The sequence below is a fragment of the Prochlorococcus marinus str. MIT 0912 genome (assembly GCF_027359595.1).
Classification (GTDB): domain Bacteria; phylum Cyanobacteriota; class Cyanobacteriia; order PCC-6307; family Cyanobiaceae; genus Prochlorococcus_B; species Prochlorococcus_B marinus_C.
This window is the reverse complement of sequence record NZ_CP114783.1, coordinates 173,015-230,685: the sequence shown is the minus strand read 5'-3', so window position 1 is coordinate 230,685 and position 57,671 is coordinate 173,015. Positions and strand designations below refer to the sequence as shown.

Below are 57,671 nucleotides of genomic sequence, written 5' to 3'. Positions count from 1 at the left end.
CGGAGTATTTATTACCAACTGAACCTTTCCTGATCGAATCATATCCTCAATATTTGGTCTGCCTTCGTGAACTTTCAGAACCCTTTCTACCTTTAAGTCAAATTTCTCGAGATACTTAGAAGTGCCAGATGTTGCCAAAACTGAAAAACCTAGTTCAATCAATTTTTTTGCTACTGGAATCAATGCAGGTTTATCTCGATCATGAGTAGATAAGAAAACAAAACCGGATGTAGGTAATCCCTCGCCGGCTGCAAGTTCTGATTTGGCGTAAGCCATTCCAAAAGTATTTGCAGATCCCATCACCTCGCCGGTTGAACGCATTTCCGGGCCTAAAACGCTGTCTGAGCCAGGAAAACGTCTAAAAGGCATAACAGCCTCTTTTATTGCTTGAAGTGGCGGGATTGGTTCTTGAGTTAATCCAATATCTTTTAGTTTTTTACTTAAAAGTAATTGAGTGGCAATTTTTGCAAGAGGAATTCCAGTAGCTTTAGAAACAAAAGGAACTGTTCTTGAAGCTCTTGGATTTGCCTCAATAATGTAAACAATCTCATTACCCTCATCATCTCTTTTGACAGCGAATTGAAGATTAATTAGACCGACCACATCGAGTTCAGTAGCTAAAGATTTTGTCCAATGCTTAATTGTTTTAATTGATTCGGAAGATAGGGTTATGGAAGGAAGGCAACAGGCTGAATCGCCAGAATGAATGCCCGCAGGCTCAATATGTTCCATTAGTCCACCAATTACAACATTTTTACTTACATCACATAAAGCATCAACATCTACTTCAATTGCATTTTCTAAATATTGATCAATAAGAATTGGATGATCTGGCTCAACGTTTACAGCTTCCTTTATATATCTTTCCAATTCGTCTTGCTCATAGACAATTTCCATAGCTCTTCCACCGAGAACATATGAAGGTCTAACAACCAATGGATAGCCAACTTTATTAGCAACAGCCAATGATTCATCAAAAGTTCTAGCAAGACCATTTTTGGGTTGCCTAATGTCTAATCTCCTCAAAACCTTGTCAAATTGCTCTCTATCTTCTGCTAAATCAATTGAGAAAGGTGATGTACCTAAAACTTTAGTTCGTAACTTTGAGTTTTCCGGTTTCTTTAACCAATTGACTATTGGCAAAGAAAGTTTTAGAGGAGTTTGTCCTCCAAATTGAACGACGATTCCATAAGGTTCTTCAAATTCAATAACATTTAAAACATCTTCTAGAGTTAAAGGTTCAAAATAGAGTATGTCACTTGTGTCATAATCAGTAGAAACCGTTTCAGGATTACTATTTATCATAATTGTTGTAAAATCTTCCTCTTGAGCTTGATAAGAAGCATGACAGCAACAATAATCAAATTCGATACCTTGACCAATACGATTTGGACCTCCGCCAAGAATTAAAATTTTATTTTTTTTATCATTTTTAATTTCATTTAAATTAATATTTTTAATTATATTTCCATCGTTATCAATCATGTATGCTGGTCTTTCATAAGTAGAATAATGATATGGTGTATTCGAAGAAAATTCAGAAGCACATGTGTCTACTGTTTTAAAAACAGGTAATATCTTAAGTGAAGTTCTTTTAGATCTAATTGTTAATTCATCAGTATTTAAAGCAAAGGCAATCTGACGATCAGAGAATCCAAGTTGCTTTATTTTGAATAAAAAATTAGGATCTAATTGATTGATATCTTCATGCTTAAGTAATTGATCCTCTGCATTCACTATATTCCTAAGCTTTGATAAGAACCAAGGGTCGATATTAGAAAAAGAAAAAATTTCATTATCACTACGTCCATTCTTCATTGCCAATCGAACATGCATTATTCGATCTGGTGAAGGTGTCCTTAATAGTCTTTCTAATTCAATAGAAGATACATTCTGATCAACTCGATCACATCCCCAACCACTTAGACCTGTTTCTAAAGATCTTATCGCTTTTTGAAAAGATTCTTCAAAAGATCTACCTATTGCCATAGCCTCACCAACTGACTTCATAGAAGTAGTAAGAATTGAAGAACTTCCAGAGAATTTTTCAAATGCAAAACGAGGTATTTTAGTAACGACATAATCAATTGAGGGCTCAAAACATGCGGGAGTCTTACCGGTTATATCGTTAATAATTTCATCTAATCTATAACCAACGGCCAAAAGAGCAGCAATTTTGGCAATAGGAAAACCTGTGGCTTTACTTGCTAAGGCTGATGATCTGCTAACACGAGGATTCATCTCAATTACGATTATCTCACCATTAATTGGATTAATTGCAAATTGGATATTACTTCCACCAGTTGCTACTCCTATTTCTCTAATAATAGAAATTGAATAATCTCTTAAACGTTGATATTCTCGATCAGTTAGAGTTTGAGCTGGAGCCACTGTAATAGAATCTCCAGTGTGAACACCCATAGGATCAACATTTTCAATACTGCATATAATTACGACATTGTCTGATAAGTCTCTCATAACTTCCAACTCAAATTCTTTCCAACCTAAAAGAGATTTTTCTATAAGTATTTGAGAAACAGGACTCGCATCTAAACCTGTTTTACATAATTCTAAAAATTCATCCTCGTTATAAGCAATTCCTCCTCCGCTTCCACCTAATGTGAATGCAGGGCGAATAATTTTGGGGAATGAAGAAATTTCATTGCCAACTATTTCAGCTTCTTGAAGATTCGAAGCTATGCCAGAAGGACATACTTCTACTCCTATATTAGCCATAGCTATTTTGAATAAATTTCTATCCTCAGCTTTTTTAATTGCATTAAGATCCGCACCTATTAATTCAATATTGTATTTTTCTAAAATCCCAGATTCTGCTAATTCGACTGAAATATTTAAAGCAGTTTGACCACCCATAGTAGGCAAAAGAGCATCAGGTCTTTCTATTTCTATGATTTGTTCAACAACTGAAGCAGTAAGTGGTTCAACGTAGGTCCTGTTTGCCGTTTCAGGATCAGTCATTATTGAAGCTGGATTAGAGTTAACTAAAATGACTTCAAAGCCTTCGCTCCGTAGCGCTTTACATGCCTGAGTACCGGAATAGTCGAATTCACAGGCCTGTCCAATAACAATTGGTCCAGACCCTAGTATCAAAATCCGACGTATATCTTTACGCCGTGGCATTTGAATTTCTTGTAAACTTCATTTATGTCACGCATTCTAGGCATCTGTTATTCATCTACTGTCTAGATCGCCAAACTACTACTAAAGTTTAACTAACTTTCCGAATAAGAAACAAAGAGTATGAGCGAACTACAGCGCCTAAAAGGGCTGCTGCCACCAGAAAACCAAAGCTGGGTATTCATCGAAGCCGCAGCAGCCATAGATCCTCCTCTAATCACGCTTGAAGAAATTGGGCGTGATGAGGTGGAAATTCAAGTTGATCTTGAACAATGGGACTATTTAGCTCAAGATCATAGAAACCTATTGTTTTGGCATGAGGTGGGACGCATTCAGAATGACACCATCCCCAGAGATGGGTGGGAAATGGCTGCACTGGCAATAGGTTTAGGAGGTGCTATTGGAGAGTTATGGGTTCAAGATGGATTACTACTTTTAATGGCACTTGGATTATCAGGTTTTGCAGGTTATAGGCTTTATTTAAAAAATAATTCAGAGAAACGTTTACAGGATGCGATATCTGCCGATGAGAGAGCTATTGATTTAGCTTGCAGATTTGGCTATAGCGTTCCAAATGCTTATAAAAGTCTGGGTGGTGCATTAAAGGATTTAGTAGAAAAATCTAGAAAGAAAAAGAAGAGAACATTTTATGAAGATAGATTAGAAGCTCTAAGAAAGAGTGCTGAGAAAGCCCGGGCAGAAATGGCTTCTCAAGAAGGATCTAAGAAATCAGTTACAAGTGAAAATGTTTATGGATAGTAATTTGCTAATCGAATTAGCTGCAAATGCCTGTGATGATAGAAAAGCTGGAGATATAAAACTTTTAAAAATTGATGAGGTCTCAAGTATTGCTGATTGGATACTAATTACTGAAGGACTTTCAGATGTTCAAGTTAGAGCAATCGTTAATAATGTAGAAAAAATACTAAGAGAGGAAGCAGATCTCCTTCCTCTAAGAAAGGAAGGAATAAATGAAGGAAAATGGGCATTATTAGATTATGGAGATCTAATAATTAATGTTTTTCAACCTGCTCAGAGAAAATTCTATGATTTAGAATCGTTTTGGAGTAATGGAATTATTCATAATTTCGTAAATAATAAATTAATTGCATTAAAAGATGAATAAAATCATATGCCCTGTGCCGCTAGATCAAAGGCCATTAAATGAATTTAATACTATTAGGAATTCATGGGTAATCTCTTGGCCTTTTTTAGAAAAAAGTATTTTTTACAGGAAATTAACTTTTAGCTGGTTATTTATTACACCATTAAGTTTAATAATATCTTATGGTAGTGATTACCTGAAAAACAACATTTTGGAACTTACCTTAGTAAGTTTTACAACCTCCCTTTTCTTTCCTATATTATTACTCGTCAGGCAATGGTTAAGTTGGATATACATATATAAACGCCTCAATTCTGAAAACATTGAATATGAAGAGTCTGGTTGGTATGATGGACAAACATGGGAAAAACCTATTGATTGGAGAGCAAAAGAATTGCTCATAGCACAACATCAGGTTAAACCCATTTTAAATCACTTACAGAAGATAATAATTTTGATTATATTCATTTTCTTTTGTTCAACCTTATTCCTATTCCTGAATATAAATTAGGTTATGAATCTACAAGAAAAATTAACAACAAGAACTAACAATTATTTAAGGATACTAGTTAAAAGAGGTTCAAGTGTTGAATCTATTCATAGGGCACACGCTTCAATCTGCGACACGAAAGGAAGGACGCTTATGAAAGCGGGGTCATCTGATTATGAAACATTTATAAGGTCAGCATTAAAACCTTTCCAGGTTTTGCCATTTCTGACCAGTGGAACTGCAGAAAAATACAATTTAGATGAAAAAACTTTAGCTATTGCATGTGGTTCGCATTCTGGTTCAGCAGATCAAGCAAGAACGGCATTCAGGCTCCTCTGGAATGCGGATATCGATATTAAGCAGCTAAAATGCCCTGTCCCTCAAAATAAAAAAAGCAAACTTCAACATAATTGTTCAGGAAAGCATTCTGCCTTTCTAGCTACATGCAAAAAAATGAACTGGGATCTAGAAAGCTATTTAATGGGACATCATCCACTTCAGAAAGAAATTTTCAGAAGAGTTTCAGAGTTGTTGAAAATTCCAGCAGAAGAATTAATTGCAGAAAGAGATGACTGTGGTGCTCCGACTTTACTTTTGCGTTTATCTCAGATGGCTATTTTGTATGCACATTTATCTAGATCAGACAATCCAGAATTTGAAAAAATAACCCGTGCAATGACAAATCACCCAGATCTACTTGCTGGAGAGGGAAATTTTGACACTGAATTAATAAAACGAGGTCACAAACAAATCATAAGTAAGGGTGGAAGTGAGGGTATTCAATGTATTGGTCTTTTGGGCGAGGGACTTGGTCTTTCAATTAAGGTTGAAGATGGATCAAAAAGAGCTAAACATGCTGTCGCAATTCATATTCTGCGACAACTTGAATGGATTACTCCATCTGCACTAGAGGAACTTGATGAGATCATCCTCCAGAAAAAAACTGGCATCTATATAGAAGTTGAAGGAGAATTAAAGATTCCCTAACCCAAACAAACTAGTATTTTACGTCACATAAGGATGTATGCTTTATAAACTTCGCGGGGTAGAGCAGTCTGGTAGCTCGTCGGGCTCATAACCCGAAGGTCGGAAGTTCAAATCTTCCCCCCGCCACCAATTACCATCAGGGCCATTAGGCCCTTTTTTATTGTCTATAACTAGATTCTCCTAGCATCCAATTAACATAATCAGTTCTCACCTTTGAGCTTGCGTAAACACCCATGATCAATCTCAAGGGGAGTTCTGACTGACTAGATAGAACTAAGTACAAACAAATTCATAAGCTGTATTACTCAAAAAACAATAATTTACCTATAACCATTTGGATTTTTTATTTGCCAATTCCATCCGTCTAAGCAAATCTGATCTAAGGTTCTCTTTGGAGTCCAGCCTAATAATTTCTTAGCTTTTGAAATATCTGCATAACATTTAGCGACATCACCTTCTCTTCTACTTTGAATTGAAAAAGGAATTTGACAACCAATAGAGGACTCAAATTGGGTGATAATTTGAAATACAGAATATCCATTACCAGATCCTAAGTTAATAAATTCTAAACATGACTCTTTAGAATTTAAGTAATCAATTGATGCTAAATGACCTTCTGCTAAGTCGATAATATGAATGTAATCTCGAATTCCCGAACCATCTTTAGTATCCCAATCGTCTCCAAAAACGTTTAAAAGTTTTTGTCTACCTATTGCTACCTGAGTTAAAAAAGGAAATAAATTATTTGGAGTTCCAACAGGGTCTTCACCGATCACCCCGGATGGATGTGCTCCAACAGGATTAAAATAACGCAAAGAGCATATTTTCCATAAGTTGGTATTAGAATTATATAAATCAAAAAACATTTTCTCAATTGCTACTTTAGTTTCACCATATGGATTTATTGGTGAGATTTTGTGATCTTCTGATATAGGAACAGAATCACTTAAACCATAAATAGTGGCACTACTACTAAAGACTAGGGAGTAACATTCATATTCTTTCATTGTAAGTAAAAGATTTAGAGTTCCAAGTACATTCACATCCCAATAATGAAGTGGGTTATTCAAAGATTCTGATACAGATTTCAGGCCAGCCAAGTGTATAACAATATCTATATTTTTAGATTGTTTAATAGATTCTAAAAATATATTATCTATGATTTTTTTATCTCTAATATCACCATTAATAATTTCTATTTTATATCTTAAATCGTTTTTATCTAAATAAGTATTAATTCGATTGATAACATTCGGTGAACTATTAGCATAAGAGTCTAAAATTACTACATCAAATCCCCTTTCTAACAACAACAATGCTATATGAGAGCCTATGAATCCAGAGCCACCCGTTAAAAGAACCCTCATAATACCCTTAGTGAATATTTTAAACAAAACGTCATTCTAAGTCAGTTTTTAAACGAAAACAATTTTTAAAATATAGCATCTGATTAAACCTATTTGAATTAGATGCTATTTTTTTATAAAAATCGTTATTGTATAATTTTATTTATTTTAAAAATCTAATTTTTGATTAATGATTGATTCAACCAATATTCATAAGCTCACTACACTTTAAATAAAGTTATATATTTGATTTGCACAAAAAATATTTTTGCTGCTTAACAAGTTGAATAAAAAAAGTAAAAAATATAAATCAAAGAGCATACTCATTATAATGACATAGAAAACTATTTAATCTGAACTATATAAATGAAAAAAGACAATCTAAAGAGAATCATCAAACAATTTGAAACTTTAATAGAAGAATTAAAGAGCGAGGTCTACTCTGACAAAGAATCATATGTTCATCCATGGGATGAACATATGAAAAACACCCCTAGAATTTTGAACACTGAAGATGATGATGGATATGCTGACTAGTTCAGTTAAGTGCTCACGTAAAATAAAGCAAACATAAAGATTTTTTCTCTTTTTTTTTTTAGTAATTTTACCTATTGCTATATAAGAATAATAAAAGCAGATTATATAAAAACAGTTTATTAATGGCTCCTTTACCTCAACTTGTAAAAGCCACCCCTCAGGGAGGTACGATTCACAAATATCAACTTTCTGGCGGTAAAACTTCTTTCTTGAGATATCTAGGTTGCTATCTCGGTACATGTAAATTCTGCAATGATATTGAAGAAGCATCTGAATTTGTATCAAGCATTGAGTTATCTCCCAAAACCCTTTAAGCAATTCAATTCTAGAAGAAAATAAAGACTTAAACGAATTCACTTCACTGGAAAAAAAACGTTGAAGTTTTTTTATGTAAATTTAATCGATACTCGAAGGCATTAGGTGCTATTTTTTTTGAGTCTTTAAGCCCATAAGGAGAATACTCATTTAATGAGTGAGTTTTTATCTCATTAAAAGAAAGGTCGATTATGAAAGAAGAACAAGGAAAAGATAATAAATCATATGAATATGAGACTAATAATCTCATTAGATCTAATTTTAATGAGAAAGAAAGTGTAAAAGATCTTGAAAATATTGCTCCAAAGCCTTCTAATCAATTAACAAATGGACTATTAGGTTGGTATTCGGTGTCGAGCAGCGATTCAATAAAAGAGGGAAAATTAAATCACTTCACTATTTATAATGAGCCTCTTGTTTTGTATCGTGATAGAGAGGGTATTGTTAGATGTGTAAAAGACGTATGCCCTCATAGAGGAGCATCATTTTTGGGCGGTGAAGTTATAAATGGTCAACTTGTATGTCCTTATCACGGCGCGAGGTTCTCGTCTCAAGGTAGTTGCACAAATTTAGATAGAATAACTTGTCAGCATATTATTGATTCTAATTACGATAATTACGCAAAAAGTATAAAACTTTTTCAATATCCATGTGTTGAAAAAGAAGGTTATATATATATTTATTATACTGGAACACCACTTGCAAATATTGAAGATTTTCAAATAAAATCTTCAATTAATAGCCTTCTTCCTGATTCCTATGGATTTCCATCTTTAGAATATGAATATGAAGAAGTATATGTAGATTTCAAAGCAGATTGGGCAAGAATCATTGAAAATCATCTGGATATATTACATGTATTCTGGATGCATGGAGACACTATCCCAGACAAGAATGTAAACAGAGAAACTATAACTAGTTTTAATCAGAAAATAAAAAGAGATAATAGGCAAATAGAAAGTATCTATTCTTATAAAACAAATGGGCAAGATGAGTTTATCAGAATAAAATTCGTACCTCCTGGCAGAATTTTTATATATAAAGGCTCACCTGAAAGCACACGATATATTCAAGTCCTTGATCATATTCCATTAGGAAATAACAAAGCACGAGTTATTGTCAGGCATTATAGGAAATTCCTGAAAAACAAACTGTTTACAAATTTAGTTTTATTTAGTCATCTACAAAGGAGAACATTTTATAAGATCTTTACTGAAGATTATTTAGTCTTAAAAACCCAAACTTTTAATGATCAGATGGGCTATATACAAAAAGATAATGTAAAATTATTAGGTGAAGATAAAATGGTTCAATATTACTGGGATTGGCTTCAAAATGCATTAAACAAAGAAAAACCATGGGAATTACATCCCACGAATTCCTTAACAAACTCAGTTCATGAGGATAGAGGAATGCAATATCCTCCAGAAAATCCAAATTTAGCAATAAAAAACAATAGAAAGATAATTATCAAACTGCTAACTAGATTATTGTTCCCAATAAGTTTTATACTGTTATTAATATAAATAAAGCATATGATAAATGTTAGTTATAATATAAATGAGTAATAAATCTAAAAAAACTTTAATAAGCTGGGCAAGTTTAAAAAATATAAATGTATATATTAATCAAAATAAAATACTTTCAAATATCAATATAAATCTAAACTATGGTGAAAATATACTAATATTAGGACCAAATGGATCTGGTAAATCAACATTTTTAAAATTATTCAATAGATCAGTTTATCCAATCACTTCAAATCAAAGTTCATTTAAATTATTCAACAAAGAAAACATAAATATTTGGGATTTAAGGAGAAAGGTTGGATTTTTATTCAAAGAAATGGAGAAAAGGGTAAATAATGGAGTAACTCTATATGATGTTATTATATCAGGATTTTCTGGAACATTTAATTCTAGATATTCTAAATTTATTCAAGAAAGTGAACAAGATAAAATTAATAATCTGATTAATGAATGGGAACTTAATAAAATTATTTACAATGAATTCAATTCATTATCTGACGGTCAAAAAAGAAGGGGATTGCTTGCTAGAGCTCTTGTTTACAAGCCTAATATATTAGTTCTGGATGAGCCCTTTTGTAATTTAGATATAAAATCAAATTTCATATTACATCAAAATCTAAATAAATTAATTGACCAATCAATAAATCTTCTTTATGTCACACATAATTTAGAATCAATTCTAACAAAGACTAATAGAGTTATTTTAATAAAAGAAGGTGAAATAATAAAAGATGGTAATCCAAATGAATTATTAAATTCTAAAATACTAAGTAAACTTTTTAATATATCAATAAATGTAATAGAACAAGAAGGTTACTGGAGGATGATTCCATTAAATAATTAAACAATCACAAGAATTAAGGTAAAAATTAATATGCAAATAAAGAGAAAGTTTTTATTGTTTAATGAAAAAATATTTAAATAATTATTCTTCTTGCTTCCTCGTCTTCTAACGCCGAAAGGGGTACCACATGAATTGCATACCAATCTTCCAGATAAAGCACGATCAGCTCTCAAATTAGAGCTTCCACAAAATAAGCATTTATTTGTAATCATTACACTTAGATTATTTCAAAATATCATCTAGGTATGATAATGGTGTACTCATATTGCTTGAGTATCCTAAAAGACTTTCGGAAACAAATTCATATAATATCTCATCTTTTTCATTTAGAAATATTGTTGCTCCTCTTTGAGTTAAGAATGCGGAATCAGGAACATAAATTTTCCAATTTGAAAGTATTTCAATCATATTCATAAGTCTCCTAGTAGCCAGCTCAAAAGGGCGTAAATTTTTTTTCTTTGAAAAAATATCAAACATATTTCCCTTCAAAAAAGAAAAAGGTCCAATATTTATCTCTTCATCAAAAGAGAATAGACTCTTTGCATATTTATCCCCAAAATAGCCTCTTAAAACTTCCTTAATCGTACCTCTAGAATTTATCCCCGTACACATAATCAATAAATTAATTATGGCTGGCATAGGTGAGACAAAGCCAGGATTAAGATTAAGTTTTCTATGGAGGTCTCCATTCTTTACGGAATAAACATATTTACCATCAATATTATTAAATTTACAAAAAAATTTTTTAGACCTTTCACTTCCAATACCTATCAAGATCAAATCAACTGAGTACTTAGTTAGTCTTTTTGATTGAGCTGATAATTGTTGAGCGTATTCAAAACTATCAAAATCAGCAAAAGAACCAAGTAAAACTATTAGGCTTTTTCTTTGTTCATGAAAAATTTTCTCTTTCCCAAAAAACTCTTTAATGACATTTTTATAATTCATTAATTTAATTTGGCTTTGTTTTCAAAATAACAAAGTCACACGGCGGATAAGGAGCTTTCAGTATACGTAAAGGTAAATTTGATAGTCATGCAAAGGAGTTTAAAGATCAAATGTTCCCATAACACGAAGATCATATTTAGTAGCAGATGTTCGTGAAATATGTACAAAACCTACAATTTCAATAAGCAATGTGAAGGGATATGGAAGTTACAGACCTATAAATATATCCTCTTACTGTTCTTTGTTTATTTCTCGTGCAGACCTACGGGAATCCTAGCGTTACCTATGACTGGTACGCGGGTAATTCAGGGACGGCCAATCGCTCCGGAAAATTCATCGCTGCGCATGCTGCCCATGCTGGTTTGATGATGTTCTGGGCAGGTGCGTTCACTTTATTTGAGCTAGCTCGTTATGACTCATCCGTTGCGATGGGTAATCAAAACTTGATCTGCTTGCCTCACCTTGCACAACTTGGAATAGGTGGAATCGAAAACGGAGTAATTACTGAGCCTTACGGTTGCACAGTTATTGCTGTACTTCACCTAATTTTCTCTGGTGTTCTTGGTGCTGGTGGAATTCTTCACTCCACAAGATACGACGGAGATTTAGGAAACTATCCGGAAGGAAGTCGTCCTAAAAAGTTTGACTTCGAGTGGGACGATCCAGACAAGCTTACATTTATTCTTGGTCACCACCTTATTTTCCTAGGCTTGGCTAACATTCAATTCGTTGAATGGGCTCAATATCATGGTATTTGGGATACTGCTTTAGGAGCTACTCGTACAGTTTCTTACAACCTAGATTTAGGAATGATTTGGAATCACCAAGCTGATTTCCTTCAAATCTCCAGTTTGGAAGATGTTATGGGTGGCCATGCTTTCCTTGCATTTTTCCAAATTATTGGTGGAGCATTCCACATCATTACTAAGCAATTCGGTGAGTACACAGAATTCAAAGGTAAAGGACTTCTTTCAGCAGAAGCTGTTCTTTCATACTCACTAGCTGGTGTTGGTTACTGTGCCCTTGTTGCGGCTTTCTGGAGTTCAACAAACACAACTGTTTATTCAACAGAATTCTTTGGAGATGTACTTCAACTGAAGTTTGATTTCGCTCCTTATTTTGTTGATACTGACGCTTCTCTTGCTACTGGCGCTCATACAGCTAGAGCTTGGTTGGCAAATGTTCACTTCTATCTTGGCTTCTTCTTCATTCAGGGACATCTCTGGCATGCACTAAGAGCTATGGGATTTGACTTTAGGCGCGTAGGTAAAGCGTTCGACAATATGGAAAACGCAAAAATCACTAACGGTTGATTATTAATTTAATTTCATTAGTGAATAAAAAAAAAGGCCCGCTAGCGGGCCTTTTTTTTATGCGGCTCATTAGTAGAAATAAATACAAAAGAGATCGCACTAATGTCACAATTAACTAACTCAAAAGACTAAAAAGCTATTAAAAATTGCCTATTGATGTGATTTTTTATACAACTAAATAAAAAAAGTCTCAAGAGCTTGTTGCTATTGAGAATCGGTTGCAAAAAGATCCTTTTCTTGTGTAAGTTAGGAATCCATTAAGCTCCTTATAGGTTTCAATGAGCTTTAGAAGCTACGCAGAGACGCCCTCATCGGCGGTTCGAATGGCAACGGGACAATCGGTGCTAATAGATCCTTCCTCAAGAAGAGGAGATACTTGCTTGGAAGTTTTGGATGGAATAGCTCGAGTCTATTGCCCATGTGAAGAGACAGAAGGAATGACCTTGGCTTTTTTGCAGTCAGGCGACCAATTAAGAACAGACAGGCTTTGTAGTGAAGGTGTATGTGTAGAAGCTTTAACGCCACTATGCTTTGTAAGTGATGCTGAGACATCAGTAGAAGCTGGAGGATATGACGCTGTAAATGAGTGGACTCTTCAGCTTCTAAGGATTAGGCATTTGGGCAATGCTGAACAAAGGCTTCAAGCTTTATTTGCTTTATTAGTTAACCGACTTGGAAGAAGATGTGGTGATTGGTGCCAATTACCTTTCAGACTTACTCATGAAAGAATTGGGGAGTTAATTGGATCAACAAGAGTTACTTCTACTCGTTTAATTTCAAGGCTGAGAACAGCAGATTTACTAAAAGCTCCATCAGGTGATCCAACTCTAAGTCTTTCTCCTGAATTCATTGAGTCATCACCATTAACAGCATAATAAATAATGAATAAAAATTTCTTTACCTGCTCCGAATCTGTTGTTTTGTCACTCTGCAAAGAAATAGAGTATATAAAAAATAGATCAAAAAATATAAATAGATCGCTAAAGACTTGTCATAACAAAACTTTATCAAAAAGATTATATTTAGAACTTGATAGATTAAATAAAAATAGATTAAAAATTTTAAACATTTCTGAAAGTATGTTCAAATATTCTCAGGGCTTGTCTTTTGAGTTTCTATTAGAGCTAACTAGAAGATCTAGCACTTATCAACAACTATAATTTCAATAATAGAACTTATTTTATATTTAATTCATTATCAATAATGAACAATGCAGAAGGATCATTATTTGCAAAATTAACTTTACCAAGTAGGTAAGCCATTTCATCTTCTGATTTAATTTGCTCGTCTATTACCGGATCAAGGAATACCGTAGTGCGAGTATCGTTTGATCTCTCTGCCAATGAATAAAGTTGTTGAACAGAAGTTGTTACGTCAGCCTCCATTTGAAAGGACAAAGTAACTAACTCCTGAACAGTCTTCCATTCTTGTATTGGTTTAGTTACTTCATCAAGTTTGACAGTTTGTCCTCTAGCGATCATATATTTAGCGAAGATAAATCCATGCTCTTGCTCAGATAAAGACTCTTTCTTGAAAAAAGAAGCAAATCCTCTTAGTTCTCTTTCTAGGAACCATAGGGACATAGCTAAATATTGTGCACTTGAAACCCTCTCAAGAGAAGTATGTTGATAAAGAGACTCAAGAAGATCAACATCCATAGGCTGTGCAACTGCACGCCCTGAAGGACCCACGTTAAGACCTATTGAAGAGGATGTAGCTGAATGCATCACAAGAAAAGCTAAATCAAAGAACGCAAAAAATAATTTATTTTCCAATCAAATCATAACTCTTTTTGTATCATATTGTTGTTGGTAATTAAAAATTTAAAATTAATTTATTTGATAATGAATCTCAATTGCGTCAAAAAGAATAAATAGAATTTAATTAAGAAATTAACTATTTAAAAATTAGATTTAATATTTTCTGGTAAGACTACAAAATTTTTCTCATGAATTGTTTCAACTTTGCATTTATCTCCAATAGATAATTTTGTATCCAAGCTCATCTCTGATCTTAATTTCAGACCATCTTTAATTACAGTATAGACATAATGATTAATACGATATTCTTTTGCTATAACTGTGAAGCCATTATTTGCACAGGCTTTAATCCTAATAGAGTTTTTATCGAACATACAAACAGATTCTGATGAAATCGATGTATGGTAATGGAAATTCAATTTACCAATACACGTACAATAGGATTCATTAATGTATCGAATAGGCAAAATATTTTTTTGCAATACAAATTGACCTACAAAATCATTCAATGGGTTTGAAACCATTTCAAATGGAGTTGTATATTGCTGAATTTCACCTCTTCTTAATACAGCCACCCGATCACAAATAGCTAATGCTTCATGAGGATCGTGAGTGACTAAAATTGCAGATGCAGAGCAGGATTTTAAAACAGAAGAGAGTTCTGACCGTAATCTAGACCTCACTTCAACATCTAAAGAACAAAAAGGTTCATCAAGTAAAACCAAAGAAGAACCAGGCGCTAGGGCTCTTGCTAATGCAACTCTTTGACTTTGCCCTCCTGAAAGTTCGTGAGGATATCTATTTTTAAACTCATAAATATCCAATAAATTAAGTAACCAGTGCGCTCTTTTTATAGATTGTTCTTTCTTGTTTATGCCAAAGCAAACATTATCCCAAACATTTAGATGAGGGAAAAGAGCATAGTCTTGAAAAACCATCCCTATTTGTCTTCTCTCAGGAGAAAGAAGATAATGATTATCAGAGATTATTTGCCCATTTTTTTTTATAAATCCACGTTTAGGCTTTTCAAAACCTGCTATTAGCCTTAAAAGAGTGGTTTTTCCACAACCAGAAGGACCAAGCAAACCAACTAATTCTCCAGGTCTTAGAGAAAAATTAACATCCTTTAGAACCCAATTATTATTTTTATTAGATTTAAAATCATGCCATAAATTATGGATTTCTAGCTCAGTATTCACCAAAACTATTTTTGTTTATTCTATTCATTGAGATTCCATTAAAAACAAACTAACCACAAAAGGAAAAATGTATACGCAAAAACTACAGGGATGTGTATAAAATGATACAACTAGTTTTTGCTTGAAACTCTGACTTAAATTTAAAGGCATTTAATTAGTTAAATTTATAAACAAAAAAGTTTATACTCCGATGAAAAAGAATGAAAGGGTGAAAATAATAATTAAGAGACTTGAAGAAATATATCCTGAGACACCGATACCCTTAGATCATAAAAATGGTTTCACACTACTAGTAGCAGTTGTGTTAAGTGCACAATCAACGGATAAGAAAGTCAATGAATTAACTAAAGAACTTTTCAGCGTTGCCCCCTCAGCTGAGAAAATGTATAAATTAGGTGAGCAGAGAATATATAATTACATAAAACAACTTGGACTTGCAAAAACTAAAGCAAAAAATACTTATAACCTTTCAAAGATTATTCATGAAAAATTCAACAATATAATTCCAAATTCATTTCAGGAGCTTGAGTCGCTTCCAGGTGTTGGTCACAAGACAGCAAGTGTTGTTATGTCTCAAGTATTTGGTGTCCCTTCATTTCCTGTTGATACCCATATACATAGATTATCTCAGAGATGGGGACTAACTTCAGGTAAAAATGTTATCCAAACGGAAAAAGATCTAAAAAGATTATTTCCAAAAAATCTATGGAATAAATTACATCTACAAATTATCTTTTACGGAAGAGAATATTGCTCAGCAAGAGGATGTAACGGTACAATTTGTAACTTGTGCAAGGAACTTTATCCTAATAGAAATAAACCAATAATTTGTAAAAGGGCGTAATAATTATCTAATAATTTTATTATCTCAACAAAAAGGACTATTTCTTGCTAGAAACATATAAAAGGAACATTAATCTAATGAAATTAGCGATAACAGGAGCTTCGGGGAAAACGGGTTTTCGAGTCGCAGAAGAAGCAATATCAGCTGGATATGAGGTGAGATTAATAGTTAGATCACAGTCTGAAATTCCTGAATCGATAAAAAGTTGTGAAAGATACGTTTTGTCAAACACTAATGGAACCACACTTGATTATGCATTACAAGGTTGTGAGAGCCTAGTTATAGCAACAGGTGCGAGGCCATCTATCGATTTAACTGGTCCAGCTAAAGTTGATTATTTAAATATCAAAAAACAAATTGAAAGCTGTAAGAGACAAAAGCTGAAAAGGGTTGTTCTTGTTAGTTCACTTTGTGCAGGGAAATTGATACACCCTCTAAATTTATTTGGTCTCATTCTTATATGGAAAAGATTAGGTGAGAAATCACTGCAAAAAAGTGGTCTAGATTGGACAGTCATACGTCCTGGAGGATTGAATGAGAATGAAACTAATTTAAAAAATCAGAACATTTTGTTTTCTGGTCAAAAAACTCAAGAAGAAGGCTCAATCCCGAGAAGACTTGTTGCAAAGGCCTGCATAGAAGCTTTAAAAACAAAAGACTCGATCAAAAAAATCGTCGAGATTACTAGTAGCGAAGAGAATCCTAAAACAAATATGAGTAAGGCAATAAAGGCGTTTAGTATCTGACTATAAAAACTTAAATACATTATGAATACCAACGCTAAAATTGACGCGTTGCAGCTGATGCTTACTGATCTAAGAACAAGGAATGAATCAATAAGACATAAAGCTGCATTCAGGGGATGCCAACCAGAATTCCAATCATTAGTTACTGCACTTATTGATCAATTAGAAACTCAATTGAATGAAGAAAAAAAAATTCACAGAGGAAAATCAAATTCCAATGGTTAGAAAAATTGTCCTAACCCAACTCTAAGCAAGCCAAACCATATACATCATTCATAGAAACCGGTGGTTGTGAACCTCGATACATCCTGAAAGTTTCAGATTCAGATTTGAAACCTAGATTTGTAAAAACTTCAGAAGCCGTCTTATTGAGACCAGGAGCATCAATAATTATCAATCCAGGATGGCTCTCAATTAATTTCTTCAACAAAATTGTTAAAAGCTTTTGAGTATCAGCCATTAAAGGACCAATTCTCCATCCATCTCCGTTTTGTAAAAGACATGGTCTTATTCGCCCAAAGCCATGACATCGGTTTTCATTATCAATAACTGCGATTACCTTTCCAGCTGGATGATTCAGCCAATCAGATAAAAAATGAGGTCTAGGCGTTGTTTCTCTCTTTTCATCAAATCTTTTTACTGCATCTTGAGGTATTGAGGAGCCTTCAACAAATCTGAAATCATCTAAATCATCATTCTTAGAGTTTTCCTCAAGTAATTTCCCATCACCCAACCATTGCCATCTAGTTGTTTTCGAAGAAATCGTAAAGCCCCATTTTGAGTAATCAGTAATTCTCTCTGGAGCGGCCTCTAGACCAACACATGGTAAATCGCTTAAATGACTTAAAGCCTTTTTCCAAAGCTGAAGACCAAAACCTCTACCTCTATACTTCTCAATTACTAAAAACAATCCAAGAAATCCGTAATATTTATTGTAACGAACACCTGCTATGCAACCAATGGGATTGTCATTAAACCAACCCACCCAAAGTCCTTGTCTATCTGTATTTTGATATATCCCTAAATCACCAACACCTGGAGCAAAACCTTCTTTTCTAGATATTTCAGTAACAAAATCGATATCTTCATCAGATAGAGGTTTAATAGATAAAAGATTATCCATAAATTATATTTTTCTATAAATAATAAATCTAATAAAAATAATTAATAAATCTATAAATATGTGCAAAAAAAAACATCCTATTTGAACATATATATAATATTTATTAATAATGAAACTTTCATTGATATTTTATTAAATATTGAAAAAGGTTTTAAAATATTTAAATTACTTAATAATTAACCCTTAACCTAATTATTTAGAATAAACAATTAATAAATAAGTTAAAGCAGACCACCTTTAACAGATAAATTTGAAAGCTCATTATAACCACCAATAAATCGACTGTTTATATATATTTGTGGAAAAGTAGAAATAAAAGTTTGATTACTGATTCTTTTAAATTCATCATCATTTGTAATTACATGAAAATTATATTTATATGAGCTGTTTCAAGAAGCTTAATTGCTCTTTTTGACCAAGTACAATTAGGAAGAACATAAATATCAACGCTTGAAGGCTTATTATTTGAGCTTGTTATTAATGTCTTTACAAGATCAGGAGTTACTCTAATAAAGAAATCTAATGATTTGAGAACAATTGATCCAGGAAGAAGATGACTTCCAAAAACGATGCAATTTTCATCAGATACACTTATATGAATATGAGACTCATTAAGTCTTATGTAACGCTTAAACTTGTTATCTCTAATTTATTTTCCAAAATTATTCGATTTATCATTTAAAGGGCATTTGAATGAAACTTTAGAAAGATCGCCAACGGAACTTATTAAAGATGGTGTTGAATTATCATATTTACTCAATTCATTCAATGAATTAAAAAGATCTAAATAATTGAAAATTTATAAAAACAATTTTACATCATATTTTTATATTTACAATTAAAAATCTCAGTTATTCTTGATCCAATTTTCTTACAATAAATGCCATTGCTCCTAATGATAGGAAAAACATAAAAATCAGAAATGCAGTCATGGTTTAACTCTATTAATTTTTAGTATAATATAATAGGTTCTATATCGTCTAAACTTTAGGATTTTAAACAACTTTACAACATAAAACTCAAAATAAAATGAACAAAAAAAGTATCAATTCAAAAAAATCAACTAGTTGGCCTAGGATTATAAATGGACTGACAATTTCAAGGATATTACTTGGATTACCAATAATTATTTCTCTGAGGAATGGTAATAATGAAATTTTTATTTTTCTAATACTAATAGCTGGTCTTACTGATTTTCTGGATGGTTATTTTGCACGTAAATATGATCATAACTCCGTTTTTGGAGCGAAATTAGATCCTCTAGCAGATAAGATACTACTTATTGGTCCAATGATTTGGTTGATTCATGAGAATCTAGTACCCTTATGGTCTATCTGGCTAATAATATCGAGAGAACTATTAGTAACTAGTTGGCGTTCTGATAAAACCTCAGGTGGTCCAGCTTCAACTCAAGGTAAATATAAAACTACTTTTCAATTTATCAGTATAATTCTATTATTATGGCCTAAAGGTTGGGGTACAATTCATACCATTTATATTATTAATAAAATAGGTTATTTCTCATTCTGGATAGCATTTTTTCTTACTTTAAGTTCTGCTATAAAATATGTATTCAATCAAAAAGAATATCATCAGAGTTAAAATCAACTTGTTCATGCTTAGCTAATAGATAATCATTCTTATAGCTATCAATTAACCCCTCTAACAAATCGAATTTAGGTTCCCAAGATAAATCTTTTTTTATTTTTGAGGTGTCAGTAAAGAAATTAGTTAACCTTAAAGGGAAAAGTTTTCTTGCCTTAGGATCAAGTTTTGAAGGATCAAAAGAACGTAAATCAAAATCAATGACTTTATTTCCAGTTGCTATAATTGCTGTTTCAATTAAACCTTTAAATGTTACGGCTTTGCTACCTGAACAATTGTAAATTTGATTAATTGCATTATCTGTTTCAAGAGATTTTGAAATAGCCTCTGCCAAATCAGAAACATGTCCTAATTGCGTGATGGTTTGACCATCAAGAGGAACAGGAATAGATCGGCCATTAGTTATACGATCAAAAAACCATTTTTCAATAGGATTATAGTTTCCTGGGCCATAAATATATGTAGGACGAAAACTCGTAAAAGGAATGCCTTCGGCCTTAAGCCAAGACTCAGTTTTTGCTTTACCTATATGACGGCTTTCAAGATCTATTGGACTATCTTCACTAACAGGAAATAATTGTGTATTTTCATATACGCCGGCAGAACTTATATATATAAATCTATAACCAGGAAGACCTGAAAATTTAAGAAGTCTTTTCGTATCCTCCAATTTACGTCCAGAGCTATCAACAATAAGATCAAAGGAATGATCAGATAGTTGTTTTAGATCCTCATCATTCGACCTGTCTCCTTTTAGGTGCGTAATATTTTTTGGTACTGGTAAATTTCCACGTGTAAAAACATATATCTCATGTCCTTTTGATAGCAATCTCGAGACGAGGGCTTTTCCTACAAACCTTGTTCCGCCGTAAAAAAGAACTTTCAAGATCCTTTATTAAAAAAATTATATTAAAGCCTATAGATAATCTCCCAGAGCTACTTAAATGATGTTAGATGAATAGTAATAATTATTTTCTTGATGGAAATCATACCTGCAATAGATCTACTGAATGGTAAATGTGTTCGACTAAATCAAGGCAATTACAATGAAGTCACTAAGTTCAATAGTGATCCAATAAAACAAGCTCAGACTTGGGAAAGCCAAGGAGCCAAACGAATACATCTTGTAGATCTTGATGGTGCTAAGACTGGTGAACCCATAAATGATCTGACAATAAAAGAAATAAAAAAATCCATAACAATACCTATTCAACTTGGGGGTGGAATTAGGAGCATAGATCGTGCAAAAGAATTATTCGGCATAGGAATAGATAGAATTATTTTAGGGACAATTGCTATAGAGAACCCAGAGTTAGTTAAAGATCTATCTAGAGAATACCCAAAAAGAATTGCAGTTGGGATTGATGCTAAAGAGGGAATGGTAGCCACTCGAGGTTGGTTAAAACAAAGCAAAATATCTTCTGTTGAATTAGCAAAACAACTTAACGATCTTGAATTAGCCGCAATCATTTCAACTGACATTGCTACTGATGGCACTCTAAAAGGACCAAATGTTCAAGCCTTGAGAGAGATAGCTGAGATAAGTATTAATCCAGTAATCGCATCAGGAGGGATAGGTTCAATCGCTGATTTAATTTCCCTGGCTGATTTCGAGAATGAGGGTATTAAAGGAATAATCGTAGGGAGAGCCTTATATGACGGCTCAATAGATTTAAAAGAAGCGATATTAACTCTTAAAAATCTTCTTATTCAAGATTCATTCAATGAGAAAGATAAATTTCATGTCTAACATTTAAAAATATAATTTGTCTTTTAGATTTATGGAACAGGGCTGGAAGTATTTTTAAATCAAGTTATCTTAAATAGGATAGGTTCTAGAATTCAACTTGATCGAAGAAAGAGCAAAACAAATTTTAATGATAGCGCCTGCACTACTTGGCGAATCATTGGCTTTGCAGCTAACATCTCAGGATAATAATTTAGAAATAATCCTAGACAAAAAAGATATAAATGGGTTACCTAAACTTATTCTATTTTGCCTTGAAGAAGTTGAGCTCTCAAACTCAATCAAACTAGAAATTCTTAAGTTAAAAGAAAGATGGGATCAATCTCCAGTTTTAATAGTAATACCAAAAAACATTAAATTATCCTCTGCCGATTTGATGACCTTTGGTAGTGAAGGAGTTATTCAAGATCCTACTGTTGAAATTTTAAGAGATACAATCAATATTTTACTTGAGGGTGGCAGAGTATTTAAAATTAATAATGAAACAAATTACAATGCTGACTCAATTCCTAATTCATATGGATTAGGACATTGGTTATTAACTAGTGGTTTATCACAAATAAATAAAGATCTACACACGATAGATCGCATGATAGGCAATAAATCAATAAATTCATTTTATCTTTTCATATTATTAGGTAGAAGAAGAGAACTATTAATAGCAAAGAGATTAATCATCTGGTTATGGGGACCTCTAGAGGTATTAATAGAGTCTCCAATTAAAAATAATAGCGATGAAAAAATAAATCTAATTAACAAATATAGTACTGACATAACAATAAGAAACACCTCAACAAATGAGTTATGGAAGCTAATTTATAAAAGGGTAAAGGAGAGACTTAAAGACAACCTAACAAATTCTACGGACGAACTAGCAGCTCTTTATTCATTGAATAAAAACAAAAGAACTAATCTCTTGAAAACTCTTCTGCATGAATTTTCAATTATTCTCAATAAACTAGATTCTAAAAATGATCGCGAAAAAGAATTCGAAGAAATTTTAGAATCAATTACTCCTGAATTACGCGCTAATACATTTCGCAATTTTATAGATTCATATGATCGTCTAAAAAAGAATGGTGTTGACGTGTTTATTTCAGAATTTCTAGTACAAAATGCAGAACTTGGAATAATTGATGATGAACTACCTCCAATTGCATTAATAATAGATCCAATATTAAATAACAAACCAATTCTCATCGACGGAGAATATTTATCAATTGAAGACCCTCGATCTATTATTCAATTAGAAACATTTGTTCTGAATTGGATATTCAGGACGGCTGAGATAATTTGTGAAGAAATTATATCTTCATGCTCAGAATGGCCAGAATTACGTAAATACTTTCTGAATAAAGAATTAGTTTCAACAAGGGAACTTGAACGTAAAAGAAATCAAATAAATACAAATAATCAATTACAAAATCTATTAAAAAAGCCTATTAGATTGTACGAAAGCAAAAGATTATATTATACAGTCAAAAATAATAAAATAGAAAAGATTATCATCCTTGAAACTAGAGATGATGAATTAAGGAAATTAAACTGGACGCAAAGGCAAATAGCATTTACAATAGAATTAAGAGATGCTTTGGCTCCACAAATACAGGCAATAATTCAATATTTAGGTGATTTAATAGTTCTAATCCTCACAAAAGTTGTTGGAAGATCTATAGGATTAATTGGTAGAGGCATTGCTCAGGGTATGGGGAGAAACCTATCCAAAGGGTAATTTATTTATTAATAAATATAGCTAGATTAGCTTTAGGACTTTAGAATTTAAAAAATAAGTACTTTACATTGATTTTGTTAAGAATATTCTCCTCACTACTTTTACTTTTTTTTGTATTTGTTAATCCAGCCTATTCTGCTAGGGACACTAATAGTTATGATGGAAATATATACCCAATCTATGCTGGTAACGGATCACTAGTTCCACCACCTAGCACATTATCAGAGTCATTGAAAAACGAAAGAACAAGTGTTTTAGTTTTCTATCTAGACGACAGTTCTACTAGTAAACAATTCGCACCTGTAGTTTCAGGTATTAAGTTATTGTGGAGCTCATCTGTTGATTTAATTCCTCTATCAATTGATGAATTAGATAATAATGATCAGAAAACTTTTAAAGATCCTGGCTTTTACTGGCATGGGAAGATACCTCAAACAGTGATCCTTGACGGGAAAGGTAATGTTCTCTTAGACGAAGAAGGGCAGGTATCGTTCGATGAAATTAATAATGCAATAAGCAAAGGAACAGGTCTAAATAAACCTGATTTCGATCTAACAGTCAAAAGTTTTAACGAATATAATAGTGAGCCTTCTAAAGATGGTTATACTAAACCTAGAGGCAGCTAAAAATGTAAAAAAGTATTAAAGATTTTAATTAAATTATCAAATATTTTCATTAAAGAATGTTATTAAACTCTCTTTTTCTCATAATAATCTTATTTTCATTGATTGAAATAAAGCATTATTTTAGACAAACTTCGCCACTAGTTATTAAACCCAAAGAATTTAAAAGAATCATATTAAATTCTAAGCATAAATATATTACTTTGGTTGAAATTAAAAATTTACAGAAAAGAATGGAAGTAATGATTCCTTCTTTTAATGTTAATCCTCAGTTAATTGGTATATCTAATAATGAGATAATAAGGTTTTATACAAAAATAAAACCACTTCACCCAGATGCAGAAGAAGAACAAAAAAATGACTACTGGGCTGCTTATATCTTAAAGGGAAACAAGTCGACATTTGTTGAAATTGAAATTGAATTTGAAATTAAAAACACCTCACTAAATAAGGTTAAATGTTTATGGCTAGATATAGAATGGGAAAATTACGGACCATTTGGTTCTTTCAAAAAGTTCGATGGTTTTGTATTACCAAACATTGTAGATATATCCAAATCAGATTCTTCTAATACTATTTCAATAGATCCAATTAGAACTCATATTCTTGGTAGCTTAGATGATCCTATTGAAATATTAAAATCCTACATGCCACTAAATTGTATTTCTACAGATATTCTTGCAATTGGAGAGTCACCCTTAGCAGTGATGCAAGGAAGATATATAAATTATAGAAACATTAATTCTAGTCTAATTTCAAGGTTAATTTGCAAAGGATTTCACCCAACTAGTAGTTTAGCAACTGCTTCTGGAATGCAAACCCTAATAAATATTTCTGGTCCAACACGCGTAATAATTTCATGGTTTATTGGAGGAATATTTAAATTCTTTGGAGTTAGAGGTATGTTTTATCGTTTAGCAGGTGAACAAGCAAGATTAATTGATGACATTACTGGAACGACTCCACCATATGATAAATGTATAGTTTTAGGTCCTAAAGATACTCAAAATTTTTGTATTAAAGCCGCAAAAAAACTAAATATTAATGTGGCAGTTGTAGATGTAAATGATCTAGGAAGAGTTAAAATTCTATCAACAAATAATGTTAATAATACAGAAATGATTAAAAGGGCTTTAAAATCAAATCCAGCAGGTAATGCTAACCAACAAACACCAATAGTACTTATCAGATCAGAGAAGCTCAATTAGAAGTCGCATGATAATTAAAAATACAATAAAATAATTAAATGAAAAATAATGAAGCATTACCTTCAGGTTTAATAATTGAGCCACTTAAGCTCAAGCATTTATCAATGCTTAAAGCTAGCAAAAAAACTAAATACCTTGGAATATTCCAAATTCTATTATGCAAAAAATGGTTTTCTTCATTAGAATCAAGTTTTACTAGTTTAATTCCTACTCGGAACTCAACATGTTTAGTAGCAGTAGAAAAAGATAATTTAATTGCATATATTCTAGCTACTCCAATTAATCGTAGAGGTACATGTTGGTCAATCTCAGAACCATACTTTATAGGAGATTCAATATCCTTTAGTCGTTATAACTTATTGCAGAATTTAATAAGAAAAATTCTTTATGAAAGTAATATTAATACCCAAAGTTTTTTAATTTCTATAAATACAAATGAAAATCAAAATTTATCAGTTATTAGACAATCTGGTTTTCAACCGCTAAGAATAATAAAGTATTGGAATAAGAAAGAGAGTAATAAATATAGAATAAAAGAAGATAAAGATAGTTTTATTTGGGAAAAACTAAATGAAGAAAATAGCCAACAGATATGGAGACTTGAACAAGCTAGTGAATCAATCAACTTTAGGTCTATTTTTGATAGGCAATGGCTGGATATTTATGAAAAAAGAAATACATTAACAGGTGTTATTAAATCAAAAGAAAATAATATTATCGCAGGATTAATACCATCTATTTGTCCACAATATAATTATTCATTAGAATTAATAAGAGGATTAGCATGGGATGAAAGACTAAATAGATCTATTCCACAAAAAATTAATAATATGAAAACTGGTAAAAATAAGTGTTACATAGAAACGACAAGTGAGGATAAAAAGTTGAATGACATTTTAAATAAAAATAACTGGGAAATTACAGAAGAGAGAGTTCTTCTTGGAAGAAGTGTTTGGAAAAGAAAAAATGGATATAAATTAAAATCTATAGAGACTGAACTTTTAACTAATCTTGTAGGAAACTTACAACAACAACCAGAATTACCTTCAACTATTCAAATTGAAAAAAACAAATGAATCAGCCAAAACCATGTTCAGTTTTAAGTCTTGATATTGGAGACAAAAGGATTGGTGTTGCAGGTTGTGATCCATTTGGAATATCGATAACGCATTTACCTGCAATTTTTAGAAATAGTTTTGAAAAAGATCTAAAAGAATTCGCGAAAATATGTTGTGCAAGAAAAGTTGAAGGGCTCATTGTAGGAAATCCTCTCGATATGTATGGCAAGGAAACTAATCAATCTATTCGTTGTAAAAAATATGCGTTAAAGTTATCGAAATCTTTAAAACTTCCTTTGGCTTTTATTAATGAACATTGTTCAACTATCGAGGCTAAAGAAAAATTCTCTTTAAAACAAGATAAAACAGGAAAAATCGATAGCGCCGTCGCCGCTATACTTTTACAACAATGGCTTATTGAGGGACCTAATCTGGATGACTCATATTAAATTTTGAATATGATGTAAAAACAAAATCAATTAAAACAGATACTGACAAATAAAACTCAACTATGTCATCAACAAATAAAAACGACGAAGTACCTACTCTTTTAGTTAAAGATTCTCAAGGTTCAGACCTCCTATGTTTTCTTGAACAAGTAGTACCTCTTGAAGGTAATGAATATGCTCTCTTAACTCCTGTAGATACTCCTGTATCTCTGTTTCAATTAATTGATGATCAAGATCCCAAGCTAATTGAAACAATAAAAAAAAATGAACCAATACTTGAAGTAGCTGATGTTGTCCTTCAAGAACATGATCTTAGACTTGTTCGTTCGGCTATCACCCTTACAGTCTCAGGTGAATTAGATGAGCCCGAACCAGAAGAAATTGAAGAAGAAGACATTGATGATGAGTCAGAGACTTACGAACTTCTAGTCAATTTTAGAGTCGATAATAATGAATATGGTTTATACATTCCTCTTGACCCTTTCTTCATAGTTGGAAAGCTAGAGGATGGTGAAGTAAAGCTTGTTGAAGGTGAAGAGTTTGACAAGATACAATCAGGAATTGAAGCTGAACTTGAGGAAAGAGGATTATCAGAATAAATTCAAAAGAATTACTCATTCCATGTTGGGAGGTGAAAGATAAAATCTCAAAGATTTCGATCAATGATTTATTGTCGGAAAATATCAAAGCATTAATACTTGATGTAGATGGAACATTAATTTCTGGGAACAAGCCAGTTTTGTCAAGAGATATAAAACATTGGATTGAAAATTCGAAAAAATACTTTTATACCTGTCTATTCAGCAACAATCCATCCAGAAACAGAATAAAGTTAATTGCTGATGAATTAGATTTAGAATTTACATACTCTGGTGGCAAACCAAGTAAAAAAAAGTTAAAGAAGATTCTAGATAAAATCCCATATTCATCAAATGAAGTCGCAATAATTGGAGATAGAGTTTTTACAGATATTCTTGTAGGCAATAGATTAGGAATGTATACAATACTGGTAGATTCAGTAGATTACTATGGAAACAAAATTGAGAAAAATAACTTTCAATCCATAGAAAGATACATAGCAAGAATTATAACTGGAGATTTTTTATGACAACCTGCTGGGTAATCAAGATTGGCACAAGTCTTTTGAGAGGAAACGAAAAATATACAACTTTTGATATCATTAATAATTATTGTTCATATATATCAAAAGCCCAAAGAAATGGCGATAAAGTTATATTGGTAACTAGTGGTGCTGTAGGACTTGGATGTCATAAAATGGGCTTTAAGACAAGACCTAAAGAAATAATATCTCTTCAAGCTTCTGCCGCAATAGGCCAGCTTCATTTAATGGCTTTGTATGAAAAGGCTATGAGCAGTTTTGGATATAAAGTTGCACAAATATTATTAACTAGGTCAGAATTAGGTTCAAGGAATAGTTATAAATCTGCTTCACAAACATTAAGAAAATTGATTGAATGGGATGTTATTCCAATAGTAAATGAAAATGATATAATCTCAGATGAGGAGTTAAAATATGGAGATAATGATACTTTATCCGCATTAGTTGCAACTGCAATATCTGCTGATCAACTAATATTGTTAACTGACATTGACCATCTATACTCTTCTAATCCTAAAACTAATAGTCAAGCGAAGCCTATTAAAGATATTACTAATTCAATAGAATTAAATAAATTAGAACTAGCAAATGAACAAACAGCTTGGGGGACTGGAGGAATTAAAACAAAGCTAACTGCTGCAAAGATAGCCACTGAAAGCGGAATAAAAGTTCAATTAGCAGATGGAAGAGACCCTGCCACTTTAGGAGAATTACTTGATGGAAAAAAAATAGGAACTGTCTTCCATCCCCATCCGAATCCTATCGGTAATAGAAAAAGTTGGTTGTCACATGCAATTAAGCCAGTAGGGGAAATACATTTAGACGCCGGTGCTAGTGAGGCTATAAAAAACAAAGGTGCCTCACTATTATTAGTTGGAGTAAAAAAAGTTAGTGGTAATTTTATTTCTAATCAACCTGTAAAAGTTATCAACAATGAAGGAGAAGAAATTGCTAAGGGCATTTGCTCTATGAGCAGTGATGCTATAAAAATAGGAATCATTTCCAAATCAGCAACGACAGGATCTCCCCTTGTGATTCATCGAGATGTACTGGTTCTAACCAGTGAATAACTCAGACAAAAATAGTCATTTTCTCATTCCCAATTAAATTAAATCATGCAATTCAATGAAATTGTCGAAAAACTAAAACAAGGTCAATCCGGTGTAATTGACTTTAATATAAAAAAAAATCCAGTTATTCTGACTGCGGCTTCTTTAGAAAAAGCTAAAGAAAACGATATAAGTTTTCTAGACAATCATAGTCAATTAAAGCTTAAGAGTCTCATCAAAACTTCAAAAGCATCTGCTCTATTATTGCCAGCTTATGATGATTTTATTATTGAAATAGTAAATCAAGTATCAGTTGATTGGATACTACTTAAAGAGCCTAAGATTGCATTTGCTGAAACACTAGAGTTTCTTTATCCCTCTGAAATAGAAAAAGAGGGTATCCATAAAAGCGCTGTAATCGGTAAAAATGTAAAAATTGGTCCTGAAGTTTCAATCGGAGCTAATGTTTATATTGGAGATAATACAGAAATTGGAGCCGGGAGTATTGTTCATGCAGGCGTTGTTATCTATAAAGAAGTAAGAATCGGAGCGAAAAATTTAATTCACGCAAATAGTGTTATTCATTCTGGATCAACACTTGGAGACGAATGTGTAATCAATGCAAATGCAGTTATTGGTGGTGAAGGTTTTGGATTCGTGCCCACATCAAAAGGATGGAAGAAAATGCCTCAAGTCGGAATAGTTATTTTAAAAAACAAAGTAGAGGTTGGTAGTGGGTCAACCATCGATAGGCCTTCTGTCGGTGAGACAATAATTGGTGAAGACACAAAAATTGATAACCTTGTTCAAATTGGTCATGGAGTAACTATCGGTAAAGGTTGCGCCATGGCGGCTCAAGTAGGTATTGCTGGAGGGGCTCAGATCGGAGACTTAGTTATTCTTGCTGGTCAAGTAGGTGTAAGTAATAGAGTCAAAATTGGAGATAGAGTTATAGCCAGTTCAAAGACAGGTATAGTATCAAATATTGAATCAGGAAAGGTTGTTAGTGGCTTTCCTGCTATTCCAAATAAACTTTGGTTGAGATGCTCTGCTAATTTCAAAAAACTACCTGAGATAGCAAAAGCCATTCGTCAATTAAATAGCAGAAACTCCAGGTAAGTTTTTCCCTTAATTAATAAGAACAAATGAAGTCTTACAAAATAACTTTATTGCCAGGTGATGGAATTGGTCCAGAGATAACAAACGTCACTCATAAAATCCTTGACCTAGTCTCAAGGAAATTTGGCTTTGAAATCAAATTTAAAGAAATGCCTTTTGGTGGATCAGCGATAGATTCAGATGGTATTCCCTTCCCAGATAGAACTCTTCAAGAATGTAAGAACTCTGATGCTGTTTTGTTAGCGGCTATAGGAGACCCAAAGTATGACGAATTACCTAGAGAGAAAAGGCCTGAAACAGGCCTACTCAATCTCAGATCTTCTTTAGATCTTTTTGCAAATATAAGGCCAGTAAAAATAATTCCATCCTTAACAAAAGCAAGTAGCTTGAAAGAAGACTTTGTTAAAGAAGTTGATTTAGTAGTAGTTAGAGAACTTACTAGCGGTATTTACTTTGGAGAGCCAAAAGGAAGGATAAAAACAGAAAAAGGAGAAAGGGCATTTAACACGATGACATACACCTCCGAGGAAGTTAAACGAATAGCAGAAATTGCTTTTAAATTAGCCAAACAAAGAAATCAAAAAGTTTGCTCAGTTGATAAAGCTAATGTTTTAGATGTAAGTCAACTATGGAGAGAGGAAACAATATTGGTGTCTAACAAATACAAAGAGATAGAACTTACGCATCAATATGTAGACAACGCAGCAATGCAACTTGTTAGAAATCCAAGCCAATTTGATGTGATTCTTACAGGTAATTTATTTGGAGATATTCTTAGCGACATTGCAGCCATGCTGACAGGCTCAATTGGCATGCTTCCTTCTGCTTCGTTAACCACTAATGGTCCAGGTGTCTTTGAACCTGTTCATGGCTCAGCTCCTGATATAGCAGGAAAAGATATAGCAAATCCAATAGCAATGCTTTTATCTGCTGCAATGATGTTAAAAATTGCCTTTAATGAAACACAAGCAGCAACTTTTTTAGAAAATGCCATTAACGAGATCCTAACTGAGGGTTATAGAACTTCTGACTTAATGAGCAATCAGACGACTAAACAGGTTGGTTGCTCTCAAATGGGTGAACTATTGGCGGAAAAATTAAATAATTAGTTCACAAATTAAAAATCTCTTCGAATAGTTTCACATTGAGGGTCAGTTGACCTGTAAAAATGAAAGTCAATACATAAGCGTCGATGTCAAAGCTTCACCCAGTAGTAGCTGTAACTGGTTCATCCGGAGCAGGAACAAGCACCGTTAAAAGAGCCTTTGAGCATATATTTGCTCGTGAAAAGATTGTTCCTGCAGTTGTTGAAGGAGATAGTTATCACCGTTTTGAAAGAATGCCTATGAAAAAGGCAATGTCTGAGGCACTTTCAAGAGGTGAAAACTTTTCTCATTTTGGACCAGAGGCAAATTTATTCGACAAATTAGAAGATCTATTCAGTCAATATGGAAAAACTGGCGGAGGTCAGAAAAGATATTATTTACATAGTCCAGAAGAAGCCGAGGAACACAACACTCGTTTAGGAACAAAATTAGATCCAGGTCAATTCACTCCCTGGGAAGATATCCCAACAGGAACCGACCTTTTGTTTTATGAGGGACTACACGGTGGAGTAGTAGGAAAAGATTATGATGTAGCTTCATTCGCTGATTTACTTGTTGGTGTAGTACCAATTACCAATCTCGAATGGATACAAAAAATCCATAGAGATAACGCAGAAAGGGGATACTCAGCCGAAACTATCGTAGATACGATTCTGAGAAGAATGCCTGATTACATTAATCACATATGCCCACAATTTAGTCGAACAGATATCAACTTCCAAAGAGTACCTACAATTGATACGTCAAACCCATTTATTTGCAGAAACATACCTACACCTGACGAAAGTTTTGTAATTATCCATTTTAGAAAAGGTTCAAGAGAAAAATGGGGAATTGACTTCCAGTACTTATTAGGAATGATACACGATTCCTTCATGTCAAGTCCTACAAGTATTGTTGTTAACGGAGGGAAAATGGGATTTGCTATGGAGCTTATTCTTACACCTATTATTCATAAAATGATAGAAGAGAAAAAAGCGGCCGGATAACAAAATCAATCAGTTCAAGCTAATAATATCTATTCTTAATATATAAAGTTAATAATTAATAGTGATTATCATATTCTTTACTTTTATACTTTTATATATTTTGCTTTCTATATCGATAGAAGATATAAACACAATGCTAATTAGTGAAAACAAACTAAGTCTGTTAGCCATAATAGGTATTGTTTACTTGCTATATCAAGGCTTATCAAACGAAAAAATAGATGTTAAAGAATTAATTTTGAATAATTCTTTTTCAATGATTATTATCTTTATAATAATGTATTCAATAAGTTATACAAGTTATAAGATTTTTGGAATAAATTCATTAGGTATGGGTGATATAAAACTCACTTCTATTAGTACAATATGGATTGGTATTGAACTGAGCTTTTTATCAATATGCATTTCATTTTTATTATCAGCTATATATAGTTTATATGGAAAAATTACTAAAAGATTAAAGCCATTTCAACAATTTCCGTTTGCGCCATTTCTATCAATTGGGATATTTTTTTCATGGATTATAGATAAGATTTAAATTTTCTAATAGCTTTAAAGGTACACAAGGTATTAAATTAAATAAATTCAATCACAGAAAAGCAGTGTCCTTATTCGACTGGTTTGCTGATAGAAGGAAAGGCCAATTTGTAGGCAAAGTCACTCAGGAATCTGAAGAAAGTGATGGGCTATGGGAAAAATGCCCAGAATGCGGACAAGTAGTTTATAGAAAAGATTTAATAGATAATTGCAGCGTCTGTAGTAACTGCAATCACCACAATCGGATAGATAGCGAAGAGAGAATAAGAATAATTTCTGATCCAAATACGTTCAAATCAATCAATAATCATTTAACTCCAGTTGACCCTCTAGGTTTTAAAGATCGACGAGCTTACGCAGATAGGCTCAGAGAAAGTCAAGCAAGCACTGGACTTAAAGATGGAGTATTAACAGGGACATGCGAGGTTAATTCTATTCCGATGGCATTAGCCGTAATGGATTTCAGATTCATGGGTGGCTCAATGGGATCTGTTGTAGGGGAGAAGATCACAAGACTTATCGAACATTCAACTAAAGAAAAGCTGCCATTGCTAATTGTTTGCGCTTCGGGTGGTGCGCGAATGCAAGAAGGTATGTTAAGTCTGATGCAAATGGCAAAAATCTCAGGAGCGCTTGAACGACATAGAGATGCACAGTTGCTCTATATGCCTTTGCTTACACATCCCACCACAGGAGGAGTTACTGCTAGCTTTGCCATGCTTGGAGATTTAATACTTGCAGAACCCAAAGCACTTATTGGATTTGCAGGGAGAAGAGTAATTGAACAAACACTGAGAGAAAAACTTCCTGATAATTTTCAAACAGCAGAATATCTTCAAGATCACGGTTTCGTAGATACCATTGTACCAAGAACAGAACTTAAAGAAACTTTGGCAAAGATACTTCGATTACATAAGACAGAAGAGGCAAAGTTACAAACTAATGCTTAATATAAATCAAAAGATCACAAATAAATTTAATTTTCTCTTGAATATATTAGTATTAATATTAGTAATTTTATTAAATAGCAAGAATAAAGCATATGGAGCCAATACTAATTGGGTTGAAGTTAGTCGAGCGCCTGCGGGAGTTCAATATTTAGATATAGATAGTATTGATATTGAAAAAAAAGGAATAATAGAACTAACCACAAAATACATAAAAATTGACTCTATTACTTCAAAGGAAATAGAGGAGAATATTTATATAATGAAAATCAATTGTATGACTAATAAATTCAAGGATATTTCAGTTAATGGTAAAAAGAATTTATCAGCAAAATGGGAAGACGCTAATGGGGATAAACTATTAGATGATTTGATTTCAGATAGCTGCGAAAATGTTTAAACTCATCAATTATTTAAAAGAATGATCAATACAGAAAATCCGCTTCGCATTGCAATTGCAGGACTAGGTTTCGGTGAAAGTGTTCATATTCCTGCATCATTATCTAATAAGAATATTGAGCTTGTGGGATTGTGGCATCCCCGGCCAGAAAGGCTTAAAGAAGCCTCTCAAAAGCACAATCTTTGTGCTTTTGAGAGCTGGAAGGATTTGGTAAATGATTCTGAAGTTGAGGGAATAATCATAGCGACTCCTCCAGCGCCTAGATACGAACTAGCAATGGAGGCAATCAAAGCGGGAAAACATCTTTTACTTGAAAAGCCAACTTGCTTAAATTCTGAAGAGGTAAAAGAGCTTCAAAGAAATGCTCTCAAAAGAAATTTAAAAATTGCTGTCGATTACGAATATCGAGCGGTTCCACTATTCATGCAAGCAAAGAGAATAATTAACGAAAAGAAATTAGATGACCCATATTTTGTAAAACTAGATTGGCTAATGAGTAGCAGAGCTAATCCAGATAGACCATGGAATTGGTATTCAGATGAAGATTCTGGAGGAGGAGTATTGGGTGCGTTAGGCACCCATGCTTTTGACATGATTCATTGGTTGATTGGTCCAACTCATTCTTTAAGCGCGATAAATTCAACTTCAATTAAAGAAAGAGTTTATCCACAATTAAAAACCATTAGAAAAGTAACAAGTGAAGATGTAAGCATTTCTCAACTACAAATAAAAAGCATTAGTAACAATTTGATTCCAGTCCAAGTAAATCTCTCAGCAGTAACAAAACAAAGCAGGGGATTCAGCTTAGAAATTTATGGAAGCAATGGAACTCTTGTTCTTAGCAGCGACAACCAGAACGATTATGTCCACGGATTTGGGCTATGGTATTCAAATAAAGGAGAAGTTCTTAAAAATATTCAACCAGATCCAGACCTTTCTTTTTCAAAAATTTGGACAGATGGACGAATTGCTCCTGTAGCAAGAATCCAAAGCTGGTGGGCTCAAAGCATAAAAGATGGAACACCTATTATCCCAGGGTTGGCTGAGGGGTTAGCCAGCCAAATAGTTTGTGACAAGGTCAAAGAATCAAATTCAATAGGAATGAAGCTTGAAATCAATTAAAGGAATTCACTAATTAAAAAAAAAATTTTTTAGGTGTAATAAGCAACAAAAAGGGCCTTTGATATGGAATAATCTTAAGGAAATTTTTGTTGCATAAATGGCACTCTCGTACTACGCAGAAGAACTAAAGAAAACAGCAAGTGCCATAGCCCAGCCAGGCAAAGGGATTCTTGCTGTTGATGAATCAACTAAAACAGTAGGTAAAAGGCTTGCTTCAATAGGTGTTGAGAACACTGAGGACAACAGAAAAGCATATAGAGGTATGCTTTTCACCACAGAAGGTCTTGGAAACTTCATAAGCGGAGCGATTCTTTTTGAAGAAACTCTTTTCCAGAACCATCCAGATGGTGAGCCAATGGTTAAAAAGCTTGAGAAGCTAGGAATAATTCCAGGAATCAAGGTTGATAAAGGTCTAAGACCATTAGCTGGTGGACACGATGTAGAAACTTTTTGTTCAGGTTTAGATGGTCTTGTTGAAAGAGCTGCTGATTATTACGAGCAAGGTGCAAGATTTGCTAAGTGGAGAGCAGTACTTCAAATAACAGACGATGGTTGTCCTTCTAAACTTTCTATTAGAGAAAATGCTTGGGGTTTAGCAAGATACGCTAGATCAGTACAAGAATCTGGATTGGTTCCTATTATTGAACCAGAAATCTTAATGGATGGTTCACATTCAATTGAAAAGACAGCAGCAGTTCAAGAAGAAGTAATTAAAGAAGTTTACTTAGCTTGCCAGGTAAACGGAGTACTACTAGAGGGAACTCTTCTTAAGCCATCAATGACAGTTCAAGGTGCTGACAGCTCAACAAAAGCTGATCCTCAGCAAGTGGCTGAAATGACAATCCGTACAATGGAACGCTGTGTACCTGCAAGTGTTCCTGGTATTACTTTCCTTTCAGGTGGCTTGAGCGAAGAAGCTGCATCAGTTTATTTAAATCTGATGAATAAGATCGACAGAAAGGCTAAGTGGAATGTTTCATTCTCTTATGGTCGTGCTTTACAACATTCATGTCTAAAAGCATGGAAAGGCTCAAATACTGCTGACGGACAAAAAGCACTTATAGCAAGAGCTCAAGCAAACTCTGAGGCATCAAAAGGGTTGTATGTCGCTGGTTCTCAGCCTTCTTCTGATGAACAGTTATTTGTAGCTGGATACAAGTACTAAACTAAAAAAGCTAACAAAAGGCTGCTATCTCTTGTTTTGATAGCAGCCTTTTTTAATGCCTTGATTTATAAATTCAAGAAAGAAGTGCACTAAGAATTGATTTACCATCAATATTGCCTAAAGCATCATCACAAGCTCTTTCAGGATGTGGCATCATCCCCAAAACATTCCCCTTTTTATTTGTGATTCCAGCTATATCATGGATTGATCCATTTGGATTATCTGCATATCTAAGTGCAATCGAATCATCATCCTGCAATTTTTTCAAGACGTCATGGCTACATTGATATCTCCCTTCTCCATGAGCGATAGGTAGTGAAATAGAATGATGTTTTTTATAATTTTTCATCCAAAATGATTTTGTGCTTTCAATAGATAAATTTGCTCTATCACAAATAAAATGTAGATTCTTATTTCTTGTCAAAGCTCCTTGCAAGAGACCAAGTTCAGTAAGTATTTGAAACCCATTACAAATACCAAGAACTTTTCCACCTTTATCAACAAAAGAGATTAAAGAATTTAAAACAGGTGCAAATCTTGCTATTGCTCCACAACGTAAATAATCTCCATAACTAAACCCCCCTGGAATGACAATTGCGTCATAACCATTTAGATCAGTAGTTTCATGCCATAGAAAACTTGTAGGAATTCCCAGGCATCCTTCAGTAGCCCACCTGACATCCCTGTCACAGTTCGATCCAGGAAAAACAATTATTCCGATATTCATTTTTTTAGTTTATAAGAGTTTTCTGTTCGTCCTTAAATTCCAAAGTCCAATCTTCAATTACGGGGTTTGCGAGCAATCGATCACTCATTAACTCAATCTTCGATCGAGCTTCCTCCTTATTTGCAGCTTCGATCTCAAGTTCAATAGATTTACCAATTCTTAGTTGAGTAATTCCATCTATTCCTAATCTCTTAGTAGCTGACCTAGTAGCCTCTCCCGCCGGATCCAAAACAGAAGGTCTTAAATGAACAAAAACTCTTGCTTTAAATAAAGACACTTTTAAAAATCAAAGAAATTTCCTACTACCTTCCCTTGGTTAACCCAATCTAGAAGGTTACAAAATTATTGTAGATAATATTTGGAAAATTTCTAATTGATACTTTCTAATTGTTCACTTATTAATCCTTTACCAAGGCATGTCAGACAAGTGTGATAACAATTTGGACTAGATTTCATATAACCATTACCACCACATTTAATGCAGGTCTTAAGATTCAAAGCATTGGAAACACTCTGAACTTTCTTTTTTTCGGTAGTGGAAACTGCTTGACTCACGACAAAAAGTCCGGTTAAAAACTAATAAAAATTGATTTAAGAGAATTATCTCCTAACTCACAAAGAATCGCGGATAAAAACAAAAATACAACCTATTTTTAATATAAATATAATAATTTGAACGGATTAATTAAAAGTAAGATTCAAAAGCTTTTTCAACTCCGCCTTTCAGACTCAAAGAGACTAAATCAATCCCAGCCTTAGAAGGTTTCCAAGAATCATAATTCGAGCTCTCAAACCATGAATTAAATCTAGATCCAACCATTTGGATCTGAAGAGGCAAAGCCTTACCTTCTATCCAACATCTACCTTTTATACGAAGAATTTGATATTCCGGAACTAGTTTTACAAGTATTTCTTTCAATAGATCTTTATCAATTGGGAATTCAAATCTTAAATGCTCACTTATTACATCAACATGGTCATGGTCATGGTCATGGTCATGGTCATGGTCATTTTGATCTGATCGAGAAATATTGTTTTGTTCTTTGCAAAGTCCGAGAATTACAGAAGGTTCAATTTTTCCATTAGATATTGGCAGAATATTAGTAATGGAATTCCCTTGTTTTTTCACCTCATCCCTAACCAATGAAAAGCTTTTTGCAGAAAGCAAATCAGACCTACTAATCAAAACGAGATCAGCAGAAATCAATTGATCTCTAAAAAGCTCATTTATTGGAGTTAAATGATCAATACTATTATCATTTGTTATTTGTTCATTAATACTTTTTAAATCACCCACTGGACTTCCGTTTGAGAGAGCATATCCATCAACCAAAGTTACGACACCATTAATGAAAACCTTACTTCTTATTGCAGGCCAATTAAGAGCTTGCAGTAAAGGCTTTGGCAATGCAAGACCACTGGTTTCAATAATGATTCCATCAACCTGATTTGATCTAAGGAGCAAAGCTTCCATTGCAGGCAAGAAGTCCTCTTGAACAGTGCAACATAAACAGCCATTATTCAATTCAACTATTCTTTTATCTACTTCATCATCAGGGCAAAAGCCACAGGTTTTAAGAAGGTCTCCATCTAAGCCTACTGTTCCAAATTCATTAACAACTACAGCTAGACGTTGATGAGCTTCACTTAAAAGATGTCTCAAGAGTGTTGTTTTGCCAGAGCCCAAAAACCCTGTAATCACGGTAACAGGTAGACGACTATCACTCATCTTTATTTTTGCTCAATAAGTCAGCAACCAAGACTATAACTTGTATCCTCGCCGGTCTTTGAATTTGTTCCAGAAGCCATAGAACATAGTTGTTTTTGTTGTATTCGACTTATTACCGCATCTGTAAAGTCAGCCCCTTCAATAAGAGCATCTGTGAAGGTACTTTCCATTAATAATGCACCATTGAAGTCAACATCCCTTAAATCAGCTCCTTCGAAATCAGTTGCATATGCCAAAGCGTCATTTAGCTGCGCACCATGCAAATCTGCTCTATTCAATTTACTATTATTAAACACTGCTCCTGTCAGGTTTGATTCACTGAAATTTATGCCCTTCAGATCTAGTTTTACGAAATCATTTCCACTTAAATCCTGGCTAGACATATCCTGGGAAATATTCAGTTCTTCTTGATTGCGAATCTCAGCAGGCGTTCTAGCGAAAACACTTTGATCAGGAAAGATCAAAACAAAAATAAGTAGTGAAGCAAAAACAATTGCTTTAAAATCAGGGAAAGAAGTTTTTTTGTTCATTGGAGCTTAAAAGGACTTTTAACAGGTAACTTACTTATTCACGTTATGGCAAAAAGGGCCAAGAATGAATCATGTCAATGAGCTTAAGAGTAATAGTTCCTCCGCACCCACTCATATCACATTGGTTAACTATCTTAAGGAACCCTACTACCCCAGAAATCCTCTATGCAACTGGCTTAGAACAACTTGGTACCTGGCTCACTTATGAAGCTCTGAGAGATTGGATCCCAAGTAAAAAAGAACAGATAACTACTTCAGCAGGAACAACTGAATGTTCAATTATTGATCCAAATATTCCTATTTTGGCAATTCCTTATTTGCCTGCAGGGCTTGAGCTCTTTAGAGGTGCTAGAAATTTAATTCCTAATTCAAATTTATGTATTGGCGGGCTCCCTAAAGAAATTGAGGAAAATGCAGGAATTATTTTTTACCTAGATCAAATAACAACCGGTAAACAACTTTTAAAAGATTTAAATTATCTTAAAGATAAAAAAATTGATGCAAGAAGGATAAGAGTGATTACAGCATTAGCAGCTAATCAAGGACTTAAAGAAGTCGGTGAAAATATTCAAGATTTGAATATTTATTGTGCTTGTATAGATCCTGAATTAATATCAGAAAGTGAACTATCACCCGGAATAGGTGATCCATCATTACGTATAAAAACCAGAGTCACCTCATCGGACTAGCATTTAAAGAAGTTATTCAAAGCTATGAGCCAATACCGAGATTCAAATTCAGGAAGTTTGGCATCATTAATTAGTGGTGCCATACTTGGAGCTGCAGGTCTAGCTTGGTGGTTACTTTCTGAAGCCGAGAAAAGGCAAGAAACCAGAAAGCAAAAGGCAATGCTTTATGCACCAAGAATTCAAGATGGCTCTGAGGCAACCGAATTAGAATCAAATACTCTAGGGAATCAAAGCAACGAGCACCTTGAGCAACGTGTTGAACAGCTTAATTCGGCAATAGCAGACGTACGGAAACAATTAGAAGACCTGGGATCTTCTAATTAATTCTAAATTTTAAACAATTAAATAAAAATCAAATGCTTAGATCAAATGCGATAACACAGGGTATTCAACGGTCACCGAACAGAGCAATGCTTAGAGCTGTTGGCTTTGATGATAATGACTTTAATAAGCCAATCATTGGAATCGCTAATGGTCACAGCACAATAACCCCATGCAATATGGGATTAATGGATCTGGCTAATAGAGCAGAAGCCGCTTTAAAAGATGCTGGTGCAATGCCTCAAACATTCGGGACCATAACTGTTAGTGACGGCATCTCTATGGGAACAGAAGGGATGAAATATTCATTAGTTTCAAGAGAGGTTATTGCTGACGCAATTGAGACAGCATGCAATGCTCAAAGCATGGATGGTGTATTAGCAATAGGTGGATGCGACAAAAACATGCCCGGCGCAATGTTATCCATGGCAAGAATGAATATACCTTCGATCTTTGTTTACGGAGGAACAATTAAGCCTGGGAAATTAGACGGTTGCGACCTAACAGTAGTTAGTTCTTTTGAAGCTGTCGGTCAATTAACAAGTGGAAAAATCGACGAAGAACGTTTAATAGCAGTAGAAAAAAATGCTATCCCTGGTCCGGGTAGTTGTGGTGGCATGTTCACTGCAAACACCATGTCTGCGGCAATTGAAACGATGGGTTTTAGTTTGCCATTTAGTTCAACAATGGCAGCTGTAGATAATGAAAAAGCAGAGAGCGCTGCCAAGAGTGCTCAGGTGCTTGTCAAAGCAGTTAAAAACAACATAAGACCATTAGATTTACTCACAAAAAAGGCTTTTGAGAATGCGATCAGTGTCATCATGGCTGTTGGTGGCTCAACAAATTCTGTCCTTCACCTACTTGCAATAGCGAGGACCGCAGGAGTTGATTTAACAATCGATGACTTTGAACGTATTAGACAAACTGTTCCTGTAATTTGCGACCTCAAGCCAAGCGGTAAATACGTAACGGTAGACCTGCATCAAGCCGGGGGGATTCCTCAAGTAATGAAATTACTCCTCGATGCAGGAATGCTTCATGGAGAATGCAAAACTATTGAAGGTAAAACAATTAAAGAAGTTCTTACAGATATCCCCTCAAAGCCCAAAGAAAATCAAGATGTTATAAGAGCAATATCAAATCCTATTTATAAGAAAGGACATCTAGCTATTCTCAAAGGAAATTTAGCTAGTGAAGGAAGTGTCGCAAAAATCAGTGGGGTCAAAACACCTGTTTTAACAGGACCTGCAAGGGTTTTCGAGAGTGAAGAAGAATGCTTAGCTGCAATTCTAGACAATAAAGTCAAAGCTGGAGATGTAGTAGTCGTTAGATATGAAGGGCCTGTAGGAGGACCAGGGATGAGAGAAATGCTCTCTCCAACTTCAGCAATTGTAGGTCAAGGGTTGGGAGAGAAAGTTGCACTAATTACAGACGGTCGATTTAGTGGGGGATCATATGGATTAGTGGTCGGCCACGTTGCACCAGAAGCAGCAGTTGGAGGAACAATTGGGTTAGTAGAGGAAGGAGACAGTATTACTGTTGACGCTAATAAATTGTTAATTCAGTTAAATGTTGAAGACCGAGAACTAGCTAGAAGGAGAGAGAATTGGAAGAAGCCAAAGCCTAGATATAAGACAGGCATTCTTGGAAAGTATTCCAGACTAGTAAGTTCATCAAGCCAAGGAGCTACAACCGATCAAATATAGTTCAGTTTAACGAAACCTTAAAAACTGTACTGAGTCTTCTCGCAAGGGACTCAAAAGGTTTTCCATATGAGGGCGTTTCGCATTGAACACCAGAAGAGCTATCCATCCAAACAGCATGCTTCCCTTGCCATAATATCGGCCTATCAATTAGTGATTTCCAAGATATAGTCAGATTTACTTCATTCCCACTCTTATACACTTCAATTTCAATATCCATAGATTCTTCTCTTTCGCCATCTATATTTCTAGATTGAATTTTAAAAATCAAGTCATCAAGCTCATTATCATCATCTAATTGATTTTCTAAAAAAACAGAATGAACATATGGCTTCATACAAAGGTCTGCTGCTTTGGCAACTTCAGCTATCAAGCCATCTTTCGAATCAGGAGTATGCACTAATTGACTTAATTAAGACTTTGATAGGACCAGCATAAAATCCTGAGTTCATTTTGCCTGGCTGACCAAATTTTGAATGGAGTACTTGAAATCTATTAATACAAGTGGGATCAAAACTAAGAGGTAGCTGAACAGGCTTTGCTCGACGAGCTGGTTCCAAATCTTTGAAAGATATTTTTATTTTACTAACTCCATTTTTCTTTGTGGGTATTGATGCAACCCAACGAATATCACCTTTTAGAAGATTTGATAGTGATAAAGGTTTCTTTTCACAAGCAATCGCAAATTTCAATGTTCTCCCTTCTCCTTCAACATCAAGAATTAATCCAGAATATTTGGAAAGATCAAAAGGCTTATCAAAAATTGGAGAGCGGCAACTAACAAATCCTCCTCCCTCTTCTACCAAGTTACCCTCAAGAAACAAGCCTTTCTCAGAAGAACGACAAGTTGCAAAACTTGACCCGCCCATAATTGTGTCATTTAGAGATTTCCAATCTGAAAATTCTGAACCCTGTATCAGAGGAGTTATTGAACTTTCTGTCGGTGGTAAATCAGGAATCAATTAAGAAATACTTTTCAACTCATATAATAAACCTAACTAGAAAGATGGATAAGCATCTTTATCAGCTAAGACAATAATTTCAGAGTTGGGTGAAACTAATTTTGCGGGAGTTCGCTCCCATGATTCTGATTGATCAAGTAGACGTTTAAGAGCAATTTGTTTGGCAGATCCACTAATTAGAAAAACCACATTATCTGCTGAACTGAGCAATTTACTGGTAAAGGTTATTCTTTTATGACCTTTACCTTCGCCAACAGTTATTAGGCTATCTCTTTCAAATAATGCATCCGAGCCAGGAAAGAGGGAGGCTGTATGCCCATCATCCCCCAAGCCCAATAAAATCAAATCAAATTTTGGTGGATCCCCATCTAAATTATTTCTCAAAATTGTTTCATAATCATTAGCACTATCCTCTGGCGATGGTAAATCAACAGTTGAAACACTAAAAAATGATGCTTCTAGAGAAGGGTTACCTTCTTTAAACAAAGAATTATTCAATAAAAAGCAATTACTATCTTGCGATTCATTGTCAACCCATCTTTCATCTCCAAGAAACAAATCGACGTTAGTCCATTCAAGTTTGTTTTTACCTAACAAAGAATAAGCAGCCTTAGGAGTGGAACCACCACAAAGTGCAATTTTTGCTCTTGTTTTATTTTTCAAAGTTGACTGAATAATCTGAGTTATCAAATCTGAAGCAGCAAGAGCGAGAGAGTTTTTGTCTTCTGAAACTTGGATTTCATATTTAGTCATTGATATCAGTCAATCCATTCAGTGTGAAATGATCCGGCTTTGTCTACGCGCTCATATGTATGAGAGCCAAAACAATCTCTCATTGCCTGAACTAAGTTTTGGGGAAGTCTGGAGGTTCTTAAGCTATTTATATAATCAAGAGTGCTACTTAAACATGGAACTGGAATTCCAGCATTTGCAGCAGCAGAAACAACCTTAGTAAGGCCCGAAAGACGATTGTTAACCTGATCGGTAAACCAACTATCTAGAATAAGATTCGTCAACCTCGGATCTTTCTTAAAAGCATCTTGTATACGACTCAAAAGAGTAGACCTTATTATGCAACCACCTTTCCATATTTGAGCTATGGAGGGCATATCAAGATTGTAATTATATTCTTCAGAAGCAAGCCTTAGAATATCCATGCCTTGGGCATAACTAGCAATTGTAGCCAATACGACTGCATCCATTAGCAAAGGCATGCCATCAGAGGGTTTACCAAAATCAACAAACGAAGGTTTATTGCCGTTCAAAAGTGTTTCCGCATAATTTCTTTGATCCTTCATCGAACTCATAACCCTTCCATTCAAAGATGCATAGATAGTTGGGACAGAAGCTCCAAGTTCAAGCGCGCTGACAACTGTCCATAAGCCAGTACCTTTTTGACCCGCCTTATCCATTATCTTTTCGACAAGATCGGAACTATCATCAGGATCCTTAACTCGTAAACATGCCTCTGTAATTTCAACAAGATAGGAGGAAAGTTCTTCGGTTTTATTCCAATAGCCCATAACAGATGCCATATCATCACCAGTCATTCCACAAACTCTCTTCATCAAGTCATAGGCCTCTGCCAATATCTGCTCGATTCCATATTCAATTCCATTGTGAACGGTCTTAACAAAATGACCTGATCCCCCCGGACCGATGTATGTCACACAAGGTCCGTCTTCTACCTGAGCTGCCATTTTGTTCAACAAGCTCTCAATAGCATCGTAAGAGGTCTTTGTGCCACCCGGCATCATGCTAGGTCCTTCCAAAGCTCCCTTCGCCCCACCAGATACACCCATACCGATGTATCCAAAACTCTTACTCTCAAGTTCTTTTACTCTTCTTTCTGTATCCATAAATTGGGCATTGCCCCCATCAATAAGCAAATCGCCTTCTTCAAGGTAAGGTGAAATTTGATTAATGACAGCATCAGTAGCGGCTCCAGCTTTAACCATCATTAATACTCTTCTTGGACGTTCCAGCTTTGATACAAATTCTTGAAGATCCTCAGCTCCTTGAATTGATTTATTTAAACCTCTACCTAAGAGAAATTCTTCAGTTTTTTTATAAGTACGGTTAAACACCACACTAGAAAACCCATTCCGCTCTGCATTAAGAACAAGATTCTCTCCCATTACTCCAAGACCGATTAATCCAAAATGTGCCTTGGTCATTAAGTTAATAAGTTTATACTTGAGTTAGTGTGACGACTGTGTAATCATTTCGCTGCATTAAATAGCCTAATGTCAGGAATGAAGGATTCTTTAATAAATGTTTGATAATAAAATCTTAAAAAAACTAGGCTTATTAAATTTCTAAAACATTAAATCAATCAAATAATAGTTCCATCTGGAATTGTGGCATTTTTGACGATAACAACTATTCCATTACGAATATAAAAACCTTGATCTGCTCGATCAGCTTCTTCCACATTATCTTTGTTTACTATCGTCACATTGTCCCCTATTCGAGCATTTTTATCGAGGATCGCTCTTTTAACCGTTGTTCCCTGTCCTACACCTAAGGGAATACCTCCTCCATTTCTTAGCGCTATTCTCTCTTCATAAGACTCATAAAAATCAGATCCCATAACCAGAGTTTCATTAAGAACAACGTCACTTTCAATTCGACTCCTTACGCCCAATACACAATGGTGAATACTACATGATTTAAGTATTGATCCCTCGGAAACTATTGAATCAGTTATTTGGGTATCTACAATTTTTGAAGGTGGGAGATATCTAGGCCTAGTGTAAATAGGGAACTTTTCATCATAAAAGCTAAATGGCGGTGTCGGTTGCTGAGTTAAAGCTAAATTTGATTCAAAAAATGCACCAATAGTTCCGATATCCTCCCAATAATCATTAAACACATAACTTTTGAGCTTATCTCCTCTGCCTAAAGCTTCAGGAATAATTTCTTTTCCAAAATCTGTATAGGAGGGGAATTTATTTAATAAGTCAAAAAGAGTGGAACGACTAAAAACATAAATTCCCATTGAAGCCAAATAAGGTTTTTCTTTAGCCTCACTTGCTTCCAATCCAAACCTTGAAGTATCTACTGCCATTGCTTTCAAAGAATCACCAGTTGGTTTTTCACGAAATTCCTTAATATTCCCAGATTCATCAGTTCGCATCAAACCAAATGCTTCAGCTTGAGCTGAATCAACTGGCAAGGCGGCAACTGTTAAATCTGCTCCTGTTTTTCTATGCTGTTCAACAAATAGGCTGTAATCCATTCGATAAAGCTGATCTCCAGAGAGAATCAAATATTCATCAACATCCCACTCCTGAAAAAGCCATTGATATTTTCTTACAGCATCAGCAGTTCCCTCAAACCAAGATGGTGTTTCAGGTGTCTGCTGAGCAGCTAAAACCTCAACGAAACCTTGACCAAAAGGTCCGCTGAGATTATAAGTTTGCCCAATATGCCTATTAAGAGAAGCGCTATTGAATTGCGTTAGAACATACATTTTACTGATGTCCGAATTTATGCAATTACTTATAGGAATATCTATTAGTCGATATTTACCCGCTAATGGAACAGCGGGCTTGGCCCTCATTTTCGTTAATGGATATAGGCGTGATCCTTTACCACCGCCAAGAATTATGGCAAGTACTCTCTTCATGAAGGCACTATTAATCGGCTATTCGGAGCAAACCTACTGGATAGAGTGCTCATTAATCCAGAAAAAAGTGATCTGTAGTAAGAAATTCAAAAGTTAATAACAATATCAATTGTTTTTAGGCTTGTTTAAAGAACTAGAAACATCAAGATTAAAAAGTTTTTCAATCACATCAAGAGAATCTCTACGATCGTTCCTTGATTGAGGTGCTCTCAATTTTGTCACTGGAGTATGCAGTATTTTGTTAATGATGCCCTTACTTAATGCTTCGACAACTTTTCGTTCTCTAGCAGAGAAATCAGGTCCCATTCTGCTTAATGCCTTCTGAAGCTCTTCTTTTCTAATTGCCTCCAAACCAGATCTAAGGCAATTAATAGTTGGAACAGCCGCTAAACTATCCCACCATTCTAGAAAAATACGACATTCTTCCTCTATCAATCCTTCTGCTTCTAAGGCGAGCTTTTGTCTTGCCTCTTGATTTCTTGAAACAACTTCTTGAAGGTCATCAACATCATGAGATTCAATTCCAGAAACTGATTTTGCATCAGAAGAAATATTTCTCGGAACTCCAATATCAATAAGCCTTAACAAAGGTTTTCTATCTATTTTTATCAATTTTTCAGCATCAATAATTGGCTCATTAGCAGCTGTACTAGTAAAGACAAGAGTACTGAGTGATAGACAACTATCAAGCTGATCTATTAATTGACAATCAATTTGAATATCGGGAAAAGCTGCTGAAAGATCCTCGGCCCTTTTTTTAGTTCTATTTAAAAGGGTCAGTGAACAACATCCTTTTGATTGGAGATGTTGTAACAATAAACGGCTCATTCTTCCAGCGCCAACTACAGCAACCTTTTCGGTTTCTAAGGTCATCAATTGGTCTCTACCATGCGCTTGGCCAAGTTTTAATTGAGCCAGCTCTACAGCCGCAGAGCTTATAGAAACAGCTCCAGTTCCAAGATTTGTCTCGCTTCTTACCCTTTTACCAGTACTAACTGCCTGAGTTAATAATCTATTCAAGATAGGACCTAGACTTTGATGATCTTGGCCAAGACGGACCATTTTTTTTACTTGAGAAAGGATCTGTCCTTCACCTAAAACCAAACTATCCAAACCAGCGGAAACTCTCATCACATGAGAAACAGCTTTCTCTTGGACAAAATTAAATAAGTGTGGGGAGAGAATCTCTTCCTCAAGGCCCGAAAATTCAAGAAGAAAAGATTTAATTGCTTCTATTCCCAACTGCGGGTCCTTAACTAAACTATAAATCTCTAGCCTGTTACATGTACTCAGTATTGAAACTTCAAGTATTTGATCAATTTTCTTTAAATTATTAAAAGATTTTTCAACGAGGTCTTCTGGGATACTTAGCTTTTCGCGCACTTCGACTGGGGCCGTGCGATGGCTAAGACCGACGACAGCAATATGCATAAATAGCCCCTTACTTCATTTACTTAGATTTCACTTCAAAGAGATGCTTTGAGCACCATCTTTGATGTGAACCGTATTGGTGAATCTTGCTGTCTGATCAAGCGTACTAATAACAAGGCTGCTAGTTCTAGTGCAATCTTTTTCAAATTTAACACCATCAAAAAGCAATCCATCTGTTATTCCGCTACCAGCAAAAACAACATTTTCTCCTGAAGCAAGTTCATTAGCTTCATAGATCTTGTCAATATCAGTTATGCCCATTTCGTTCAATCTTTTAATATTTCCCTCTTTTGTATAGTCGGCCCATTCTGATGTTTGAGCGATAGCAGGATCATAAACAAGTTGTCCCTGAAAATGCCCCCCAAGTGCCCTCATAGCAGCGGCTGAAATAACTCCCTCGGGAGCAGCACCAATACCCATTAAACAATGTGTACCAGTCCCCTCAAATCCACATGCAATTGCTGCCTGGACATCCCCATCTGAAATAGGCTGAATCCTGGCACCTGTAGATCTGATTTCGGAAACCAAATTTTTATGTCTAGCTCTATCCATAACAACAATAGTTAAATCACTTATTGCAATACCCAAGCAATCACTCAGGATTTTTATATTTTCGGTCGGAGTTTTTCTGATATCAACTTTGCCCTTAGCTGCTGGTGGAGCAGCTAATTTGTTCATATAAAAATCTGGAGCATTGAATAAACCACCCCTGTCTGATGCAGCAAGAACAGCCATAGATCCACGCTGGCTGTTGGCACATAAATTTGTCCCTTCGCATGGATCTACAGCGAAGTCAACGCCTGGGCCTGTGCCTGATCCAACTTCTTCTCCGATATAAAGCATTGGAGCTTCATCTCTTTCTCCTTCACCAATTACGATCCTTCCTTGCATCTGAATCGTTCCCATTCTCTTTCGCATTGCCTCTACGGCTGCGGCATCAGCTTCATCTTTTTGACCTAAACCAGTCAATTGAGCAGAAGCAATTGCAGCTTGCTCAACTACTTCAAGAATTTCTTGGACGAGAGTACGATCCACTTTTTGCAGTTAGGTAAAGAAATTTACGCCTTAAGGCAGACAATATTGTAAGTAATTGAGGGCATTGAAAAATGCTCAGAAAAAAGTACTCACAAAAAACTTATTATCTGTTGATAAGCAATAATTACTGTATCAGTGCATGGTCACAATAGAACTTGTGACCATGAATTAATAGAATCTCTGCCAAAAGACAAAAACAATGATCCAATCCATTTCTTCATCAATTTTTTCTGAACATCGTCCAGTTCAAATAATCCCTTCAGTATTGCCAGCAGACTGGGCAAATATGGGCCAGTGCGTAAAAGACCTTGAATTAGCAGGCGTAGACAGAATTCAATTCGATGTGATGGATGGGAACTTTGTTCCAAATCTCACATTTGGCCCAGAAATGATTTCTGCATGCAGAAAGTATTGCAAAGTTCCATTTGAGACTCAGTTAATGGTTAGTCAATACAATTGTGAAACAATGCTTGATGGATATGTAGAAGCAAGTAAGGGTTCAAACGGAGAGCCAGGAGTTGTAATTGCTCATGCTGAAGCTAATGTTCACCTCCATAGAATTCTAGGCAGGATTCGTCAACTAGGGGGGTCTCCTTCCGTAGCCCTTAATCCTCATACTCCAATGGATATGGTCAAGGATGTACTTGATATGGTTGATCACGTACTAGTAATGACAGTTAACCCTGGATTTGGCGGGCAAGCTTATATTCCAACAATGCTCAACAAAATCACTCAGTTAAGAAAAATAATTTTAGAGAATGGATACAACGTAGATATAGAGGTTGATGGAGGAATAAAAGCAGATTGGTCATTGTCTCAATGCTGCGCTGCAGGAGCAAACTGTTTCATAGCCGGAAGTGGTATGTTTGCTTACCCAACGCTTAAAGAAGGTTGTGATGCACTTAGAAAAGTTGCGAATGACGCACAGAATGGAATAATTTTAGAAAAATAGTAAATTACAATTAACTCTTAAGCGTCAAAGAACCAACCATAACTGTGTAAACCAACCCCAAGGAGGTTGACTCCTATATAGCAAACAATAATCAAGAAAAAGCCTGTTATAGCAAGCAATGCAGGCTTTTTCCCTTGCCATCCCCTTGTAATCCTAGTATGCAAATAAGCAGCATAAACCAACCAACATATTAAAGCCCAGGTTTCTTTAGGATCCCAACTCCACCAACTACCCCAAGCTTCATTAGCCCAAACAGCACCACTAATCAGACCAACTGTAAGCAACAAAAATCCAGCAGTTATTGATCTGTAACTCAATGAATCAAGCTGCTCAGCATTTGTAAATTCAACCGGTTGTATTGAATTTAAGTTTTCATTTCTGCCATTTAAATAGACCTCAGAGCTTTGCCTAAACGAACCAGAACCAAAGGAACTATTACGAATATTGAATTGTTTTTTTCCATCAACAAGAAAGACCCCAAAAGACAAAATTGAACCTATTAGTAGTGCAGCATAAGAAGACATAATTACACTCACATGCATTATCAACCAACTAGAACGAAGCGCTGGAACTAAAGGAGCAGAGGATTGCAAATTCTCTGGCAAGACAAAACTAGCGAACCCTATTGAAAGAAGAGATATAGGTGTCGCAACAGCTGAAACGATCGGAGATTTCCATGCCCTTTCAACAAAAAGTTGCGTTAACGTACAACCCCAAGTCAAAAAGCAAAGGGACTCATAAAGATTACTAATTGGGAAATGTCCCGATTGCAACCATCGCAGAATCAATTGACAAGTAAGAGAAATATTTGCAATTGCAATTAAAAATTTTATAAAAGAAGAATTGCGATCACCAGCAACGGACCAAAAAGAAATAGGTAGCGATATCAATAAGACAAAGAAAGCTAATAATCCTAAACCTAAAATAGGATCTCCGATAAAATAAGAAGTTAAGTCCTTCAAGATTGAAAAAAATATTAGAGACCTACATCTGGATTATAGTAGTACTAAGATTTAAAAGCAGTGAGACAAAAAAACACTTAAAAAAAATCAAAAAACATAATATAATAATTAAAAAATTTTATGAGTCTTATATTTACAAATTTTATATATACCCTTGTATTCTTTATACTAACAGCAAAGGAGTTGATCACTGATAGATATGATCACGACATAGATCAATTCATGTATTTTGGCAGTAGATTATTACATGGAGAATTAATATGGACAAACGAATTTGATGATAAGTCGCCTATTTTGCAATACATATTCTCATTGCCTGCAGCATTAAAAAGTACAAGTATATTTGTTGTAATTACTTTAATTATCAGTCTACTAGCTTCTTATATAGGATATTTAATGCTAAGGGATATAGTACGTAACAGCAATCTTGATTTAAATAGAAAAGCTGAAAATTCAATAATATATTTTGGCATTATATTATATTTGACTTTATTAGTTTGTATCTATGGTTCTTTACATCATATAAATGCAATTAGCTCTTCATTATGTCTAATCACAATATCATTAGCGTACTTAAATAGGGGGAAGAAAAATAAGTTAATATTAAATTTTTCAGCAATAGCTGCTGCAATTTCAATATCTATACGACCATATTATCTTCTAAATATAATAACAATACCCTTATGGTTACACGTCAGGGAGAGAGGCTTTATAACAAATAAAAAAGAAATAAATATAATTAATAAAAACTTATTATACGCAAAGAAACAAATAAGTTGGATTTGTATTATTAGCTTCTATATATTACTTTTTAATACGATGCCATATCTTATAACTGGACAATTTACAGATTTCATTTTCGGAATAAAGTTAAACTCTGTTGACTATATAAATCATAATATACTTTTAAGACAGTATATAAATTTAGGTAGAAATCCTATATTATATCCAATGTTAATAGGAATGATACTACTACCTATAATAAGAATCATATTTGGGAATATACATCAAATACGTTTTACAAAAAAAGATATTCAACTATTGAGACTCAAAAGAATTGATATTGATATTTTATTTTTTGGGATAATAAATCCTATTCTTCTAGAGATAATGTTTTATAGAAAGCATTTCTTTGGACATTACTTTACTCTATTCAGCCCATATATAACAGTAAGTATGGTTCTATTTCTAGCATTAATAACAAAACTAGACAAAATAATTTATAATTATCAGATTTTTAAGATTATAATTAAAAATATATTTATAATACTTCTAATTACCTGTTTAATAACAAATCAAAGTATTCCAGGGGCATTAAGTGAAATATTTGACAAAAAGATCTCAAGTAAATCATATAAAGTCAAATTAGTAAAAGATTTTATTAATCAGGAAAAGCTTAAAAGTGAAAACGTTGGATTCCTAGCACCTGAAGATAATTACATACATTGGAAACTTGATGAGTCAAGGCATAGATTTCCACAAAAGGCAATTTTTAGAAACATCTCAGAAGGTAAAATGGATAAAGTAATAAATGAGAACAAGAACCTAGATTACAAATTTTTATTACCAACTAGGATTAAACTCTGTGAGACACTAAATAAATATTCTCCACAATATATAATAACTAGAAATAATGATTATTCATTCAATTGCTTAATACAAAAAAATTCAAAATATAAATTATTATCAACAAAAAAATTAAATAAAAATAATATATTCATCTTTAAAAGTATTTATCAATAAAAGGTATTTATTTTTTCTATGATGTCAAAATAATAGTATCCTGTTATATTATTAAAATATGAAGTCATTAGCATGAAGGTTGCTGTTATTGGAGCAGGCCCTGCAGGATTAGCTTTTACTGATAAATTACTTGAATTAAGAAAAGATATTTCTATTGATATTTATGAAAAGAGTAATCACATAGGAGGCATTTCAAAAACCGTTAATTACAAGGGAAATCGAATAGATATAGGTGGACATAGATTTTTTTCAAAATCCGATGAGGTTATGAAATGGTGGACTAATAAATTTCCTATAGATATTTCAACTCTTAAAGAGTCAGATTTAATAAGTTACCAAAATTCAAGTAGGAACATTGAAGGTTATAAAACGATAAAGGAAAAAAACACAAAGGATCATCGAATAATGTTAGTAAGAAAAAGAAAATCAAGAATTCTATATTCAGGAAAGTTATATGATTACCCTCTAAAACTAAATTTAAAAACAATCAAGAATATTGGTTCAATTAAAATTATTAATGTAGGTTTAAGTTATTTAAAAAGCAAACTGGATAAAAAAGAAGCTAAAAATCTTGAAGACTTTATTATATCAAGATTTGGATACAAACTATACACAATGTTTTTTGAAAGCTATACAGAAAAAGTTTGGGGACGTCACCCTAAAGAAATTTCCCCAGAATGGGGTGCCCAAAGAATAAAAGGTTTATCAATAAGGAAATTAATAATTGATATTTTAAAAAAGTTATTATCTAAGATAATTAATACAGAATCAAACGGCATAAGTCAAAAAAACACTGAGACATCCTTAATAGAAAGATTTCTTTATCCGAAATATGGACCAGGTCAAATGTGGGAGGAAGTAGCCAATGATTTAAAGAGAAATAATGTAAATATATTCATGAATAAGCCAATAAAAGGTATTGAGTTTTCCTCAGACAAAAGAAAAGCAGAAAAAATCCTATTTAAAGATGAAAATGGGAAAATTATAAAGCAAGAATATGACTATATAATATCTACAATGCCAATAAAGGAACTAATCAAATCATCTAAATTAGAAAATGAAGAATATATTTTTCCACCAGAAATTTTAAAGATCGCAGAATCACTACCATACAGAGATTTTATAACAATTGGTTTACTAATAAACCACATTTCAGGACCACAAATGGAGTTGCTAGACGATACATGGATTTATGTTCAAGAACCTAATGTTAAAGTAGGCAGGATACAAATATTCAATAATTGGAGTCCTTACTTAGTAGCAGATAAAAAAAATTATTGGATAGGACTTGAATATTTTTGTAATGAGAATGATGAATTATGGAAGAAATCAGATATAGAGCTAATTGAATTAGCTAAAGAAGAAATAATAAAGTTAAAACTTACCAATTCAAAGGCCTTTATCGATTCAACAATTATAAGAGAGCCTAAAACCTACCCAGCATATTTTGATTCTTACGAAAAGATAGACACCTTAATAAATTGCGTAAATAAAATAAACAATTTATTCCTAATCGGCAGAAATGGTATGCACAAATATAATAATCAGGATCATTCTATGCTTTCAGGATTTAGAGCTGCAGAACTTATAGCGCATAATCGAGTCAATGAGAAATCAAAAGAGGAATTATGGCAAATTAATGTAGAACAGGAATATCATGAAGAAATCAAAAATATAAAAGAATGAAATTGAATACATTTAAATTAGGATTAAAAAAATATCTTGAATTTGTACCTTTTTATCTATTTGGATCTGGACTTGCTTTTACAGTAGATATAAGCATATTCACACTACTAAGAACGAACCTAGGGACAAACTATAGTGCTTTAATAGCATATATATTTGGAACTATTACTTCATTTAGTACACTTTTATTTATAACTAAATATCGTTTAAATAAAAAAAGAGTTGGCCTGTTAATTCATTTATTAATTGGATTAGGAACACTTCTTATCAATTTAATTATATTAAATTCAATAGACTATATTGCTAAATTATATAATTATTTTTTATATACACAAATACTAAATAATAGTAATTATTATGCTCTTTCAACAAAAGTAATCTCTAGTGGAATAGGATTCATATGGACAAGCTCTATGACAGGAAAATTTTTATTTAAGAAGAAATAATCAAATTAGTCTTTGATTTTTAAATTACTTATTTGCTCGCCTCATCAATATTATTCCTATAATAGTTGAAATAAATACAGGAGACCATGCGGCTGATATATATGAAATTGATCCTTTTACACCTAATGAACTAAATGTAAAACTTAATATATAATAAAATAAAATCAAAATAATACTTATACCAAAACCTTGTGATCGATTTGTTCTAGAGTTTGGTATTGAAGCTAAACTACTCCCAATCAAAGAAAACACAAGACATGACATTGGCAACGTAAATTTTTCTTGTATCCTTACTTTCAATCGTCTCACCTCCTTTATATTCGAAGTATCTTTATAAATTTGCAGAGCTTTTTTTGCTTCAGCTAAAGTCATATCATTTGCATCTTTGGGTATAGATGCAATCTTAATTGGACCAGTATTAAATGGATATAGATAAGAATTAAATTTAGTAATAGTTGAATCACCTTTTTCCGAAAAAACAACTAATTTACCATTTAATAGTTCCCATTTTTTAATCGAAGGATCCCAAAATGCTTTTTCAGCTGTAAGAATTTGAGTATATCCATATTTTGATAAATCAAGCACTTTAACTTGATTCATAAAACCATCTGTATAGTCCTTGGCATAAAAAATATGAGTTAAGGAATAGGAGACTTTATTATTTTCAAGATCAGTAATATTTCCTTTACGAGAATAAATAATGTCCTCCCCTTCTTCTATGGAAATGGATTTGCCTAATGAGCTTCTAAGTACAAATTCAGCCTTACTATTTGAATATGGAACAATATTATTATTAAAAATGAAAGTTAATCCTGTCATTACTAATGCCAATAACAAAGATGGTAAAATAATTCGATATACAGAAATCCCAATAGCTCTTAATGCTTTTAATTCACTATTAGAAGAAAGTTTACTATATGTTAATAAAGAGGCCAATAAAGTGGCCATCGGAAATGATAAAACAATAAAGCTAGGTAATCTAAGAACTAAAATGTTTAATGCAGTATTTAAAGGCAAATCCAGCTCAACTATCTTACGGACAAGATCAAACATTACTCCAACAGATACAGATACAACTGTAAAAGCCGAAATAGAAAAAACCAAAGGGGGAATTAATTGTGAAAGAATCCATCTATCAAGTAAAGGAATATGATTAATCCTTATTCGAAAAAAATTTGAAATTTTCAATAACAAATTTATAATTTTATTTTTCATATTAAATATTTAATTAGTCAAATTTGGAAATTAGTACCTAAATAATATTTTTTTACAATTGGATCATTTAAAATCTCTTCAGAAGAACCGGAGCGAAGTATGCTCCCATCTGTAATGATATAGGAACGATTAGTAATTGCTAAAGTTTCACGAACATTATGATCTGTTATTAATAGGCCCATGCCGCTTTCACGTAAAATTTCAATAAGATTTTGAATATCATATATAGCAATTGGATCAATACCAGCAAAAGGCTCGTCTAGAAGGAGAAATTTAGGTCCTGTGCGACCAACGGCTAGGGCTCTTGCAACTTCACATCTTCGCCTCTCTCCACCAGAAAGTTGATATCCATAAAGATCAACAAAAGAAGATAAATTAAATTTATCTATCAACATTTCACGTTTATTCCTACAAAAAGATTTAGATAAACCTGATTGGTTCAAGGCCATATCCAAGTTTTCTTTGACTGTAAGGTTTCTAAAAATACTTGGTTCTTGAGCTAAATAACCAAGGCCTAATTGAACTCTTTTTGTCATCGAAAAATTTTTTATACTATTTCCCTCCAAGTAGATATTGCCTTTGTTTGGCTTAATCAAGCCGACGATCATATTAAAAGTACTAGTTTTACCCGCACCATTTGGACCCAAAAGACCAACTATCTCTCCAGGATTAACATTTAAATTGACGTTTTTAACAATAGTTTTATTGGATAAGGTTAATACCAAACTCTCAATAAGTAGAGTCATTTTAAAAAATCCTATCAGGGAAAAGCTTATACATGAGAATCATCAGAAAGTAAATTATAACTAAAATATATGTGGTTAATCAAGATTCCTCTCAACCCAATATAAATAAAACATCTCTGAATCATGAAAGGAATTCTCAAATTTAGAATCAGCCTTTACCCTAAATTTTTCAAAGTAAAGAGATTCACCTGGCTCCAAATTCTTAATAGACGATCGATTACTTAAAAGTAGTAATAATTTATTTACTTTAGGATATTTATCTAAATAAACTTGTACTTCATCAAGTGTTTTAGTTCTGTCTAGTATAACCCTATTAGCCCATTGAGCATAACTTCCATATCCATTCAATTCAGGTAAGTAAAATTCTCTATCAAGGTATCCAGATACTGTTGCCACCTCAACATCTCTAGTCGCAAATATTGGAGAATCTTCCCATCCCCTAGCCTGTATATATTGAGCAGTTTCCTTTCCACTTGAATAAGGCAATCGAAAATCATTGATGACCATATGGATCCCAACTACCATGTGTATAGCTAAACAAATAGTAAGTAATCTAGGGAAATAAAATAAATTACCTTTAGTAAACAAATTTTGAAGATTAGAAGACGTAGGTTGTTTATCTTTATTAGATAATGCTAACCATAATGATGAGATAATCAATAGGAAATAATATCCATAATGTCTTGATCCATCTCCCAAAAATAAAAAATAATTAAAAAGAAATAAAAATATAAAGCCACTCAAAAAATAAGTTAATGCTGGACGATAAAATTTAATAAATATGATTGTACTGAAAACCAAAATTAAAGTAATTAATGCGCATAAAATTAAATCAAAAAATCTACTTGAATTAGGAATAATAAGCACATATCCTCCAAAAATCTGTCCTACTACTCTAAGAAAATGACGTATATCAATAAAAGAAGTTAAAAGCTTAACTGAATCTCTTACTTGGAGAAGACT

61 protein-coding genes and 1 tRNA gene (2 of these 62 running past the window's edge) are annotated in these 57,671 nt (G+C 33.6%); 39 read left to right on the top strand and 23 right to left on the bottom strand.

All coding sequences use genetic code 11. The features are described from left to right. Window positions 1–3,141 carry the 5' portion of a carbamoyl-phosphate synthase large subunit gene (gene carB / locus O5640_RS01190; RefSeq protein WP_269612746.1) on the bottom strand. It extends 168 nt beyond the left edge of the window, so the window shows 3,141 of its 3,309 coding nt (coding positions 1–3,141); the start codon lies at window positions 3,139–3,141; the stop codon falls past the left edge of the window. Between the two features lie 120 nt (window positions 3,142–3,261). Here carB and O5640_RS01185 point away from each other — a divergent pair, with 120 nt between their 5' ends. The 5 genes from O5640_RS01185 (at window position 3,262) to O5640_RS01165 (ending at window position 5,849) form a co-directional block, all read left to right on the top strand. Next, the gene (locus O5640_RS01185) at window positions 3,262–3,897 is read left to right on the top strand and encodes a DUF3318 domain-containing protein (protein ID WP_269612745.1); all 636 of its coding nucleotides are present in this window, start codon (window positions 3,262–3,264) and stop codon (window positions 3,895–3,897) included. Then, window positions 3,890–4,264: a ribosome silencing factor gene (gene rsfS / locus O5640_RS01180; protein ID WP_269612744.1), complete on the top strand. Its 375-nt coding sequence runs from the start codon at window positions 3,890–3,892 to the stop codon at window positions 4,262–4,264. Before O5640_RS01185 ends, rsfS begins: the two co-directional genes overlap by 8 nt. Beyond that, window positions 4,257–4,754: a CGLD27 family protein gene (locus tag O5640_RS01175; protein ID WP_269612743.1), complete on the top strand. Its 498-nt coding sequence runs from the start codon at window positions 4,257–4,259 to the stop codon at window positions 4,752–4,754. Before rsfS ends, O5640_RS01175 begins: the two co-directional genes overlap by 8 nt. A gap of 3 nt (window positions 4,755–4,757) precedes the next feature. Further along, complete coding sequence (locus tag O5640_RS01170) at window positions 4,758–5,720, top strand: asparaginase (RefSeq protein ID WP_269612742.1); 963 nt, start codon at window positions 4,758–4,760, stop codon at window positions 5,718–5,720. Window positions 5,721–5,772: 52 nt separating this feature from the next. After that, a tRNA-Met gene (locus O5640_RS01165) sits at window positions 5,773–5,849 on the top strand. A 191-nt stretch (window positions 5,850–6,040) separates the two neighbouring features. Here O5640_RS01165 and galE read toward each other — a convergent pair. Beyond that, the gene (gene galE / locus O5640_RS01160; RefSeq protein ID WP_269613771.1) at window positions 6,041–7,087 is read right to left on the bottom strand and encodes a UDP-glucose 4-epimerase GalE; all 1,047 of its coding nucleotides are present in this window, start codon (window positions 7,085–7,087) and stop codon (window positions 6,041–6,043) included. Window positions 7,088–7,432: 345 nt separating this feature from the next. Here galE and O5640_RS01155 point away from each other — a divergent pair, with 345 nt between their 5' ends. The 4 genes from O5640_RS01155 to O5640_RS01140 all read left to right on the top strand — a co-directional run bounded on the left by O5640_RS01155 (window position 7,433) and on the right by O5640_RS01140 (window position 10,291). After that, a complete protein-coding gene (locus O5640_RS01155; RefSeq protein WP_269612740.1) occupies window positions 7,433–7,603 on the top strand; it encodes a hypothetical protein in 171 nt (56 codons plus the stop codon). Window positions 7,604–7,725: 122 nt separating this feature from the next. Next, entirely contained in the window at window positions 7,726–7,917 is a 192-nt protein-coding gene (locus tag O5640_RS01150) for a hypothetical protein (RefSeq protein ID WP_269612739.1), read from the top strand. A 192-nt stretch (window positions 7,918–8,109) separates the two neighbouring features. Next, a complete protein-coding gene (locus O5640_RS01145) occupies window positions 8,110–9,444 on the top strand; it encodes a Rieske 2Fe-2S domain-containing protein (RefSeq protein ID WP_269612737.1) in 1,335 nt (444 codons plus the stop codon). Window positions 9,445–9,478: 34 nt separating this feature from the next. Then, a complete protein-coding gene (locus O5640_RS01140; RefSeq protein WP_269612736.1) occupies window positions 9,479–10,291 on the top strand; it encodes an ABC transporter ATP-binding protein in 813 nt (270 codons plus the stop codon). Between the two features lie 222 nt (window positions 10,292–10,513). Here O5640_RS01140 and O5640_RS01135 read toward each other — a convergent pair whose 3' ends face one another. After that, complete coding sequence (locus tag O5640_RS01135; RefSeq protein ID WP_269612735.1) at window positions 10,514–11,239, bottom strand: AhpC/TSA family protein; 726 nt, start codon at window positions 11,237–11,239, stop codon at window positions 10,514–10,516. Between the two features lie 254 nt (window positions 11,240–11,493). Between O5640_RS01135 and O5640_RS01130 the strand changes: the two genes are divergently transcribed. Both O5640_RS01130 and O5640_RS01125 read left to right on the top strand, forming a co-directional pair. After that, window positions 11,494–12,552, top strand: coding sequence for a chlorophyll a/b binding light-harvesting protein (locus O5640_RS01130; RefSeq protein WP_269610185.1), 1,059 nt, complete (start codon window positions 11,494–11,496; stop codon window positions 12,550–12,552). Window positions 12,553–12,830: 278 nt separating this feature from the next. Next, window positions 12,831–13,427, top strand: coding sequence for a Crp/Fnr family transcriptional regulator (locus O5640_RS01125; protein WP_269612733.1), 597 nt, complete (start codon window positions 12,831–12,833; stop codon window positions 13,425–13,427). Window positions 13,428–13,727: 300 nt separating this feature from the next. On the opposite strand, the gene O5640_RS01120 is transcribed toward O5640_RS01125, so the two are convergent. Continuing rightward, the gene (locus tag O5640_RS01120; protein ID WP_269612732.1) at window positions 13,728–14,279 is read right to left on the bottom strand and encodes a ferritin; all 552 of its coding nucleotides are present in this window, start codon (window positions 14,277–14,279) and stop codon (window positions 13,728–13,730) included. Window positions 14,280–14,452: 173 nt separating this feature from the next. Continuing rightward, window positions 14,453–15,511: an ABC transporter ATP-binding protein gene (locus O5640_RS01115; protein ID WP_269612730.1), complete on the bottom strand. Its 1,059-nt coding sequence runs from the start codon at window positions 15,509–15,511 to the stop codon at window positions 14,453–14,455. Window positions 15,512–15,701: 190 nt separating this feature from the next. Here O5640_RS01115 and nth point away from each other — a divergent pair, with 190 nt between their 5' ends. From nth to O5640_RS01100, 3 genes are all read left to right on the top strand, one after another. Then, window positions 15,702–16,355, top strand: coding sequence for an endonuclease III (nth, locus tag O5640_RS01110; protein ID WP_269612729.1), 654 nt, complete (start codon window positions 15,702–15,704; stop codon window positions 16,353–16,355). A gap of 77 nt (window positions 16,356–16,432) precedes the next feature. Continuing rightward, complete coding sequence (locus O5640_RS01105) at window positions 16,433–17,101, top strand: SDR family oxidoreductase (RefSeq protein WP_269612728.1); 669 nt, start codon at window positions 16,433–16,435, stop codon at window positions 17,099–17,101. A gap of 21 nt (window positions 17,102–17,122) precedes the next feature. Then, a complete protein-coding gene (locus O5640_RS01100; protein ID WP_269612727.1) occupies window positions 17,123–17,326 on the top strand; it encodes a hypothetical protein in 204 nt (67 codons plus the stop codon). Between the two features lie 10 nt (window positions 17,327–17,336). On the opposite strand, the gene O5640_RS01095 is transcribed toward O5640_RS01100, so the two are convergent. Beyond that, the gene (locus tag O5640_RS01095; protein WP_269612726.1) at window positions 17,337–18,224 is read right to left on the bottom strand and encodes a GNAT family N-acetyltransferase; all 888 of its coding nucleotides are present in this window, start codon (window positions 18,222–18,224) and stop codon (window positions 17,337–17,339) included. Window positions 18,225–19,253: 1,029 nt separating this feature from the next. On the opposite strand from O5640_RS01095, the gene pgsA reads away from it, so the two are divergent. Beyond that, window positions 19,254–19,826, top strand: coding sequence for a CDP-diacylglycerol--glycerol-3-phosphate 3-phosphatidyltransferase (gene pgsA, locus O5640_RS01090; RefSeq protein ID WP_269612725.1), 573 nt, complete (start codon window positions 19,254–19,256; stop codon window positions 19,824–19,826). On the opposite strand, the gene O5640_RS01085 is transcribed toward pgsA, so the two are convergent. Further along, window positions 19,798–20,715, bottom strand: a complete 918-nt coding sequence (locus tag O5640_RS01085) for an NAD-dependent epimerase/dehydratase family protein (protein ID WP_269612724.1) — start codon at window positions 20,713–20,715, stop codon at window positions 19,798–19,800. The genes pgsA and O5640_RS01085 overlap by 29 nt on opposite strands. A gap of 93 nt (window positions 20,716–20,808) precedes the next feature. Here O5640_RS01085 and hisA point away from each other — a divergent pair, with 93 nt between their 5' ends. From hisA to O5640_RS01000, 17 genes are all read left to right on the top strand, one after another. Next, on the top strand, window positions 20,809–21,579 hold the full coding sequence (hisA, locus tag O5640_RS01080; protein ID WP_269612723.1) for a 1-(5-phosphoribosyl)-5-[(5-phosphoribosylamino)methylideneamino]imidazole-4-carboxamide isomerase: 771 nt from the start codon (window positions 20,809–20,811) through the stop codon (window positions 21,577–21,579). Window positions 21,580–21,676: 97 nt separating this feature from the next. Then, window positions 21,677–23,308, top strand: a complete 1,632-nt coding sequence (locus O5640_RS01075) for a DUF3685 domain-containing protein (RefSeq protein ID WP_269612722.1) — start codon at window positions 21,677–21,679, stop codon at window positions 23,306–23,308. Window positions 23,309–23,376: 68 nt separating this feature from the next. Further along, window positions 23,377–23,934, top strand: coding sequence for a thylakoid membrane photosystem I accumulation factor (locus O5640_RS01070; protein ID WP_269612720.1), 558 nt, complete (start codon window positions 23,377–23,379; stop codon window positions 23,932–23,934). Window positions 23,935–24,134: 200 nt separating this feature from the next. Further along, window positions 24,135–25,139: a hypothetical protein gene (locus tag O5640_RS01065; RefSeq protein ID WP_269612719.1), complete on the top strand. Its 1,005-nt coding sequence runs from the start codon at window positions 24,135–24,137 to the stop codon at window positions 25,137–25,139. A 38-nt stretch (window positions 25,140–25,177) separates the two neighbouring features. Next, window positions 25,178–26,215: a hypothetical protein gene (locus O5640_RS01060; RefSeq protein ID WP_269612718.1), complete on the top strand. Its 1,038-nt coding sequence runs from the start codon at window positions 25,178–25,180 to the stop codon at window positions 26,213–26,215. Next, complete coding sequence (ruvX, locus tag O5640_RS01055; protein WP_269612717.1) at window positions 26,212–26,646, top strand: Holliday junction resolvase RuvX; 435 nt, start codon at window positions 26,212–26,214, stop codon at window positions 26,644–26,646. The genes O5640_RS01060 and ruvX overlap by 4 nt, the downstream gene beginning before the upstream one ends. A gap of 62 nt (window positions 26,647–26,708) precedes the next feature. Next, window positions 26,709–27,245: a DUF3727 domain-containing protein gene (locus tag O5640_RS01050; RefSeq protein WP_269612716.1), complete on the top strand. Its 537-nt coding sequence runs from the start codon at window positions 26,709–26,711 to the stop codon at window positions 27,243–27,245. Beyond that, a complete protein-coding gene (locus O5640_RS01045; protein WP_332299695.1) occupies window positions 27,233–27,754 on the top strand; it encodes a YqeG family HAD IIIA-type phosphatase in 522 nt (173 codons plus the stop codon). Before O5640_RS01050 ends, O5640_RS01045 begins: the two co-directional genes overlap by 13 nt. Next, window positions 27,751–28,836, top strand: coding sequence for a glutamate 5-kinase (gene proB, locus O5640_RS01040; RefSeq protein ID WP_269612715.1), 1,086 nt, complete (start codon window positions 27,751–27,753; stop codon window positions 28,834–28,836). The genes O5640_RS01045 and proB overlap by 4 nt, the downstream gene beginning before the upstream one ends. Window positions 28,837–28,881: 45 nt before the next feature. Next, window positions 28,882–29,934 (top strand): UDP-3-O-(3-hydroxymyristoyl)glucosamine N-acyltransferase, encoded by a 1,053-nt coding sequence (lpxD, locus tag O5640_RS01035; RefSeq protein WP_269612714.1) that lies wholly within the window; start codon window positions 28,882–28,884, stop codon window positions 29,932–29,934. 26 nt (window positions 29,935–29,960) lie between these two features. Beyond that, window positions 29,961–31,043, top strand: a complete 1,083-nt coding sequence (leuB, locus tag O5640_RS01030) for a 3-isopropylmalate dehydrogenase (protein WP_269612713.1) — start codon at window positions 29,961–29,963, stop codon at window positions 31,041–31,043. An 83-nt stretch (window positions 31,044–31,126) separates the two neighbouring features. Further along, a complete protein-coding gene (locus tag O5640_RS01025) occupies window positions 31,127–32,029 on the top strand; it encodes a phosphoribulokinase (protein WP_269612712.1) in 903 nt (300 codons plus the stop codon). Window positions 32,030–32,090: 61 nt separating this feature from the next. After that, window positions 32,091–32,567, top strand: coding sequence for a prepilin peptidase (locus O5640_RS01020; RefSeq protein WP_269612710.1), 477 nt, complete (start codon window positions 32,091–32,093; stop codon window positions 32,565–32,567). Between the two features lie 64 nt (window positions 32,568–32,631). Next, entirely contained in the window at window positions 32,632–33,516 is an 885-nt protein-coding gene (gene accD, locus O5640_RS01015) for an acetyl-CoA carboxylase, carboxyltransferase subunit beta (protein WP_269612709.1), read from the top strand. Then, window positions 33,509–33,913, top strand: coding sequence for a hypothetical protein (locus O5640_RS01010; RefSeq protein ID WP_269612708.1), 405 nt, complete (start codon window positions 33,509–33,511; stop codon window positions 33,911–33,913). Before accD ends, O5640_RS01010 begins: the two co-directional genes overlap by 8 nt. 21 nt (window positions 33,914–33,934) lie before the next feature. Beyond that, window positions 33,935–35,035, top strand: a complete 1,101-nt coding sequence (locus O5640_RS01005; RefSeq protein WP_269612707.1) for a Gfo/Idh/MocA family protein — start codon at window positions 33,935–33,937, stop codon at window positions 35,033–35,035. A gap of 97 nt (window positions 35,036–35,132) precedes the next feature. After that, window positions 35,133–36,200: a class I fructose-bisphosphate aldolase gene (locus O5640_RS01000; RefSeq protein ID WP_158466423.1), complete on the top strand. Its 1,068-nt coding sequence runs from the start codon at window positions 35,133–35,135 to the stop codon at window positions 36,198–36,200. 73 nt (window positions 36,201–36,273) lie between these two features. Here O5640_RS01000 and purQ read toward each other — a convergent pair whose 3' ends face one another. The 5 genes from purQ to O5640_RS00975 form a co-directional block, all read right to left on the bottom strand. After that, entirely contained in the window at window positions 36,274–36,927 is a 654-nt protein-coding gene (purQ, locus tag O5640_RS00995; protein WP_269612706.1) for a phosphoribosylformylglycinamidine synthase subunit PurQ, read from the bottom strand. Window positions 36,928–36,931: 4 nt separating this feature from the next. Next, on the bottom strand, window positions 36,932–37,204 hold the full coding sequence (purS, locus tag O5640_RS00990; RefSeq protein WP_269612705.1) for a phosphoribosylformylglycinamidine synthase subunit PurS: 273 nt from the start codon (window positions 37,202–37,204) through the stop codon (window positions 36,932–36,934). A gap of 92 nt (window positions 37,205–37,296) precedes the next feature. Then, window positions 37,297–37,482 carry a hypothetical protein gene (locus O5640_RS00985; protein ID WP_269612703.1) on the bottom strand — a complete coding sequence of 62 codons (186 nt, stop codon included), beginning with the start codon at window positions 37,480–37,482 and terminating at the stop codon, window positions 37,297–37,299. A 130-nt stretch (window positions 37,483–37,612) separates the two neighbouring features. Continuing rightward, window positions 37,613–38,656 (bottom strand): cobalamin biosynthesis protein CobW, encoded by a 1,044-nt coding sequence (cobW, locus tag O5640_RS00980; RefSeq protein WP_269612701.1) that lies wholly within the window; start codon window positions 38,654–38,656, stop codon window positions 37,613–37,615. A gap of 20 nt (window positions 38,657–38,676) precedes the next feature. Further along, window positions 38,677–39,186: a pentapeptide repeat-containing protein gene (locus O5640_RS00975; protein ID WP_269612699.1), complete on the bottom strand. Its 510-nt coding sequence runs from the start codon at window positions 39,184–39,186 to the stop codon at window positions 38,677–38,679. A gap of 71 nt (window positions 39,187–39,257) precedes the next feature. Between O5640_RS00975 and O5640_RS00970 the strand changes: the two genes are divergently transcribed. Genes O5640_RS00970 through ilvD form a run of 3 tightly spaced genes read left to right on the top strand, consistent with a single transcriptional unit; the run spans window position 39,258 to window position 41,902 of the window. Then, complete coding sequence (locus O5640_RS00970; RefSeq protein WP_269612698.1) at window positions 39,258–39,875, top strand: uracil phosphoribosyltransferase; 618 nt, start codon at window positions 39,258–39,260, stop codon at window positions 39,873–39,875. Window positions 39,876–39,899: 24 nt separating this feature from the next. Next, window positions 39,900–40,199 (top strand): hypothetical protein, encoded by a 300-nt coding sequence (locus O5640_RS00965; RefSeq protein ID WP_269612697.1) that lies wholly within the window; start codon window positions 39,900–39,902, stop codon window positions 40,197–40,199. A 32-nt stretch (window positions 40,200–40,231) separates the two neighbouring features. Next, the gene (gene ilvD / locus O5640_RS00960; RefSeq protein ID WP_269612695.1) at window positions 40,232–41,902 is read left to right on the top strand and encodes a dihydroxy-acid dehydratase; all 1,671 of its coding nucleotides are present in this window, start codon (window positions 40,232–40,234) and stop codon (window positions 41,900–41,902) included. A gap of 1 nt (window position 41,903) precedes the next feature. Here ilvD and O5640_RS00955 read toward each other — a convergent pair whose 3' ends face one another. From O5640_RS00955 to glpX, 7 genes are all read right to left on the bottom strand, one after another. Next, window positions 41,904–42,299: a coat protein gene (locus O5640_RS00955; protein WP_269612694.1), complete on the bottom strand. Its 396-nt coding sequence runs from the start codon at window positions 42,297–42,299 to the stop codon at window positions 41,904–41,906. Next, entirely contained in the window at window positions 42,286–42,861 is a 576-nt protein-coding gene (locus O5640_RS00950) for a CIA30 family protein (RefSeq protein ID WP_269612693.1), read from the bottom strand. Before O5640_RS00950 ends, O5640_RS00955 begins: the two co-directional genes overlap by 14 nt. Window positions 42,862–42,897: 36 nt before the next feature. Then, window positions 42,898–43,614, bottom strand: a complete 717-nt coding sequence (gene pgl / locus O5640_RS00945) for a 6-phosphogluconolactonase (RefSeq protein ID WP_269612692.1) — start codon at window positions 43,612–43,614, stop codon at window positions 42,898–42,900. Between the two features lie 5 nt (window positions 43,615–43,619). After that, the gene (gndA, locus tag O5640_RS00940) at window positions 43,620–45,038 is read right to left on the bottom strand and encodes an NADP-dependent phosphogluconate dehydrogenase (RefSeq protein WP_269612691.1); all 1,419 of its coding nucleotides are present in this window, start codon (window positions 45,036–45,038) and stop codon (window positions 43,620–43,622) included. 158 nt (window positions 45,039–45,196) lie between these two features. Further along, the gene (locus tag O5640_RS00935; protein WP_269612690.1) at window positions 45,197–46,492 is read right to left on the bottom strand and encodes a glucose-1-phosphate adenylyltransferase; all 1,296 of its coding nucleotides are present in this window, start codon (window positions 46,490–46,492) and stop codon (window positions 45,197–45,199) included. Window positions 46,493–46,597: 105 nt separating this feature from the next. Further along, a complete protein-coding gene (locus O5640_RS00930; RefSeq protein ID WP_269612689.1) occupies window positions 46,598–47,923 on the bottom strand; it encodes a glutamyl-tRNA reductase in 1,326 nt (441 codons plus the stop codon). A 30-nt stretch (window positions 47,924–47,953) separates the two neighbouring features. After that, window positions 47,954–48,958 (bottom strand): class II fructose-bisphosphatase, encoded by a 1,005-nt coding sequence (gene glpX / locus O5640_RS00925; RefSeq protein WP_269612688.1) that lies wholly within the window; start codon window positions 48,956–48,958, stop codon window positions 47,954–47,956. A gap of 199 nt (window positions 48,959–49,157) precedes the next feature. On the opposite strand from glpX, the gene rpe reads away from it, so the two are divergent. Beyond that, window positions 49,158–49,910 (top strand): ribulose-phosphate 3-epimerase, encoded by a 753-nt coding sequence (gene rpe / locus O5640_RS00920; RefSeq protein WP_269612687.1) that lies wholly within the window; start codon window positions 49,158–49,160, stop codon window positions 49,908–49,910. Between the two features lie 17 nt (window positions 49,911–49,927). Here rpe and ccsB read toward each other — a convergent pair whose 3' ends face one another. Next, the gene (gene ccsB / locus O5640_RS00915; protein ID WP_269613769.1) at window positions 49,928–50,875 is read right to left on the bottom strand and encodes a c-type cytochrome biogenesis protein CcsB; all 948 of its coding nucleotides are present in this window, start codon (window positions 50,873–50,875) and stop codon (window positions 49,928–49,930) included. Between the two features lie 180 nt (window positions 50,876–51,055). Between ccsB and O5640_RS00910 the strand changes: the two genes are divergently transcribed. The 3 genes from O5640_RS00910 to O5640_RS00900 all read left to right on the top strand — a co-directional run bounded on the left by O5640_RS00910 (window position 51,056) and on the right by O5640_RS00900 (window position 54,747). After that, window positions 51,056–52,615, top strand: a complete 1,560-nt coding sequence (locus O5640_RS00910; protein ID WP_269612686.1) for a hypothetical protein — start codon at window positions 51,056–51,058, stop codon at window positions 52,613–52,615. A 72-nt stretch (window positions 52,616–52,687) separates the two neighbouring features. Beyond that, window positions 52,688–54,301: an NAD(P)/FAD-dependent oxidoreductase gene (locus O5640_RS00905; protein WP_269612685.1), complete on the top strand. Its 1,614-nt coding sequence runs from the start codon at window positions 52,688–52,690 to the stop codon at window positions 54,299–54,301. Further along, window positions 54,298–54,747, top strand: coding sequence for a hypothetical protein (locus O5640_RS00900; protein WP_269612684.1), 450 nt, complete (start codon window positions 54,298–54,300; stop codon window positions 54,745–54,747). Before O5640_RS00905 ends, O5640_RS00900 begins: the two co-directional genes overlap by 4 nt. 24 nt (window positions 54,748–54,771) lie before the next feature. Here O5640_RS00900 and O5640_RS00895 read toward each other — a convergent pair whose 3' ends face one another. From O5640_RS00895 to O5640_RS00885, 3 genes are all read right to left on the bottom strand, one after another. Further along, window positions 54,772–55,962 carry an LptF/LptG family permease gene (locus O5640_RS00895; RefSeq protein WP_269612682.1) on the bottom strand — a complete coding sequence of 397 codons (1,191 nt, stop codon included), beginning with the start codon at window positions 55,960–55,962 and terminating at the stop codon, window positions 54,772–54,774. Between the two features lie 17 nt (window positions 55,963–55,979). Further along, a complete protein-coding gene (lptB, locus tag O5640_RS00890; protein ID WP_269612681.1) occupies window positions 55,980–56,708 on the bottom strand; it encodes an LPS export ABC transporter ATP-binding protein in 729 nt (242 codons plus the stop codon). 75 nt (window positions 56,709–56,783) lie between these two features. Continuing rightward, a protein-coding gene (locus O5640_RS00885) for a hypothetical protein (protein ID WP_269612680.1) crosses the window boundary here: on the bottom strand, window positions 56,784–57,671 show its 3' portion. It continues 669 nt past the right edge of the window; only the last 888 of its 1,557 coding nucleotides appear in the window; its start codon lies beyond the right edge, outside the window; its stop codon occupies window positions 56,784–56,786.

Excerpts from the sequence above, each read along its gene's own strand:
- O5640_RS00895 (WP_269612682.1), bottom strand. The coding sequence starts at position 55,962 with ATGAAAAATAAAATTATAAATTTGTTATTGAAAATTTCAAATTTTTTT.
- ruvX (WP_269612717.1), top strand. The coding sequence starts at position 26,212 with ATGAATCAGCCAAAACCATGTTCAGTTTTAAGTCTTGATATTGGAGAC.
- O5640_RS01105 (WP_269612728.1), top strand. The coding sequence starts at position 16,433 with ATGAAATTAGCGATAACAGGAGCTTCGGGGAAAACGGGTTTTCGAGTC.
- O5640_RS01135 (WP_269612735.1), bottom strand. The coding sequence starts at position 11,239 with ATGAATTATAAAAATGTCATTAAAGAGTTTTTTGGGAAAGAGAAAATT.
- O5640_RS01120 (WP_269612732.1), bottom strand. The coding sequence starts at position 14,279 with ATGCATTCAGCTACATCCTCTTCAATAGGTCTTAACGTGGGTCCTTCA.
- O5640_RS01010 (WP_269612708.1), top strand. The coding sequence starts at position 33,509 with ATGCTTAATATAAATCAAAAGATCACAAATAAATTTAATTTTCTCTTG.
- rsfS (WP_269612744.1), top strand. The coding sequence starts at position 3,890 with ATGGATAGTAATTTGCTAATCGAATTAGCTGCAAATGCCTGTGATGAT.
- gndA (WP_269612691.1), bottom strand. The coding sequence starts at position 45,038 with ATGACCAAGGCACATTTTGGATTAATCGGTCTTGGAGTAATGGGAGAG.
- O5640_RS01060 (WP_269612718.1), top strand. The coding sequence starts at position 25,178 with ATGAAAAATAATGAAGCATTACCTTCAGGTTTAATAATTGAGCCACTT.
- O5640_RS00975 (WP_269612699.1), bottom strand. The coding sequence starts at position 39,186 with ATGAACAAAAAAACTTCTTTCCCTGATTTTAAAGCAATTGTTTTTGCT.
- galE (WP_269613771.1), bottom strand. The coding sequence starts at position 7,087 with ATGAGGGTTCTTTTAACGGGTGGCTCTGGATTCATAGGCTCTCATATA.
- O5640_RS01100 (WP_269612727.1), top strand. The coding sequence starts at position 17,123 with ATGAATACCAACGCTAAAATTGACGCGTTGCAGCTGATGCTTACTGAT.
- O5640_RS01175 (WP_269612743.1), top strand. The coding sequence starts at position 4,257 with ATGAATAAAATCATATGCCCTGTGCCGCTAGATCAAAGGCCATTAAAT.
- O5640_RS01170 (WP_269612742.1), top strand. The coding sequence starts at position 4,758 with ATGAATCTACAAGAAAAATTAACAACAAGAACTAACAATTATTTAAGG.
- O5640_RS00900 (WP_269612684.1), top strand. The coding sequence starts at position 54,298 with ATGAAATTGAATACATTTAAATTAGGATTAAAAAAATATCTTGAATTT.
- lptB (WP_269612681.1), bottom strand. The coding sequence starts at position 56,708 with ATGACTCTACTTATTGAGAGTTTGGTATTAACCTTATCCAATAAAACT.
- O5640_RS01000 (WP_158466423.1), top strand. The coding sequence starts at position 35,133 with ATGGCACTCTCGTACTACGCAGAAGAACTAAAGAAAACAGCAAGTGCC.
- O5640_RS00965 (WP_269612697.1), top strand. The coding sequence starts at position 39,900 with ATGAGCCAATACCGAGATTCAAATTCAGGAAGTTTGGCATCATTAATT.
- pgsA (WP_269612725.1), top strand. The coding sequence starts at position 19,254 with ATGAACAAAAAAAGTATCAATTCAAAAAAATCAACTAGTTGGCCTAGG.
- O5640_RS00970 (WP_269612698.1), top strand. The coding sequence starts at position 39,258 with ATGTCAATGAGCTTAAGAGTAATAGTTCCTCCGCACCCACTCATATCA.
- hisA (WP_269612723.1), top strand. The coding sequence starts at position 20,809 with ATGGAAATCATACCTGCAATAGATCTACTGAATGGTAAATGTGTTCGA.
- leuB (WP_269612713.1), top strand. The coding sequence starts at position 29,961 with ATGAAGTCTTACAAAATAACTTTATTGCCAGGTGATGGAATTGGTCCA.
- rpe (WP_269612687.1), top strand. The coding sequence starts at position 49,158 with ATGATCCAATCCATTTCTTCATCAATTTTTTCTGAACATCGTCCAGTT.
- O5640_RS01140 (WP_269612736.1), top strand. The coding sequence starts at position 9,479 with ATGAGTAATAAATCTAAAAAAACTTTAATAAGCTGGGCAAGTTTAAAA.
- nth (WP_269612729.1), top strand. The coding sequence starts at position 15,702 with ATGAAAAAGAATGAAAGGGTGAAAATAATAATTAAGAGACTTGAAGAA.
- O5640_RS01185 (WP_269612745.1), top strand. The coding sequence starts at position 3,262 with ATGAGCGAACTACAGCGCCTAAAAGGGCTGCTGCCACCAGAAAACCAA.
- cobW (WP_269612701.1), bottom strand. The coding sequence starts at position 38,656 with ATGAGTGATAGTCGTCTACCTGTTACCGTGATTACAGGGTTTTTGGGC.
- proB (WP_269612715.1), top strand. The coding sequence starts at position 27,751 with ATGACAACCTGCTGGGTAATCAAGATTGGCACAAGTCTTTTGAGAGGA.
- O5640_RS01005 (WP_269612707.1), top strand. The coding sequence starts at position 33,935 with ATGATCAATACAGAAAATCCGCTTCGCATTGCAATTGCAGGACTAGGT.
- O5640_RS00905 (WP_269612685.1), top strand. The coding sequence starts at position 52,688 with ATGAAGGTTGCTGTTATTGGAGCAGGCCCTGCAGGATTAGCTTTTACT.
- O5640_RS01150 (WP_269612739.1), top strand. The coding sequence starts at position 7,726 with ATGGCTCCTTTACCTCAACTTGTAAAAGCCACCCCTCAGGGAGGTACG.
- O5640_RS01050 (WP_269612716.1), top strand. The coding sequence starts at position 26,709 with ATGTCATCAACAAATAAAAACGACGAAGTACCTACTCTTTTAGTTAAA.
- O5640_RS01145 (WP_269612737.1), top strand. The coding sequence starts at position 8,110 with ATGAAAGAAGAACAAGGAAAAGATAATAAATCATATGAATATGAGACT.
- O5640_RS01025 (WP_269612712.1), top strand. The coding sequence starts at position 31,127 with ATGTCAAAGCTTCACCCAGTAGTAGCTGTAACTGGTTCATCCGGAGCA.
- O5640_RS01125 (WP_269612733.1), top strand. The coding sequence starts at position 12,831 with ATGAGCTTTAGAAGCTACGCAGAGACGCCCTCATCGGCGGTTCGAATG.
- pgl (WP_269612692.1), bottom strand. The coding sequence starts at position 43,614 with ATGACTAAATATGAAATCCAAGTTTCAGAAGACAAAAACTCTCTCGCT.
- lpxD (WP_269612714.1), top strand. The coding sequence starts at position 28,882 with ATGCAATTCAATGAAATTGTCGAAAAACTAAAACAAGGTCAATCCGGT.
- ilvD (WP_269612695.1), top strand. The coding sequence starts at position 40,232 with ATGCTTAGATCAAATGCGATAACACAGGGTATTCAACGGTCACCGAAC.
- O5640_RS00930 (WP_269612689.1), bottom strand. The coding sequence starts at position 47,923 with ATGCATATTGCTGTCGTCGGTCTTAGCCATCGCACGGCCCCAGTCGAA.
- O5640_RS00935 (WP_269612690.1), bottom strand. The coding sequence starts at position 46,492 with ATGAAGAGAGTACTTGCCATAATTCTTGGCGGTGGTAAAGGATCACGC.
- O5640_RS01155 (WP_269612740.1), top strand. The coding sequence starts at position 7,433 with ATGAAAAAAGACAATCTAAAGAGAATCATCAAACAATTTGAAACTTTA.
- purQ (WP_269612706.1), bottom strand. The coding sequence starts at position 36,927 with ATGAATATCGGAATAATTGTTTTTCCTGGATCGAACTGTGACAGGGAT.
- O5640_RS01095 (WP_269612726.1), bottom strand. The coding sequence starts at position 18,224 with ATGGATAATCTTTTATCTATTAAACCTCTATCTGATGAAGATATCGAT.